The organism is Mesorhizobium sp. M0185 (assembly GCF_040322175.1).
GTDB lineage: Bacteria > Pseudomonadota > Alphaproteobacteria > Rhizobiales > Rhizobiaceae > Mesorhizobium.
Genome location: NZ_JAMYSY010000033.1, coordinates 1 through 56,164, shown reverse-complemented (window position 1 = coordinate 56,164; position 56,164 = coordinate 1). Strand labels below are relative to the sequence as shown.

57 protein-coding genes, 1 tRNA gene and 1 pseudogene (1 of these 59 cut by a window edge) are annotated in these 56,164 nt (G+C 61.6%); 36 read left to right on the top strand and 23 right to left on the bottom strand.

Annotated features, from left to right (window positions below; translation table 11 throughout):
* The 6 genes from NKJ20_RS23240 to NKJ20_RS23215 form a co-directional block, all read left to right on the top strand.
* A protein-coding gene (locus tag NKJ20_RS23240) for a bifunctional 2',3'-cyclic-nucleotide 2'-phosphodiesterase/3'-nucleotidase (RefSeq protein WP_352747269.1) crosses the window boundary here: on the top strand, positions 1–513 show its end. Its footprint begins 1,467 nt before the window's first position; the window shows 513 of its 1,980 coding nt (coding positions 1,468–1,980); the start codon falls outside the window, past its left edge; its stop codon occupies positions 511–513.
* A gap of 368 nt (positions 514–881) precedes the next feature.
* A complete protein-coding gene (locus tag NKJ20_RS23235; RefSeq protein ID WP_023675095.1) occupies positions 882–1,016 on the top strand; it encodes a hypothetical protein in 135 nt (44 codons plus the stop codon).
* Between the two features lie 101 nt (positions 1,017–1,117).
* Positions 1,118–1,405, top strand: coding sequence for a Dabb family protein (locus NKJ20_RS23230; RefSeq protein WP_352747268.1), 288 nt, complete (start codon positions 1,118–1,120; stop codon positions 1,403–1,405).
* A 96-nt stretch (positions 1,406–1,501) separates the two neighbouring features.
* Positions 1,502–2,389: a VOC family protein gene (locus NKJ20_RS23225; protein ID WP_352747266.1), complete on the top strand. Its 888-nt coding sequence runs from the start codon at positions 1,502–1,504 to the stop codon at positions 2,387–2,389.
* Positions 2,386–3,237: a 3-deoxy-8-phosphooctulonate synthase gene (gene kdsA / locus NKJ20_RS23220; protein ID WP_352448946.1), complete on the top strand. Its 852-nt coding sequence runs from the start codon at positions 2,386–2,388 to the stop codon at positions 3,235–3,237. Before NKJ20_RS23225 ends, kdsA begins: the two co-directional genes overlap by 4 nt.
* Positions 3,238–3,359: 122 nt before the next feature.
* The gene (locus NKJ20_RS23215) at positions 3,360–3,725 is read left to right on the top strand and encodes a PRC-barrel domain-containing protein (protein WP_023675091.1); all 366 of its coding nucleotides are present in this window, start codon (positions 3,360–3,362) and stop codon (positions 3,723–3,725) included.
* Between the two features lie 77 nt (positions 3,726–3,802).
* Here the strand turns inward: NKJ20_RS23215 and NKJ20_RS23210 are convergent, their stop codons facing one another.
* A complete protein-coding gene (locus NKJ20_RS23210; RefSeq protein ID WP_084642452.1) occupies positions 3,803–3,925 on the bottom strand; it encodes a hypothetical protein in 123 nt (40 codons plus the stop codon).
* Between the two features lie 203 nt (positions 3,926–4,128).
* Between NKJ20_RS23210 and eno the strand changes: the two genes are divergently transcribed.
* The 11 genes from eno to NKJ20_RS23155 all read left to right on the top strand — a co-directional run bounded on the left by eno (position 4,129) and on the right by NKJ20_RS23155 (position 14,758).
* Positions 4,129–5,403, top strand: a complete 1,275-nt coding sequence (gene eno / locus NKJ20_RS23205; protein WP_352747263.1) for a phosphopyruvate hydratase — start codon at positions 4,129–4,131, stop codon at positions 5,401–5,403.
* 135 nt (positions 5,404–5,538) lie between these two features.
* Positions 5,539–5,859: an FtsB family cell division protein gene (locus NKJ20_RS23200; protein ID WP_023675088.1), complete on the top strand. Its 321-nt coding sequence runs from the start codon at positions 5,539–5,541 to the stop codon at positions 5,857–5,859.
* Positions 5,860–6,081: 222 nt separating this feature from the next.
* The gene (pdhA, locus tag NKJ20_RS23195) at positions 6,082–7,071 is read left to right on the top strand and encodes a pyruvate dehydrogenase (acetyl-transferring) E1 component subunit alpha (protein WP_352448968.1); all 990 of its coding nucleotides are present in this window, start codon (positions 6,082–6,084) and stop codon (positions 7,069–7,071) included.
* A gap of 15 nt (positions 7,072–7,086) precedes the next feature.
* On the top strand, positions 7,087–8,490 hold the full coding sequence (locus NKJ20_RS23190; protein WP_352448944.1) for a pyruvate dehydrogenase complex E1 component subunit beta: 1,404 nt from the start codon (positions 7,087–7,089) through the stop codon (positions 8,488–8,490).
* Positions 8,491–8,508: 18 nt separating this feature from the next.
* On the top strand, positions 8,509–9,927 hold the full coding sequence (locus NKJ20_RS23185) for a pyruvate dehydrogenase complex dihydrolipoamide acetyltransferase (RefSeq protein ID WP_352747261.1): 1,419 nt from the start codon (positions 8,509–8,511) through the stop codon (positions 9,925–9,927).
* Between the two features lie 17 nt (positions 9,928–9,944).
* Positions 9,945–10,364, top strand: coding sequence for a hypothetical protein (locus NKJ20_RS23180; protein ID WP_352747258.1), 420 nt, complete (start codon positions 9,945–9,947; stop codon positions 10,362–10,364).
* Positions 10,361–10,999 (top strand): SGNH/GDSL hydrolase family protein, encoded by a 639-nt coding sequence (locus NKJ20_RS23175; protein ID WP_352747255.1) that lies wholly within the window; start codon positions 10,361–10,363, stop codon positions 10,997–10,999. Before NKJ20_RS23180 ends, NKJ20_RS23175 begins: the two co-directional genes overlap by 4 nt.
* 374 nt (positions 11,000–11,373) lie before the next feature.
* Entirely contained in the window at positions 11,374–12,825 is a 1,452-nt protein-coding gene (lpdA, locus tag NKJ20_RS23170; RefSeq protein ID WP_352747252.1) for a dihydrolipoyl dehydrogenase, read from the top strand.
* A gap of 98 nt (positions 12,826–12,923) precedes the next feature.
* Positions 12,924–13,181: a GlsB/YeaQ/YmgE family stress response membrane protein gene (locus NKJ20_RS23165; RefSeq protein WP_352747251.1), complete on the top strand. Its 258-nt coding sequence runs from the start codon at positions 12,924–12,926 to the stop codon at positions 13,179–13,181.
* Between the two features lie 137 nt (positions 13,182–13,318).
* Positions 13,319–14,284, top strand: coding sequence for a lipoyl synthase (gene lipA, locus NKJ20_RS23160; RefSeq protein ID WP_352457494.1), 966 nt, complete (start codon positions 13,319–13,321; stop codon positions 14,282–14,284).
* 12 nt (positions 14,285–14,296) lie between these two features.
* Positions 14,297–14,758, top strand: a complete 462-nt coding sequence (locus NKJ20_RS23155; RefSeq protein WP_352457493.1) for a type II toxin-antitoxin system RatA family toxin — start codon at positions 14,297–14,299, stop codon at positions 14,756–14,758.
* Here the strand turns inward: NKJ20_RS23155 and NKJ20_RS23150 are convergent.
* On the bottom strand, positions 14,734–15,243 hold the full coding sequence (locus NKJ20_RS23150) for a CinA family protein (RefSeq protein WP_352507412.1): 510 nt from the start codon (positions 15,241–15,243) through the stop codon (positions 14,734–14,736). The genes NKJ20_RS23155 and NKJ20_RS23150 overlap by 25 nt on opposite strands.
* Positions 15,240–16,460 carry a bifunctional 2-C-methyl-D-erythritol 4-phosphate cytidylyltransferase/2-C-methyl-D-erythritol 2,4-cyclodiphosphate synthase gene (locus tag NKJ20_RS23145; protein ID WP_352747249.1) on the bottom strand — a complete coding sequence of 407 codons (1,221 nt, stop codon included), beginning with the start codon at positions 16,458–16,460 and terminating at the stop codon, positions 15,240–15,242. The genes NKJ20_RS23150 and NKJ20_RS23145 overlap by 4 nt, the downstream gene beginning before the upstream one ends.
* A gap of 179 nt (positions 16,461–16,639) precedes the next feature.
* On the opposite strand from NKJ20_RS23145, the gene dusB reads away from it, so the two are divergent.
* The 8 genes from dusB to hflX all read left to right on the top strand — a co-directional run bounded on the left by dusB (position 16,640) and on the right by hflX (position 26,762).
* Positions 16,640–17,665: a tRNA dihydrouridine synthase DusB gene (dusB, locus tag NKJ20_RS23140; protein ID WP_352747247.1), complete on the top strand. Its 1,026-nt coding sequence runs from the start codon at positions 16,640–16,642 to the stop codon at positions 17,663–17,665.
* A complete protein-coding gene (locus tag NKJ20_RS23135; protein ID WP_352747246.1) occupies positions 17,662–18,804 on the top strand; it encodes a two-component system sensor histidine kinase NtrB in 1,143 nt (380 codons plus the stop codon). The genes dusB and NKJ20_RS23135 overlap by 4 nt, the downstream gene beginning before the upstream one ends.
* The gene (gene ntrC, locus NKJ20_RS23130; protein WP_023675074.1) at positions 18,801–20,261 is read left to right on the top strand and encodes a nitrogen regulation protein NR(I); all 1,461 of its coding nucleotides are present in this window, start codon (positions 18,801–18,803) and stop codon (positions 20,259–20,261) included. The genes NKJ20_RS23135 and ntrC overlap by 4 nt, the downstream gene beginning before the upstream one ends.
* 129 nt (positions 20,262–20,390) lie before the next feature.
* Positions 20,391–22,676, top strand: a complete 2,286-nt coding sequence (locus tag NKJ20_RS23125) for a sensor histidine kinase NtrY-like (protein WP_352747244.1) — start codon at positions 20,391–20,393, stop codon at positions 22,674–22,676.
* The gene (gene ntrX, locus NKJ20_RS23120) at positions 22,666–24,027 is read left to right on the top strand and encodes a nitrogen assimilation response regulator NtrX (RefSeq protein WP_352615761.1); all 1,362 of its coding nucleotides are present in this window, start codon (positions 22,666–22,668) and stop codon (positions 24,025–24,027) included. Before NKJ20_RS23125 ends, ntrX begins: the two co-directional genes overlap by 11 nt.
* 88 nt (positions 24,028–24,115) lie before the next feature.
* Positions 24,116–24,979, top strand: coding sequence for a D-amino-acid transaminase (locus NKJ20_RS23115; RefSeq protein WP_352747242.1), 864 nt, complete (start codon positions 24,116–24,118; stop codon positions 24,977–24,979).
* 145 nt (positions 24,980–25,124) lie between these two features.
* A complete protein-coding gene (gene hfq / locus NKJ20_RS23110) occupies positions 25,125–25,370 on the top strand; it encodes an RNA chaperone Hfq (RefSeq protein ID WP_006202172.1) in 246 nt (81 codons plus the stop codon).
* Positions 25,371–26,762, top strand: a complete 1,392-nt coding sequence (hflX, locus tag NKJ20_RS23105; RefSeq protein ID WP_352747239.1) for a GTPase HflX — start codon at positions 25,371–25,373, stop codon at positions 26,760–26,762.
* A 6-nt stretch (positions 26,763–26,768) separates the two neighbouring features.
* Here the strand turns inward: hflX and mazG are convergent, their stop codons facing one another.
* Positions 26,769–27,593 (bottom strand): nucleoside triphosphate pyrophosphohydrolase, encoded by an 825-nt coding sequence (gene mazG / locus NKJ20_RS23100; protein WP_352747236.1) that lies wholly within the window; start codon positions 27,591–27,593, stop codon positions 26,769–26,771.
* Positions 27,594–27,729: 136 nt separating this feature from the next.
* A complete protein-coding gene (locus tag NKJ20_RS23095) occupies positions 27,730–28,914 on the bottom strand; it encodes an amino acid aminotransferase (protein WP_352747234.1) in 1,185 nt (394 codons plus the stop codon).
* A 218-nt stretch (positions 28,915–29,132) separates the two neighbouring features.
* Between NKJ20_RS23095 and NKJ20_RS23090 the strand changes: the two genes are divergently transcribed.
* Genes NKJ20_RS23090 through NKJ20_RS23075 form a run of 4 tightly spaced genes read left to right on the top strand, consistent with a single transcriptional unit; the run spans position 29,133 to position 31,758 of the window.
* A complete protein-coding gene (locus tag NKJ20_RS23090; protein ID WP_502894949.1) occupies positions 29,133–29,669 on the top strand; it encodes a sigma-70 family RNA polymerase sigma factor in 537 nt (178 codons plus the stop codon).
* Positions 29,666–30,439, top strand: coding sequence for an anti-sigma factor family protein (locus NKJ20_RS23085; RefSeq protein WP_352747230.1), 774 nt, complete (start codon positions 29,666–29,668; stop codon positions 30,437–30,439). Before NKJ20_RS23090 ends, NKJ20_RS23085 begins: the two co-directional genes overlap by 4 nt.
* Positions 30,440–30,463: 24 nt before the next feature.
* Entirely contained in the window at positions 30,464–31,171 is a 708-nt protein-coding gene (locus NKJ20_RS23080) for a Bax inhibitor-1/YccA family protein (protein WP_352747227.1), read from the top strand.
* A gap of 32 nt (positions 31,172–31,203) precedes the next feature.
* Complete coding sequence (locus tag NKJ20_RS23075; RefSeq protein ID WP_352747224.1) at positions 31,204–31,758, top strand: DUF2076 domain-containing protein; 555 nt, start codon at positions 31,204–31,206, stop codon at positions 31,756–31,758.
* Positions 31,759–31,859: 101 nt separating this feature from the next.
* On the opposite strand, the gene NKJ20_RS23070 is transcribed toward NKJ20_RS23075, so the two are convergent.
* From NKJ20_RS23070 to NKJ20_RS23030, 9 genes are all read right to left on the bottom strand, one after another.
* Entirely contained in the window at positions 31,860–32,450 is a 591-nt protein-coding gene (locus tag NKJ20_RS23070; RefSeq protein WP_352747222.1) for a hypothetical protein, read from the bottom strand.
* A 202-nt stretch (positions 32,451–32,652) separates the two neighbouring features.
* Complete coding sequence (locus NKJ20_RS23065; protein WP_023675062.1) at positions 32,653–33,471, bottom strand: MBL fold metallo-hydrolase; 819 nt, start codon at positions 33,469–33,471, stop codon at positions 32,653–32,655.
* Positions 33,472–33,474: 3 nt separating this feature from the next.
* Complete coding sequence (locus tag NKJ20_RS23060) at positions 33,475–34,269, bottom strand: TatD family hydrolase (RefSeq protein ID WP_352448924.1); 795 nt, start codon at positions 34,267–34,269, stop codon at positions 33,475–33,477.
* Positions 34,269–35,819 carry a methionine--tRNA ligase gene (gene metG / locus NKJ20_RS23055; protein ID WP_352448923.1) on the bottom strand — a complete coding sequence of 517 codons (1,551 nt, stop codon included), beginning with the start codon at positions 35,817–35,819 and terminating at the stop codon, positions 34,269–34,271. The genes NKJ20_RS23060 and metG overlap by 1 nt, the downstream gene beginning before the upstream one ends.
* 153 nt (positions 35,820–35,972) lie before the next feature.
* A complete protein-coding gene (locus tag NKJ20_RS23050; protein ID WP_352448922.1) occupies positions 35,973–37,028 on the bottom strand; it encodes a DNA polymerase III subunit delta' in 1,056 nt (351 codons plus the stop codon).
* Positions 37,025–37,699, bottom strand: a complete 675-nt coding sequence (gene tmk, locus NKJ20_RS23045; RefSeq protein WP_352448921.1) for a dTMP kinase — start codon at positions 37,697–37,699, stop codon at positions 37,025–37,027. Before tmk ends, NKJ20_RS23050 begins: the two co-directional genes overlap by 4 nt.
* A gap of 64 nt (positions 37,700–37,763) precedes the next feature.
* The gene (locus NKJ20_RS23040; RefSeq protein ID WP_352448967.1) at positions 37,764–38,894 is read right to left on the bottom strand and encodes a D-alanyl-D-alanine carboxypeptidase family protein; all 1,131 of its coding nucleotides are present in this window, start codon (positions 38,892–38,894) and stop codon (positions 37,764–37,766) included.
* 130 nt (positions 38,895–39,024) lie between these two features.
* Positions 39,025–40,248: a septal ring lytic transglycosylase RlpA family protein gene (locus NKJ20_RS23035; RefSeq protein ID WP_352747217.1), complete on the bottom strand. Its 1,224-nt coding sequence runs from the start codon at positions 40,246–40,248 to the stop codon at positions 39,025–39,027.
* Between the two features lie 271 nt (positions 40,249–40,519).
* Positions 40,520–41,404 carry a GNAT family N-acetyltransferase gene (locus NKJ20_RS23030; RefSeq protein WP_352747214.1) on the bottom strand — a complete coding sequence of 295 codons (885 nt, stop codon included), beginning with the start codon at positions 41,402–41,404 and terminating at the stop codon, positions 40,520–40,522.
* Positions 41,405–41,710: 306 nt separating this feature from the next.
* Between NKJ20_RS23030 and NKJ20_RS23025 the strand changes: the two genes are divergently transcribed.
* The 4 genes from NKJ20_RS23025 to rimO all read left to right on the top strand — a co-directional run bounded on the left by NKJ20_RS23025 (position 41,711) and on the right by rimO (position 44,800).
* Positions 41,711–41,800, top strand: a tRNA-Ser gene (locus tag NKJ20_RS23025).
* Between the two features lie 277 nt (positions 41,801–42,077).
* Positions 42,078–42,485, top strand: a complete 408-nt coding sequence (locus NKJ20_RS23020; RefSeq protein WP_352747212.1) for a DUF930 domain-containing protein — start codon at positions 42,078–42,080, stop codon at positions 42,483–42,485.
* 190 nt (positions 42,486–42,675) lie between these two features.
* Positions 42,676–43,335 carry a TerC family protein gene (locus tag NKJ20_RS23015; RefSeq protein WP_023675054.1) on the top strand — a complete coding sequence of 220 codons (660 nt, stop codon included), beginning with the start codon at positions 42,676–42,678 and terminating at the stop codon, positions 43,333–43,335.
* 151 nt (positions 43,336–43,486) lie between these two features.
* Positions 43,487–44,800, top strand: coding sequence for a 30S ribosomal protein S12 methylthiotransferase RimO (rimO, locus tag NKJ20_RS23010; RefSeq protein WP_352747209.1), 1,314 nt, complete (start codon positions 43,487–43,489; stop codon positions 44,798–44,800).
* Positions 44,801–44,862: 62 nt separating this feature from the next.
* Here rimO and NKJ20_RS23005 read toward each other — a convergent pair whose 3' ends face one another.
* From NKJ20_RS23005 to NKJ20_RS22970, 8 genes are all read right to left on the bottom strand, one after another.
* Positions 44,863–45,930, bottom strand: coding sequence for a BMP family ABC transporter substrate-binding protein (locus tag NKJ20_RS23005; protein ID WP_352448917.1), 1,068 nt, complete (start codon positions 45,928–45,930; stop codon positions 44,863–44,865).
* Between the two features lie 47 nt (positions 45,931–45,977).
* Complete coding sequence (locus tag NKJ20_RS23000; protein WP_352448916.1) at positions 45,978–46,952, bottom strand: ABC transporter permease; 975 nt, start codon at positions 46,950–46,952, stop codon at positions 45,978–45,980.
* Positions 46,952–48,064 (bottom strand): ABC transporter permease, encoded by a 1,113-nt coding sequence (locus NKJ20_RS22995; protein WP_352448966.1) that lies wholly within the window; start codon positions 48,062–48,064, stop codon positions 46,952–46,954. The genes NKJ20_RS23000 and NKJ20_RS22995 overlap by 1 nt, the downstream gene beginning before the upstream one ends.
* On the bottom strand, positions 48,061–49,653 hold the full coding sequence (locus NKJ20_RS22990) for an ABC transporter ATP-binding protein (protein ID WP_502894945.1): 1,593 nt from the start codon (positions 49,651–49,653) through the stop codon (positions 48,061–48,063). Before NKJ20_RS22990 ends, NKJ20_RS22995 begins: the two co-directional genes overlap by 4 nt.
* Before the next feature lie 152 nt (positions 49,654–49,805).
* Positions 49,806–50,783, bottom strand: a complete 978-nt coding sequence (locus NKJ20_RS22985; RefSeq protein WP_352747203.1) for a quinone oxidoreductase family protein — start codon at positions 50,781–50,783, stop codon at positions 49,806–49,808.
* Positions 50,784–50,801: 18 nt separating this feature from the next.
* Positions 50,802–51,578 (bottom strand): phosphatidylcholine synthase, encoded by a 777-nt coding sequence (pcsA, locus tag NKJ20_RS22980; RefSeq protein WP_502894951.1) that lies wholly within the window; start codon positions 51,576–51,578, stop codon positions 50,802–50,804.
* Between the two features lie 35 nt (positions 51,579–51,613).
* A complete protein-coding gene (locus NKJ20_RS22975) occupies positions 51,614–52,228 on the bottom strand; it encodes a DUF1326 domain-containing protein (protein WP_352471871.1) in 615 nt (204 codons plus the stop codon).
* Between the two features lie 14 nt (positions 52,229–52,242).
* Complete coding sequence (locus tag NKJ20_RS22970) at positions 52,243–53,139, bottom strand: DUF2182 domain-containing protein (protein WP_352747200.1); 897 nt, start codon at positions 53,137–53,139, stop codon at positions 52,243–52,245.
* A gap of 103 nt (positions 53,140–53,242) precedes the next feature.
* Between NKJ20_RS22970 and NKJ20_RS22965 the strand changes: the two genes are divergently transcribed.
* Both NKJ20_RS22965 and hspQ read left to right on the top strand, forming a co-directional pair.
* A complete protein-coding gene (locus NKJ20_RS22965; RefSeq protein WP_352747197.1) occupies positions 53,243–54,451 on the top strand; it encodes a UbiH/UbiF family hydroxylase in 1,209 nt (402 codons plus the stop codon).
* 221 nt (positions 54,452–54,672) lie between these two features.
* Positions 54,673–54,996 (top strand): heat shock protein HspQ, encoded by a 324-nt coding sequence (gene hspQ / locus NKJ20_RS22960; protein ID WP_352613626.1) that lies wholly within the window; start codon positions 54,673–54,675, stop codon positions 54,994–54,996.
* A gap of 123 nt (positions 54,997–55,119) precedes the next feature.
* On the opposite strand, the gene NKJ20_RS22955 is transcribed toward hspQ, so the two are convergent.
* The gene (locus NKJ20_RS22955; RefSeq protein WP_352448908.1) at positions 55,120–55,749 is read right to left on the bottom strand and encodes an invasion associated locus B family protein; all 630 of its coding nucleotides are present in this window, start codon (positions 55,747–55,749) and stop codon (positions 55,120–55,122) included.
* A 231-nt stretch (positions 55,750–55,980) separates the two neighbouring features.
* On the opposite strand from NKJ20_RS22955, the pseudogene NKJ20_RS22950 reads away from it, so the two are divergent.
* A pseudogene (locus NKJ20_RS22950) lies at positions 55,981–56,164 on the top strand (ABC transporter substrate-binding protein); the annotation flags it as partial.

Below are 56,164 nucleotides of genomic sequence, written 5' to 3'. Positions count from 1 at the left end.
AACCGGATCGAACCGGGCAAAGCCGACCAGGCGCTCATCAACACTGACTTCCCATCCTATAATTTCGACGTGATCGACGGCGTCACATACAAGATCGATCTGTCGCAGCCACCGAAATATGATTCGAAGGGCGGGCTGGTGAACACCGGCTCGACCCGCATCATTGACTTGATGTTCGACGGCAAACCAATTGGTCCCATGCGGAAATTCGTCGTCGCCACCAACAACTACCGAGCCGGCGGCGGCGGCAATTTCCCGGAGATCAATGCCTCGAAAGTCATCTACGAAGCGCCCGACACCAACCGCGACGTGATCGTGCGCTATATCGTCAGCAAAGGCACCATCAACCCGTCGGCGGACGCCAACTGGTCGTTTGCGCCACTACCGGGAACCAGCGTCGTATTCGAGACCGGCGCCAAGGCGAAGGAGTTTATTGCGCAAGTGAAGTCGCTGAAGATCGAGCCGGCGGGCGAGGGCGAAGCGGGCTTTGCAAAATACCGCATCACGCTTTGAGGCAAGGATTTGAGCGTCGGCTCGAAACTGTCTCAGCGTTAAGATACTGTCCCGATACGGCCAATCCGTTTGAGACAGGGGGCCTCTTCAAGCAGGTGGTGCGAAACGCCGCTTGACGGCGGCATGACCAGATCCAGCGCGTCCGTCGAAATCCCACCGGAATAATCGTGTGGCAGTTGGTCGATCGAGGCGGGAAGCGGTCGTCGAAGCCGAGCGGGGTTATCTTTCCAAGGCGCCCTGCAGCGGTAGCGCCATTCTGGCCAGCAAGCATCGCAGCGGACAGACCAAAGGCCGTTAAAATTCGGGGAGGGTCCCAGCAGGGCCGGAATCACTATGGTTGCAAGCATCCATATACGCTAGTTTTAGCCATGCGTTATGTCATCATCATCACGACCGTCACCTTTTTCCTGATCTGGGACGGCATTTACAACCAAGGCCGCTATCTCGACAGGACCATCAGGGAGGTGACCCGCGTCGTGCACTATGTAACCAGCATGGTGTAGTTTCTCTTCTTCGTCACGGTTCGCGACGCGACATCCTGCCGATTGACGGCACGCTCCCGCTGACACAAAAGAACGCCGGTCCAACGGTCCAGGAGGCTGGGTTGATCCGGCATATCGTTTTCTTCAGCGCGCGGCGTAAAGCGGACGTCGAGGCAGTGCGTACGGGTCTGCTGGCGCTCGGCGAGATACCCCACTCGCGCCATTTCGAGGTGATGCTCAACACCAAGGTCGACCCACTCTCGGATGAAATCGATGTGGTCGTCTATGCCGAGTTCGAGGACAAGGCAGCGCTCGCCGCCTACAAGGCGCATCCGCTCTATGCAGAGACCACCAGCCGGGTAAAACCGCTGCGCGAATTGCGTTATTCGGCCGATATCGTGGCAAGTTGACGACCCGCCGTCTCCTACGCGCTGATGTGGTCTTTCCGCTGAGGCGCCGGCCAAGCCCTTGAACGATTTTAAGGAATGAGGCACACCGCGCGGGACATGACCGAGAACACCTCCGCAAGCCCTCATCCGCTCGATCACCTGGTGTTGCCGACCGCGAGCCTCGATGTTGCGCGGGCGCGCTTGACCTTGCTCGGCTTTACCGTTGCGCCGACGGGTATCCATCCCTTCGGAACGGAAAACTGCTGTGTCTTTCTCACCGACGGCACCTATCTCGAGCCGCTCGCGGTCGCTGACCGGCAGGCCGCGGCGACGGCGATCGCGAACCGCAATGTCTTTGTCGTGCGTGATCGCACGTATCGCGAAGAAAACGGCGATGAAGGATTTTCTGCCGTGGCGCTGGGCACCGAAAGCGCCGCCGCGGACCACGCGCGCTACATGGAAGCCGGTCTGTCGGCGGGAGACGCGCTAAGCTTTTCGCGCGCCTTCACCGATGCGACGGGAAAGAGCGACACCGCATCGTTCAAACTGGCCTTCGCGGCTACAGGCAAGGCAACGGACGCTTTTCTCTTCGCCTGCGAGCGGATCAATGCGCCGAACGTCGACCGCACTGCGCTGCAGGCCCACGCTAATGGCGCAACCGGCATTGTCGAAGTCGTGGCAGTCACTGGCGAACCTTTCGAACAAGGCCGTTTGATTTCGATCGCAGCCGGAATCGAGGCGCAGGGCGGCGGCACTGTCTATGAGCTGCCGAATGCCGTCGTGACCGTTCTGGATCCTGCAGCCTATTCGGCACGCTTCGGCATTCCTGCCGGCGCACCATCTGAACTCCGCTTTGCTGGGATCGTCTTTTCGATTAGGCACGGCGATGCCGTCGCCAAGCTGCTTGCAGCCAATTCCGTCGAACACCACATGCGCGGCGGTGATACCATCGTGCCGCCGGCGCCAGGGCAGGGCGCAGCCTTCATTTTCCGGGAGATCGCATGAACAAGCTCAATCCTCTGATGCCAAATTCTTCCATTGCGATCGGCAAGGTCATTTTCGGCAACAGCGCGCCCCTATCGCTGATCGCCGGTCCATGCCAGCTGGAATCGCGGCAGCACGCTTTCGACATGGCTGGTGCGCTAAAGGAATTGACTGAAAGGCTCGGCATCGGACTCGTCTACAAGACCAGCTACGACAAGGCCAATCGCACCTCGCTCGGCGGCACGCGCGGTGCGGGACTTGAAGCGGCAATGCCGATCTTCGACGACTTGCGCAAGAACTTTTCGCTGCCGATCCTGACCGACGTCCACACTGAGGAACAATGCGCGATCGTCGCTCTGCATGCCGATATCCTGCAGATTCCTGCCTTCCTCAGCCGCCAGACCGATTTGCTGATTGCTGCGGCAAGAACCGGCAAGGTGGTCAATGTGAAGAAGGGGCAATTCCTCGCGCCGTGGGACATGAAGAACGTCGTCGCCAAAATCATCGGCTCCGGCAACGCCAATGTCTTGGTCACCGAGCGCGGCGCATCCTTTGGTTACAACACCCTGGTGTCCGACATGCGGGCGCTGCCGATCATGGCCGAGATCGGCGCGCCGGTGATTTTCGATGCCACCCATTCCGTGCAGCAGCCGGGTGGGCAGGGCGGTTCGTCTGGAGGCGACCGGCGCTTTGTCGAGACGCTGGCGCGCGCGGCCGTCGCGGTTGGCGTCGCCGGCGTCTTCATCGAGACGCACCAGGACCCCGACAACGCGCCTTCCGACGGTCCCAACATGGTGCCGCTAAAGGATCTTCCCGCATTGCTTGAACGGCTGATGGCGTTCGATCGCATTGCCAAAAGCGTGGGTTGAACCAGCAGTTGCGCCACAGCAGCGCGGCCAAGAAAACTTTGAAGAATTTCGAACCCGCCTGGAACCTTAGCCCGCGGCCCTCATTGTCAAAATCTAATGTCAACGACGACGAGGAGCACACCATGACGACCCAGACGGGACACACCGAAGCCATCGCCGCTTCGCGGGTTATCGGCACATCGGTCTACAATACTGAAGGCACTCATATCGGCGACATCGAGGACGTCATGCTCGACAAACTGTCGAACGGAATCATGTTTGCCGTGATCGGTTTTGGCGGATTTCTCGGCATCGGCGAGAAATACCACGCCATTCCGTGGGCGAGCCTTGACTACGATGAGAACAAAGGCGGCTATGTCGTGCCGTTCACCAAAGACCAGCTGATGGCCGCTCCTTCCTATTCGATCAACGAGCTGACCGGCGCCGACGGCGAGGCCGCGCGTGACGCCTCATACAACTACTACAAGGTCGAGCCTTACTGGCACTGACCTTACTGGCACTGACTAAGTCTCCTGGAATCAAAAAGGCCCCCTGGAAATCGGGGGCCTTTCGATGTGGCGGGATGCTACTGCGCAATCTGCAGGGCCGGCAAAGGCGACGATCCCTGCGGGGGTTGCTGATTGTCGCACGACGTCAGGAACGCAGCCGCGATCAGGAACAAACTCACAATACCGCTCAACTGGGACATGGCGAAACTCCTCCTGTTTCGCCCCGCGCGACAACAGCCATAAATCAGAAACCGGCATGCCGCGTATGACAAATGATGACAGCGCTTCGTGCTTCGTGAATCCCGTAGCGCACGGGCAATATTTGCAAGTGCCCCGATTGCGTTTTGCGGCGCTTTGGCTAAGAGGTGCGCGACGCTTCAATCGATCAATCGGGGACATCGCAATGACGGCCATCATCGACATTGTCGGGCGTGAAATCCTGGACAGCCGCGGAAATCCGACCGTCGAGGTCGACGTCGTGCTTGAAGACGGCTCGATGGGTCGCGCCGCGGTGCCGTCCGGCGCCTCGACCGGCGCGCATGAGGCGGTCGAACTGCGCGATGGCGGCCCCCGCTATCTCGGCAAGGGCGTGCTCACGGCGGTCGAGGCGGTGAACGGCGAGCTGTTCGAGGCGATCGGCGGCATGGAGGCAGAGAATCAGATCCATATCGACCAGACCATGATCGAGCTCGATGGTACGCCCAACAAGAGCCGGCTCGGCGCCAATGCCATCCTCGGCGTGTCGCTGGCTGTGGCCAAGGCCGCAGCCGAAGCGGCCGACCTGCCGCTCTATCGTTATGTCGGCGGCACCAAGGCCCATGTGCTGCCGGTGCCTATGATGAACATCATCAATGGCGGCGCGCATGCCGACAACCCGATCGATTTCCAGGAATTCATGATCCTGCCGATCGGCGCGCCGACGCTGCGCGACGGCGTGCGCTGGGGCTCGGAGATCTTTCATACGCTGCGAAAGAAGCTGAAGGACGCCGGCCATAACACCAATGTCGGCGACGAGGGCGGCTTTGCCCCCAACCTGAAGAGCGCGCCGGCCGCGCTCGACTTCATCATGGAATCGATCGAGCAGGCTGGCTTCAAGCCCGGCGAGGAGGTTGCCCTAGGCCTCGACTGCGCGGCGACCGAATTCTTCAAGGATGGCAACTACGTCTATGAAGGCGAGAGGAAAACCCGCGACCCGAAGGCGCAGGCCAGATATCTGGCCAAACTCGCTGCCGACTACCCGATCATCACCATTGAGGACGGCCTGGCCGAGGATGATTGGGACGGTTGGAAAATGCTGACTGATCTCATCGGCAAGCAAACGCAGTTGGTTGGCGACGATCTGTTCGTCACCAACACGGCGCGGCTGCGCGACGGCATCCGCATGGGTGTCGCCAATTCGATCCTGGTCAAGGTCAACCAGATCGGCTCGCTTACCGAAACGCTCGACGCCGTCGAGACCGCGCACAAGGCCGGCTATACCGCGGTGATGTCGCACCGCTCGGGCGAGACCGAGGATTCGACCATCGCCGACCTCGCCGTTGCCACCAATTGCGGGCAGATCAAGACGGGCTCGCTGTCGCGCTCGGATCGCATGGCCAAGTACAACCAGCTCATCCGCATTGAGGAGGAGCTCGGCAAGCAGGCGCGATATGCCGGCAAGTCGATCGTGAAAATCTGATTTCGAGAGAAAAACCGTGGCGACGAGGGCGGGGACATTCCCGCCCTTTTTTTGCTTCCAGGCTCTGAATCCAACAGGCTGTAACCGTCCATTAAGCACAATCGGGCGACAAAGGCGGCGTAGAGGATTCGGACCATGTGGACACGCCAGCACAAGCAAAGAAACACCGGCCGGCTGATCATCCCCTCGCTCTGCGTGGTGTTCCTGACTTATTTCGGTTTCCATGCCTATCATGGCGAGTTCGGCATCTATTCCAAGTATCAGCTCGAAGCTGAGACTGCCGAATTGCAGGGCAGGCTCGATGCCGTCAGGGCGCGCCGGATCGATCTCGAGCGCCGCGTTCAGCTGATGCATGAGGGCACGCTGGAGAAGGACATGCTGGACGAGCAGGCGCGCAAGGCGCTTAATCTGTCCCACGCCGACGAGATCACCATCATGCTGCCGGTCGCAAGATAACCTGATCTCAGTTAATCAGCGATATTTGCAATGATTTTAATTGCTTAGATGCATGACAGCCATGCGTTTTCGGCATGGCGAAAGCCTTCCCTGCATGTTAGCCTGTCTCAAATCGGTGGGAGAACTGATCTCCCTCGCTGTCCGCCAAGAGACGCCAACAGGGAGTGATGCATGGCCACCGCCACCAGAAAAGCGCCTGCCAAATCCAAATCAGACGGCAAGATGCCGGGCCTTTCCACCCCGAAGCCTGTTGAATTCACCAAAGACCAGGAGCTTGCCGCCTACCGGCACATGCTGCTCATCCGCCGCTTCGAGGAAAAGGCCGGCCAGCTTTACGGCATGGGCTTCATCGGCGGTTTCTGCCACCTCTACATCGGCCAGGAAGCGGTCGTTACCGGCATGAAGATGGCGCTGATCGACGGCGACCAGATGATCACCGCCTATCGCGACCATGGTCATATGCTGGCCATGGAGTTGTCACCGCGCGGCGTCATGGCCGAACTGACCGGGCGCCGTAGCGGCCTGTCGAGAGGCAAGGGCGGCTCCATGCACATGTTCTCCAAGGAGAAGCATTTTTACGGCGGCCACGGCATCGTCGGCGCGCAAGTGTCGCTCGGCACCGGCATTGCCTTCGCCAACCGCTATCGCGGCAACAACAATGTGACGCTGACCTATTTCGGCGATGGCGCGGCGAACCAGGGCCAGGTCTACGAAAGCTTCAACATGGCCTCGCTGTGGAAGCTTCCGGTGATCTACATTATCGAGAACAACCGCTACGCCATGGGCACCTCGGTCTCGCGCTCGTCGGCCGAGACGGATTTCTCGCACCGCGGCGCGTCCTTCAAGATTCCAGGCATCCAGGTCGACGGCATGGATGTGCGCGCTGTAAAGGCAGCCGGCGACCTCGCCGCCGAATGGTGCCGCGCCGGCAACGGGCCGCTCATTCTCGAAATGCAGACCTATCGTTACCGCGGCCATTCGATGTCGGATCCGGCAAAATACCGCTCCAAGGAAGAAGTGCAGAAAATGCGCTCCGAACGTGACCCGATCGAGCAGGTCAAAGCGCGGCTGCTCGACAAGAAATGGGCAAGCGAGGACGAGCTCAAGGCCATCGACAAGGAAGTCCGCGACGTTGTCGCCGACGCCGCAGAATTTGCCCAGAACGACGCGGAGCCGGATCTGTCCGAGCTCTGGACCGACATCGTACTTTAACGAGAGGGCAAGGACATGCCGATCGAAATTCTCATGCCCGCCCTCTCGCCGACCATGGAAGAGGGTAACGTTTCCAAGTGGTTGAAGAAAGAGGGCGACAAGGTTGCGGCCGGTGACGCCATTGCCGAGATCGAGACCGACAAGGCAACGATGGAAGTCGAAGCCGTGGACGACGGCACGCTTGCCAAGATCGTGGTTCCTGCCGGCACCGAGGGTGTCAAGGTCAACACACTGATCGCTGTGCTGGCCGTCGATGGCGAAGACATCGACGAGGCAGGCGAAGGTATCGGCGAGGAGGCTATTGAGTCGCAAGCGGAAGCGCCCGCGGCGGCTCCGCCGCCCGCGGCTGCTCCGGCCAAGAACGAAGCGGCAGCACCTGTTGCCGCCTCGCCCAAGCTGGAAATTGCCGCCGATCCGGACATCCCGGCCGGCACCGAAATGGTCTCGACCACAGTGCGTGAAGCCTTGCGCGACGCAATGGCGGAGGAAATGCGCCGCGACGGCGACGTCTTCGTCATGGGCGAGGAAGTCGCCGAGTACCAGGGCGCCTACAAGATCACACAGGGCCTGTTGCAGGAATTCGGTCCGAGACGCGTGGTCGACACGCCGATCACCGAGCACGGCTTTGCCGGCGTTGGTGTTGGCGCGGCGATGGCCGGCCTGAAGCCGATCGTCGAATTCATGACCTTCAACTTCGCCATGCAGGCGATCGACCAGATCATCAATTCAGCCGCCAAGACGCTCTACATGTCCGGCGGCCAGATGGGCGCCCCGATCGTCTTTCGCGGTCCGAACGGCGCTGCTGCCCGCGTCGCCGCGCAGCATTCGCAGTGCTATGCCGCCTGGTACAGCCATATTCCTGGATTGAAGGTGGTGATGCCTTATACCGCCGCCGACGCCAAGGGTCTGCTCAAGGCGGCGATCCGCGATCCGAACCCGGTCATCTTCCTCGAAAACGAAATCCTTTACGGCCACTCCTTCGACGTGCCGAAGATGGACGATTTCGTGTTGCCGATCGGCAAGGCGCGCATTCACAAATCCGGCAAGGACGTGACCATCGTCTCGTTCGGCATCGGCATGACCTACGCGCTCAAGGCGGAGGCGGAGTTGCGCGGCATGGGCATCGATGCCGAGATCATCGACTTGCGCACCATCCGCCCGCTCGACTTCGACACGATCATCGCCTCGGTCAAAAAGACCAATCGCCTCGTGGTGGTCGAGGAAGGCTTTCCGCAGAACTCGGTCGGCGACCATATCGCCAATCAGGTCTCGCAGCGCGCCTTCGATTTCCTCGATGCACCGGTCATTACAATTGCCGGCAAGGACGTGCCGATGCCCTATGCGGCGAACCTCGAAAAGCTGGCGCTGCCCAATGTCGGCGAGGTCGTCGAGGCGGTCAAAGCCGTCACGTATCGCTGAGCAGGGCGGGAGGACAAAATGCCGATCAACATCACCATGCCGGCGCTGTCGCCCACAATGGAAGAGGGCAATCTTTCCAAGTGGCTGGTCAAGGAAGGCGATAAGGTTTCGCCCGGCGACGTGATTGCCGAGATCGAGACCGACAAGGCGACGATGGAAGTCGAAGCCGTCGACGAGGGCACGGTCGCCAAGCTGGTGGTTCCGGCCGGCACAGAAGGCGTCAAGGTCAATGCGCTGATCGCGGTGCTGGCTGCCGAGGGCGAGGATGCGGCGGCCGCCGCGAAAAGCGGTGACGGCGCTGCGCCGGCTAAGGCTGAGGCGAAGCAGGAAAAAGCACCAATCTCCCCACCCGTGGGGGAGATGTCGACGAAGTCGACAGAGGGGGGCGCTGTCCCTGCTGCCGCAGGGAGCGAGGCGCCCCCCTCTGGCCTGCCGGCCATCTCCCCCACACGGGGGGAGATCAGCCAATCCGCAAGCGGTGAGCGCATCTTCGTGTCGCCGCTGGCCCGGCGCATCGCCAGGGAAGCCGGCGTCGATGTCGCGGCGCTGACAGGCTCCGGCCCCCGCGGCCGCGTAGTAAAGGCCGATGTCGATGCCGCAATTTCCAGTGGCGGCGCCAAGGCGGCACCAGCAGCAAAAGCGGCGCCCGCCGGCGCTCCGGCACCTGCGGCCGCAGCACCCAAGGCGATGTCGGACGAGCAGGTGCTCAAACTGTTTGCCGAAGGCTCCTACGAGCTGATCCCGCACGACAATATGCGCAAGACCATCGCGAGGCGGCTGGTCGAAGCCAAGACCACCATCCCGCATTTCTATCTGACGCTCGACTGCGAGCTCGACGCACTTCTGGCCCTGCGCACGCAGATCAATGCGGCCGCGCCGGTGAAGAAGACCGAGAAGGGCGAAACGCCGGCCTACAAGCTGTCGGTCAACGACATGGTCATCAAGGCTCTTGCCATGGCGCTGATGGCGGTTCCGGATGCCAATGCGTCGTGGACAGAAAACGCCATGATCAAGCACAAGCACGCCGATGTCGGCGTTGCCGTATCGATCCCCGGCGGCCTGATCACCCCGATCGTCCGGCGTGCTGACGAAAAGACGATGTCCGTCATCTCCAACGAGATGAAGGATCTTGCCGGCCGCGCCCGCAGCCGCAAACTGAAGCCGGAAGAATATCAGGGCGGCACCACGGCGGTGTCCAATCTCGGCATGTTCGGCATCAAGGATTTTTCTGCCGTCATCAACCCGCCGCATGCGACGATCCTGGCGGTCGGCGCCGGCGAGCAACGCGCGGTGGTCAAGAACGGCGAGATCAAGATCGCCACGATCATGTCGGTGACGTTGTCGACCGATCACCGCGCCGTCGACGGTGCGCTCGGCGCCGAGCTGCTCGTCGCCTTCAAACGCATGGTCGAAAACCCGATGGGCATGCTGGTTTAAGAGAGGGGAACAGGGCGGTGCGGAAATTCTTCACCAGCCTTTTTGCCTTCTTTCTTTCCGGTTTGGCGGGCGGATTGGTGGCGCAGTGGCTCGCCGTCGCCACCAATGCCGACGTAGAGTACATCCTTGTATTCATGATCTCGGCTCTCGTCACCGTCCTCGTGACGGTCGCGTTCTTCATCGCACAATTCATGTCAGACCCACGACGGGCAACAAAGCTGACGGCGACCATAGGGGTAGCGTTTTTTGTGCTCGTTGGCGTTTCCCTGATCGGCTGGACTTTCTCCCAGCCCCCAGGCAAGAGCCAGTGGTCGGGCGATCTTCCCATAGTCGCCGGTCTCGTCCTGCCGGGCATCGCTACGGTGCTGGTCCACTGGCTTTTCGTGCGCTGGCGATTGGCGCGCTCGCAACCAGGTTTCGGCGGGGCAGGCACATGAAGACGGTCCTCTGCTACGGCGATTCGCTTACCTGGGGCTATGACGCGGCAAACCTCGGCCGGCATCCGCTGGAAGATCGCTGGCCGAGCGTGCTGCAGGCGGCATTGGGCAGCGGCGTCGAGGTCATCGCCGAAGGCCTGAATGGCCGAACCACCGCCTTTGACGATCACTTGGCCGGAGCGGACCGCAATGGCGCAAGGCTGTTGCCAACCATCCTGACGACGCATGCGCCGATCGACTTGATCGTCATCATGCTCGGCGCCAACGATATGAAGCCGTGGATTCACGGTAATCCGGTCGCGGCCAAACAAGGCATGCAACGCCTGATCGACATCGTGCGCGGTCATGATTACCCGTTCGATTGGCCGGCGCCGCAGATCCTGATCGTGGCGCCGCCCGTAGTCAGCCGCACGGAAAACGCCGAGTTCAAGGAAATGTTCGCCGGCGGCGATGACGCGTCAAAGCGGCTGGCGCCGCAATATTCCGCCCTTGCCGACGAGGCCGGCTGCGGCTTCTTCGATGCCGGCACGGTGGCCAAAACCACGCCGCTCGACGGCGTCCACCTGGACGCGGAAAACACGCGGAACGTCGGGCAAGCGCTGGCGCCGCTCGTGCGCGTGATGCTGGAGCTATAGATGGCCAAACACTATCTAGGTGGATCGAGTATTATCAGAGCACACCCAATCGGTTACGGTGGGCGTGGATCTCGGCTTAAGATTCAATACCGGAAAAAAGGACGCGCTTATACTCCGTCGAAGTGGAGTCGCGGAGAACTAGAGTTGAGAAGAGCTGGAGTTCAAATTGACAAATTTGTGAGAGACTTATTGAAAAATCCAACTCTTGTTGAAGCCGTCGAATGCTACCCTCGATTTACTGGAGAGCAGCGAAAATACCTAAGGGATTATTTGATTGAGCATCTCCTAGGAGCGCCACGAAAAGCGCTACGAAAGACGACGCTGTCATATGCATTAGACTTGCTGTTCACCGATCACAAATGGAAAGAGCTAACGTGAGTAACTCTGAATCCTACGACGTCATCATCATCGGCTCCGGCCCCGGCGGCTATGTCACTGCAGTGCGTTCGGCCCAGCTTGGCTTCAAGACGGCGATCGTCGAGCGCGAGCACTTGGGCGGCATCTGCCTCAACTGGGGCTGCATTCCGACCAAAGCGCTGCTGCGCTCCGCCGAGATCATGCACTATTCGGATCATCTGAAGGACTACGGCCTGAAGATCGATGGCAAGGTCGGCGTCGACACAGCCGCCGTCGTCGATCGCTCGCGAAAGGTCTCGCTGCGGCTCAACGGCGGCGTCGGCTTCCTGATGAAGAAGAACAAGGTCGACGTCATCTGGGGCGAAGCCAAGCTGACCAAACCTGGCGAGATCGTCGTGTCGAAATCGTCGAAGAAGCCGATGGAGCCGCAGCCGCCGGCGCCCAAGGGCGTCAAGGGCGAGGGCACCTATAGCGCCAAGCACATCATCCTGGCGACCGGCGCCAGGCCGCGCGCGCTGCCCGGCATCGAGCCTGACGGCAAGTTGATCTGGACCTATTTCGAGGCGATGGTGCCGAAAGAGATGCCGAAATCGCTGCTGGTGATGGGCTCGGGCGCCATCGGCATCGAGTTCGCCTCGTTCTACCGCACCATGGGCGCCGAGGTGACGGTGGTCGAACTGCTGCCGGCTGTGATGCCGGTCGAGGACGCCGAGGTCTCGAAATTCGCCCAGAAGCAGTTCGAGAAGCAGGGCATGAAGATCATCCTAGAAGCCAAGGTGACCAAGGTCGAGAAGGGCACTAACTCGGTCACCGCGCATGTCGAGATGAAGGACGGCAAGGTCGAGAAGATCACCGCCGATCGCATGATCTCGGCCGTCGGCGTACAAGGCAATATCGAGAACCTCGGCCTCGAGACGCTCGGCGTGAAGACGGACCGCGGTTGCGTCGTCGTCGACGGCTACGGCAAGACCAATGTGCCGGGCGTCTACGCCATCGGCGACGTTGCCGGACCGCCGATGCTCGCCCACAAGGCCGAGCATGAGGGCGTGGTCTGTGTGGAAAAGATCGCCAATTTCCCCGGCGTGCATGCCATCGACAAGCTGAAGATCCCGGGCTGCACCTATTGCAATCCGCAAGTCGCCTCGGTCGGACTGACGGAAGCCAAAGCGAAAACCGATGGCAAGGACATCCGCGTCGGCCGTTTTCAGTTCGCGGCAAACGGCAAGGCGATTGCGCTCGGCGAGGACCAAGGCTTCGTCAAGACCATTTTCGACAAGAAGACCGGCCAGTTGCTGGGTGCCCACATGGTTGGCGCAGAAGTAACCGAACTGATCCAGGGCTTCGTCGTGGCGATGAATCTGGAGACCACCGAGGAAGAGCTGATGCACACGATCTTCCCGCACCCGACGCTGTCGGAGATGATGAAGGAGAGTGTACTCGACGCCTATGGCCGCGCACTGAATGCATGATAAATTAGTGGGGCGAGTCTCACACGGAAGACACAAAGGAACTCGACGGCAGAGCAATTCGTTTCGCAGGCATGATCCATCATACAAGGAGAGGGCATATGGAAATGAACGGCGTGGGCTGGGTTGCAGCCATCATCATCGGCGGCCTGGCGGGATGGCTCGCCGAGATGGTCATGAAGAGCAATACCGGCATCCTCATGAACATCGTTCTCGGCATTGTCGGCGCAATCGTGTTGAACGCCATCTTGCAGACCCTGAACATCGGCATCTTCGGCGTCGGCTGGATAGCCTATCTGATCACCGGCTTCATCGGTGCCTGCATTCTGATTGCGGTCGGACGACTGGTGCGCCGCTAACCTCTGTCGGCACTTGCTATGCGAAAAAGGCCACCGCGGCATGCGTGATCGCGGCCTTTTTCTTTTCGCCGAAAAGTCCTAGATGACGTGGGTAGAGCGAGCGCTGGACAAGCGCTTGCCAATGAGCCGGGTTTCACATGGTCACCGTCCTCGACACGATTGCCAATGCGCCGCGCCTGCGGCATCCCGAAAAGGCGCACAAGCCGGATCAGGACGTACTGCGCAAGCCTGACTGGATCCGCGTCAAGGCGCCGATGTCGAAAGGCTATGCCGAGACGCGCGAAATCGTGAAGTCTCACAAACTGGTGACGGTTTGCGAAGAGGCGGGTTGCCCCAATATCGGCGAGTGCTGGGAGAAGAAGCACGCCACCTTCATGATCATGGGCGAGATCTGCACGCGGGCCTGCGCCTTTTGCAATGTCGCCACCGGCATCCCGACCGCACTCGATCCCGACGAGCCGGCGCGTGTCGCGCATGCGGTCAAGCAAATGGGCTTGAGCCATGTCGTCATCACCTCCGTCGATCGCGACGATCTCGCCGATGGCGGGGCCCAGCATTTTGCCGATGTCATCCGTGCGATCAGGGCAGCAACCCCGTCGACGACGATCGAAATCCTGACGCCCGATTTCCTGCGCAAGGACGGTGCGCTGGAGATCGTCGTGGCGGCAAAGCCGGATGTTTTCAACCATAATCTCGAGACCGTTCCGTCGAACTATCTGACTGTTCGGCCGGGTGCGCGCTATTTCCACTCGATCAGGCTCTTGCAGCGGGTCAAGGAACTCGACCCCTCGATCTTCACCAAGTCCGGCATCATGGTCGGCCTTGGCGAGGAGCGGAACGAAATCCTGCAGCTGATGGACGATTTGCGTTCGGCCAATGTCGACTTCATGACCATCGGCCAATATCTGCAGCCGTCGAAGAAGCACCATCCGGTGATCCGCTTCGTCACGCCGGAGGAATTCAAGTCCTTTGAGACGATCGGCAGGACCAAGGGCTTCCTGCTGGTGGCGTCGAGCCCGCTGACGCGCTCGTCGCACCACGCCGGGGACGACTTTGCCAGGTTGCGCGCGGCGCGCGAAGCGTTTCTCAGGAAGTCCGCCTAACCCACTGGTTTCATGCCACAATTCGAAGCCCATCGCCGCGTTGCGCATACGCCGGAACAGATGTTCGCTCTGGTTGCCGATATCGAATCCTATCCGCAATTCCTGCCGCTTTGCGAGGCACTTACGGTTCGTTCGCGCAAGGAACGCAACGGACGCACCCTGCTCATCGCCGACATGAGCATCGGCTACAAGGCGATCCGCGAGACTTTCACCACGCAGGTGCTGCTGAAGCCTGACGAGAACGCCATCGACGTCAAATATATCGACGGCCCGTTCAAATATCTCAGCAATGTCTGGCGCTTCGACCCGGCGGACGGCGGCGGTTGCAACGTCTGTTTCTTTATCGACTACGAGTTCAAGAGCCGCATTCTGGGTGCGCTCATGGGAACCATGTTCGACCGCGCCTTCCGCATGTTCTCCGAGGCGTTCGAGAAACGTGCCGAAATCATCTACGGCGCGCCATCGGCAGCCTGATCCGCGGCGAGCGCGCGTAGACCCAGTTCAAGCGCATGTCGGACCGTCTCCCGGCGGATGAAATCACGGCCCTTGTCGGCGAACAGCTGGCATTCGCTGACTACCGGCCGGCCAGCCACGGCAACGCCGAACCAGACCAGGCCGACAGGTTTTTCCGCAGAGCCGCCGTCCGGACCGGCGATGCCGGTCACCGCCAGGGCGAGCCCGGCCGGCGAATGGGCCAGGGCACCGGCCGCCATCTCCACCGCAGTCTCGCGCGAGACCGCGCCGTGCGCCTCGAGCGTAGCGGCCGAGACGCCGAGCATCTCGGTCTTGGCCTGGTTGGAATAGGTGATGAAGCCGCGATCGACCACCGCGGAAGAGCCGGCGATGTCGGTCAGCGCGGCGATGATCATGCCGCCGGTGCAGCTCTCCGCCGTCGCCAGCATGATGCCGCGCTGCTGGCAGGCCTGAAGCAGGGCATCTGCGAGATCGCTATTGCTCACTCGGGGACATCCCCTGGAAACACAACGCTGGCGGTCGCGATGGCCGCTATGCCTTCCTCACGGCCGACGAAGCCGAGCTTCTCATTGGTTGTCGCCTTGATCGAGATGCGGTCGCGCGAAATTCGCAGCATTGCAGAAAGCGTTTCGGTCATGGCCTCGCGATGCGGGCCAACGCGCGGGGCCTCGCAGATCAGGGTGATGTCGGCGTTGGCGATGCGCCCGCCGCGCGCGCGCACCAGCTTCACCGCGTGTTCGACGAAGATGCGTGAAGCGGCCCCTTTCCACTGCGGGTCGGAGGGCGGGAAATGCGTGCCGATGTCACCGGCGCCGCAGGTGGCCAGCAGGGCGTCGGTCAAGGCATGGAGACCGACATCGGCATCCGAATGGCCGGATAACTTCCTGTCGTGTGGAATGGCGACGCCGCACAGGGTGACATGGTCGCCGGGCTCGAACGCATGCACGTCATAGCCATTGCCGGTTCGGATGTCGGGAAAACGTGGGGCGCTGGAAAGCCGCTGATCCGCCATCGCAATATCCCTTGCCCAGGTTAGTTTGACATTGTCCGGCGAGCCGGGAACGATCTTCACCGGAATATGCGCCCATTCGGCGATTGCCGCATCGTCGGTGAAATCCGCCTTGCCCAGATGATGAGCCTTTTCGTGCGCGGCCAGGATCGGCCAGAACGGAAAGCCTTGTGGTGTCTGTGCGGCATGGAGCCCGGCCCTGGACACTGTTTCGCCGATCATGCCTTCGGCCGTTTCGCGCTTCAGCGTATCGGCAACGGGCAAAGCAGGCAGCGCTCCCTGGCGCTCTTCAATGGCGGCGATCGTACGGTCTATCAGTTCCGCATCGACAAACGGCCGAGCCGCATCATGGATCAGCACCCGGCCCGGCGCATGGCTTCTCAACGCCAGCAGTCCAAGGCGGACGGACTCCTGCCGTGACGTACCGCCAGTCACCGCGACGACACGGTCGGCGTTCGCGCCGGCGGCGCGGCGGAAAAGCGCGTCGTCTTCGGCATGTATAGCAACGACGACAGCTCCAATTTTCGGATGCGTCAGAAAGGCGTCGAGCGTGCGTGCGATAACGGCGCCGCCGCCAATCTGCTGGTACTGCTTCGGCCCATTGGCCTGTCCGGCGCGCGCGCCGCGGCCGGCGGCAACGATGACCACCGCGACCTTGTCGTCCGCAGCTTGCTTTTCGCTCACATCTCTCATGCCGAGACGCTTAGCGCATGATCCCGAAAAGTGGTATCGCTTTCGGAAGACCTAGGATTGATGCTATCCGGCGATCCTTTTTTCCCAAATGCGCCTTAATGTCACGACATTGCGCGTTGCACATTGCCGTCGTTCTGGCTAGAGAATGTGCAGCAACCGAAGGTGCTTGGTTTTTGTGCATGCCTGATGTGACCAAATTGGCTTCGCCGCTGGGTGTGGGTGGCGTGAGAATCCGCAACCGCGTGTTTCTCGCGCCGATGTCGGGCATCACCGACGAGCCGTTCCGGCAGCGCGCCCATGCCCATGGCGCCGGGCTGGTCGTGTCGGAAATGGTGGCGAGCGGTGAGCTTGCAAAGGGCAGGGCTGGCTCGGGCCTGCGCATCCGTCATTCCGGGCTGCCTGTCCACATGGTCCAGCTTGCCGGCCGCGAGGCGATGCACATGGCCGAGGGCGCGCGAATCGCGGTCGGCGAAGGCGCCGACATCATCGACATCAACATGGGCTGTCCGGCCAAAAAGGTGACGGGCGGCTATGCCGGTTCGGCACTGATGCGAGACCTCGACCACGCGCTGTCGCTGATCGAAGCGGTAGTCGGCGCGGTCGACGTGCCGGTCACGGTCAAAATGCGGCTCGGCTGGGACGAAGGCGCGCTCAACGCGCCGATGCTGGCGCGACGCGCCGAGCAGGCCGGGGTGATGATGGTGACGGTGCATGGCCGCACACGTTGCCAGTTCTATCAGGGCACGGCCGACTGGCGTGCCATCGCACGCGTCAAGCAGGCCGTCTCGATCCCTGTGGTTGCCAATGGCGATGTCGGCTCGCCGGCAGAGGCTGCGTCGATCCTTGACCAATCCGGCGCCGACGCGGTGATGATCGGCCGTGCGCACTATGGCGCGCCGTGGACCGCCGGCAGCATTGTAGCGGCCGCGCTGGCCGAGCCGGTATCCGGCATGCCGGAAAGCCCGCAAGCGCTGACCGATTACGTCATTGCCCATTACGAAGACATGCTGACGCTCTATGGCGTGGAAAGCGGATTGCGCCAGGCGCGCAAGCATCTCGGCTGGTATCTCGACCGCCACGCCGCCACAAGCGACGACCGGCGCAAGGCCATACTCACGTCTTTCGAGCCTGGGCGTGTCATTGCCTTGCTGCGCGACGTATTTTCAAGCGCTCCCGAAGCGGCGAACCTGCGGAGTGCGGCATGAACGCCACCGTCACACAGAGCACGGATATGGCGGACGCCGCGCATATTGTGCTCAACACCATTCGTCGGCCGGTGATCATGGTCGATCCGCAAGGCTTCATCACCTTCGCCAATGCCGATGCCGAGGATTTTTTCCGGTCGAGCGCCACGATGCTCGCGCGCAATACGCTGCACAAGCTCATTCCTTTCGGCAGTCCGCTGCTGACGCTTGTCGACCAGGTGCGCGAGCGCCGGGCGCCAGTCAACGAATACCGGGTGGACGTGTCGTCGCCGCGGCTCGGCATCGAGAAGGTGGTCGATCTCTACGTCGCGCCTGTGACGGAATTTCCAGGCTCCGTCGTGGTGATGTTCCAGGAACGCTCAATGGCCGACAAGATCGACCGGCAGATGACGCATCGCGGTGCGGCGCGCTCGGTCACCGGCCTTGCCGCGATGCTTGCCCATGAGATCAAGAACCCGCTGTCCGGCATTCGTGGTGCGGCGCAGTTGCTAGAGCTGTCGGCGTCCGACGAGGATCGCGCACTGACCAGGCTGATCACCGACGAGACCGACCGCATTGTCTCGCTGGTCGACCGCATGGAGGTGTTTTCCGACGAGCGGCCGATCGACCGCTACCCTGTCAACATCCATGTCGTGCTCGACCATGTCAAGGCAATCGCCAAGAACGGTTTTGCCAAGCGGATCAAGATATTGGAGGATTATGATCCATCATTGCCTCCGGTTTTTGCCAATCGCGACCAGCTCATCCAGGTGTTTCTCAATCTGGTAAAAAATGCCGCCGAGGCGATCGGCAGCGATCCGCAGGGCGAGATCATGCTGTCGACCGCCTTCCGTCCGGGCATCCGTGTTTCCGTACCCGGAACGCAGGACCGCGTGTCGCTGCCATTGGAATTCTGCGTGCGTGACAACGGTTCGGGTGTTTCCGAGGATATCCTGCCGATCCTGTTCGATCCCTTCATCACCACTAAGCCGAACGGCTCCGGTCTCGGTCTGGCGCTGGTCGCAAAGATCGTCGGCGAGCATGGCGGCATCATTGAATGCGAATCGACGCCGCGCGGGACCACCTTCCGCATCCTGATGCCGGCGTGGAAAGAAACCCAGTTTGGCACCGACGACGACGTTGAAGGAGACCGCAAATGACCGTTCGCGGCAATATTCTCGTCGCTGACGACGATGCGGCCATCCGCACTGTCCTCAACCAGGCGCTTTCGCGCGTCGGCCACGACGTGCGCGTCACCTCCAATGCCTCGACGCTGTGGCGCTGGGTGGCGGCGGGCGAGGGCGATCTGGTCATCACCGACGTTGTCATGCCTGACGAGAACGCCTTCGACATGCTGCCGCGCATCAAGAAGGCGCGACCGGAACTGCCGGTCATCGTCATGAGTGCGCAGAACACGTTCATGACAGCAATTCGTGCCTCCGAAACCGGGGCCTACGAGTATCTGCCAAAACCGTTCGACCTGACCGAGCTGCTCAACATCGTCAACCGCGCTCTTTCCGAGCCGCGGCGGCCGAAGATCGATACGCGGGCCGACGAGCCGCCGGAGACGATGCCGCTGGTCGGCCGCTCGGCGGCCATGCAGGACATCTACCGCATGCTGGCCCGCATGATGCAGACCGACCTGACGGTCATGATCAGCGGAGAGTCGGGTACCGGCAAGGAACTGGTGGCGCGCGCGCTGCATGAATACGGCCGCCGCCGAGGCGGTCCCTTCGTCGCCATCAACATGGCGGCGATCCCGCGCGACCTGATCGAATCGGAACTATTCGGGCACGAGAAGGGCGCCTTTACCGGCGCGCAGAACCGCTCCACTGGCCGTTTCGAGCAGGCCGAAGGCGGCACGCTGTTCCTCGACGAGATCGGCGACATGCCGATGGAAGCGCAGACGCGGCTTCTGCGTGTGTTGCAGCAGGGCGAATACACCACGGTCGGCGGTCGCACGCCGATCAAGACCGACGTGCGCATCGTCGCTGCCACCAACAAGGACCTGCGCACACTGATCAATCAGGGGCTTTTCCGCGAGGACCTGTTCTACCGCTTGAACGTTGTGCCGCTCAGGCTGCCGGCGCTGCGCGAGCGATCGGAGGACATTCCGGACCTCGTCCGGCACTTCTTCAAGCTCGGCGCCAGTGAGGGCCTGCAGACCAAGCGCATTTCCACCGGCGGCATCGAGCTGATGAAGCGCTACCCATGGCCGGGCAACGTGCGCGAACTCGAAAACCTCATCCGCAGGCTGGCCGCACTGTATTCGCAGGACGAGATTTCCGCCGAGATCATCGAGGCGGAGTTGAAGACCGGTGAAAGGCCTGTCGTTCCAGGTGGCGGCAACCTCATTCCCGACGACCTTTCCATCGGCCAGGCGGTGGAGCATTTCCTGCAACGCTATTTTGCCTCGTTTGCCGGCGACTTGCCCCCGGCCGGGCTATATCAGCGAATCCTCTCCGAGGTCGAATACCCGCTGGTCCTCGCCTCGATGACCGCAACGCGCGGTAACCAGATCAAGGCTGCGGAATTGCTGGGGCTCAACCGCAACACGCTGCGCAAAAAGATTCGCGAACTCGGCGTCAACGTCTACAAATCGTCCAGGCAGGTCTAGACGAATCCCTTTACGAGCGCTTTCCCGGGGGATCGATTGCCGAAAGATTTCCGTCTCGGCCACACTTGTTGCATAATCGCCACAATGCGTTGCATACATCCGACGCAATCACTGGCTCTAGACGGCGACATGGCCCTGCACGCACCGACACTGAGCAAATCGCTTTTCAGCAATACGGGCGCGCGAGACGGTCGCCGGCTGCTTGCGCTGCCGGGCGTGGTCGCCATTGCCGGCGCGCTGGTGACGGCGGCGATCTCCTTCGCCATTCTCGTTGGCGCCACGCCGATCAAGCCCGACGCAAGGACGACGCTGGCGCTGATTGCGCTTAATGCGGCGTTCGTCCTGTTTCTGATCTTGCTGGTCGGCCGCGAGGTGCATCGCATCCTGATGGCACGACGGCATGGCAAGGCTGCGTCGCGCCTGCATGTGCGCATAGTGGCGATGTTTGCGCTAGTCGCCGCCATCCCCGCGATCATGGTGGCGATCATCGCGTCGATCACGCTCGACATCGGCCTCGACCGCTGGTTCGAGATCCGCACCAAGACGATCGTCAATTCGTCATTGTCGATCGCTGACGCCTATGTGCAGGAAAACGCGCGAAATCTTCAGGGCACGACGTTGTCGATGGCTTACGACCTCGACGCTTCGCGCACGCTTTACGGCCTCGATCGTACCGGTTTTCTCGACCTCATGAACAAGGAGGCGGTGGGACGTTCGCTGGCGCACGCAGCACTCATCAAGCCCGATGGTTCCTTCGTTATGAGCGCCAAGACCGACGCGGACTTTGCCATGCCGGAGCCGCCTGAGGGCGCCGTGGCAAGCGCTGCCGACGGCAAGCCGGTGCTGATAGAACCGCGCACCCGCAACATCATGGGTGCCATCGTCAAGCTGCGCGAGATCGACGGCCTCTATCTCTACACCATTCGCCTCGTCGATCCCGAGGTGATAAAGGCGCGGCAGATCGTCAAATCCAACACCGCCGAATATCGCGGTCTCGAAGACAATCGCCGCACCTCGCAAGTGGCTTTCGCGCTTCCCTATCTGTCGCTGACGCTGATCATCATCCTGTCCGCCATCTGGACCGGCATTGCGGTGGCCGACCGCCTGGTGCGGCCGATTCGTCAGCTCATCGGCGCGGCCGACGAGGTCGCTACCGGCAATCTCGACGTGGCCGTGCCTGTCCGCCCCTCCGACGGTGACGTCGCCTCGCTCGGCGACACCTTCAACAAGATGCTGATGGAGCTGAAATCGCAGCGCAACGAGATCCTGTCGGCCAAGGATTTGATCGACGAGCGGCGGCGCTTTTCGGAGGCGGTGCTTGCCGGCGTCACCGCCGGGGTCATCGGCGTCGATCCATATGGCATCGTCACCATCGTCAACCGTTCGGCCGAAACGATGCTGGCCATATCCGCCACGGCAGCGCTTGGGCAGAACCTTTCCGCCGTGCTGCCGCATGTCGGCCGCGTCTTCGAGATCGGCCGCAAATCGGGCAAGCCGGTCTATCGCGAACAGGTCACCTTCTATCGTGCCGGCACCGAACGGACCTTCAACGTGCAGATCACGATCGAAGCCGGCGACGACGGTTCGGAGGATAAATCCTACGTCGTGACAGTCGACGACATTACCGATCTGGTCCAGGCACAGCGTTCCTCTGCATGGGCCGACGTGGCGCGGCGCATCGCCCACGAGATCAAGAACCCGTTGACGCCGATCCAGCTTTCGGCCGAGCGCATCAAGCGCCGTTACGGCAAGGTCATCACCGAGGACCGTGAGGTTTTCGATCAATGCACCGACACCATCATCCGGCAAGTGGAGGACATCGGCCGCATGGTCGACGAGTTCTCGGCGTTCGCCCGCATGCCGAAACCGGAAATGAAGGCAATCGATCTGCGCGATTCGTTGCGCGAGGCCTCGTTCCTGGTCGAAGTGAGCCGCGCCGACATCACCTTCGAGCGCGTCTTCGGCAATGAGCCGCTCAAAGGCACGTTCGACAGCCGCCTGATGGCGCAGGCGTTCGGCAACGTCATCAAGAATGCTGCCGAGGCCACCGACGGACTTGATGCAGAGGATCGTCCGCACGGCATAATCCGGATTCAAGCCGGGCGTCAGAATGGCGCGATTCGAATCGACGTCATCGACAACGGCAGGGGCTTGCCGCGCGAAAACCGGCAGCGCTTGCTCGAGCCTTACATGACGACACGCGAGAAAGGCACCGGGCTTGGCCTCGCTATCGTCAAGAAGATCGTGGAGGACCATGGCGGGCGACTCGAATTGCACGATGCACCAGCGGACTTCCACGATGGGCGGGGCGCAATGATCAGCATCATCCTGCCGGTTGCCGCCACCGTTCCGATACGCGGCGAGGGCAAGACGGAACACGAAAAAGAAACTGAAAAGGTCGGTAATGGCGTCTGATATTCTCATCGTCGATGACGAGGAAGACATCCGCGAACTCGTCGCCGGTATCCTGAGCGACGAAGGTCACGAAACACGCACGGCGTTTGACGCCGACAGCGCGCTTGCGGCGGTTGCCGACCGGGCACCCAGGCTGATTTTCCTCGACATCTGGCTGCAGGGCTCGCGGCTCGATGGCCTTGTCTTGCTTGACGAGATCAAGACGATGCACCCGAACCTGCCGGTGGTGATGATCTCGGGCCACGGCAATATCGAAACGGCAGTCTCGGCCATCCGCCGCGGCGCCTATGATTTCATCGAAAAGCCATTCAAGGCCGACAGGCTGATCCTCATTGCCGAACGGGCGCTCGAAACCTCCAAATTGAGACGCGAGGTTTCGGATCTCAAGCTGCGCAGCGGCGAGACTTTCGACCTCATCGGCATGTCATCGGCAATGAGCCAATTGCGCCAGACCATCGAGCGCGTCGCGCCGACCAACAGCCGCGTCATGATTATCGGCCCCTCCGGCTCGGGCAAGGAACTGGCGGCGCGCGCCATCCACGCGCTCTCTGCGCGCAAGAGTGCACCGTTTGTGACGCTGAGCGCCGCCAACATCACGCCTGAGCGTATGGAGATCGAGTTGTTCGGCACCGAATCGAACGGCGTCGAACGCAAGGTCGGCGCGCTGGAGGAAGCCCATCGCGGCATTCTCTACATCGATGAAGTGGCCGACATGCCGCGCGAGACGCAAAACAAGATCCTGCGCGTGCTGGTCGAACAGCAGTTCGAGCGGGTAGGGGGCACCAAGCGGGTCAAGGTCGACGTGCGCATCATCTCGTCGACCTCGCAGAACCTGGAAGCCATGATCGCCGACGGCCGTTTCCGCGAGGACCTTTATCATCGCCTGGCCGTGGTTCCGGTCATGGTGCCGGGACTGGCCGAGCGTCGCGAGGACATTCCTTATCTGGTCGACAATTTCATGAAGCAGATCGCTCGCCAGGCCGGCATCAAGCCGCGCCGCATCGGCGACGACGCGCTGGCGGTGCTGCAGGCGCATAACTGGCCGGGCAACGTTCGCCAGTTGCGCAACAATGTCGAGCGGCTGATGATCCTGGCGCGCGGCGACGATGTCGATGCGCCGATCACCGCCGATCTCCTGCCTGCCGAGATCGGCGACGTCATGCCGCGCACTCCAAACAAATCCGATCAGCACATAATGGCGCTGCCGCTGCGGGAAGCGCGCGAACAATTCGAGAAGGACTATCTGATCGCCCAGATCAACCGTTTTGGCGGCAATATCTCGAAGACGGCAGAGTTTATCGGCATGGAACGCTCTGCATTGCACCGCAAGCTGAAGTCGCTGGGCGTCTGACAGCCAAACCAGTCGTGGCCCACCCAATTATCGGTTACGGCGGTCTTGGAATCGCATAAGAAAGCTGGACTTTTTTCAGGGATTAGCCATGCCGCGCATTGCGTATGTGAACGGGCGCTACGTCGCTCACGCCGAAGCTTCCGTGCATATCGAGGACCGTGGCTATCAATTCGCCGACGGCGTCTACGAGGTCTGCGAGGTGGCACGAGGCTTCATCGTCGACATGCCGCGCCATCTCGCCCGATTGAACCGCTCACTTGCCGAACTCTCGATCGATTGGCCGATCACGCGCGGCGTGCTGCCGCTCGTCATGCGCGAGGTGGTGCGCCGCAACCATGTCGTCGACGGCCTGGTCTATGTCCAGGTGACACGCGGCGTCGCCAGCCGCGAGTTTTTCTTCCCGCCGGCGGACACGAAGCCGTCGCTGGTGGTGACTGCCAAAAAAGCCGATCCTGCAGCTGCCGCGAAGCGGGCCGAGAGCGGGATCCGGGTTATCACGGTGCCGGAGAACCGGTGGGATCGGGTCGATATCAAGTCGGTCGGCCTGCTGCCGAACGTGCTGGCCAAGCAGAAAGCCAAGGAAGCCGGCGCTCAGGAGGCCTGGTTCGTCGATGTCGACGGCACCGTCAAGGAAGGTGGATCGTCGAACGCCTGGATCATCACCGGGGATGGCGTGCTGGTGACGCGGCCGGCCGAGCACGGCATCCTGCGCGGCATCACCCGTACGACGCTGTTCGACGTGGCCGCCAAGCTCGGCCTGAAGATCGAGGAGCGCGGTTTTTCGGTGGCTGAAGCCAAGACCGCGCGCGAGGTTTTCATCAGCTCCGCGACCACGATTGCCATGCCGGTGGTGGCGATCGATGGCGCTCCCGTCGCCAACGGCTACCCGGGCTCGATAACAGTTTCATTACGGCAGGCCTTTTTTGACGTTGCGGAAAAAAGTCCAGCCTGATAACCGCACAGATGGAATGAACATCAATATATCTCGTTCTGCTTGTCGTTACTGACGGCAAGATGGTGTTTGCGTGCTTGACATGTGCCGGCTAATTTGGCGCATTGGCCTGCAAACCGAAGGGGATCGGCGAAAGACAAGAACAATGGCGGAACGATCGCAAAATCTTCAGGACCTGTTCCTGAATTCAGTTCGCAAGAGCAAAAATCCACTCACCATCTTTCTCATCAACGGCGTGAAGCTGACCGGCGTGGTCACTTCGTTCGACAATTTCTGCGTTCTGCTGCGTCGCGACGGCCATTCCCAGCTTGTCTACAAGCACGCTATTTCCACGATCATGCCGAGCCAGCCGGTTCAGATGTTCGATGGTGAGGAAAGCCAGGGCGCCTGATTGGCACGTGAGAAAGACGCGGACCGCAGCGTTCGCGGAAAACCAGCACATCAGACCGGGACAGAGGCCAACGGCCCGACCCGGGCGGTGGTTATCGTGCCGGTGCTTACCCGGCAGCCTCGTGGCGACGACGACACCAACCGCCCCCGCCTGACCCGCTCCGCCGAGGCTCGTCGCGACGAGGCCGTCGGCCTCGCCAGCGCAATCGACCTCGACCTGGTCCACACGGCGGTGGTGACCGTCAACGATCCACGCCCGGCGACCTTGCTCGGCAGCGGCAAGGTGGCGGAGTTCGCTGAGATCGTCAAAGAGGGCCACGCGGAAGTGGTCATTGTCGATCATCCGCTGACCCCGGTACAGCAGCGCAACCTCGAAAAAGAGTTGAACGCCAAGGTGCTCGACCGCACCGGGCTGATCCTGGAGATTTTCGGCGAGCGCGCCCGCACCAAGGAAGGCACGCTGCAGGTCGATCTTGCCCATCTCAACTACCAGAAAGGCCGCCTTGTGCGGAGCTGGACCCACCTCGAGCGCCAGCGTGGCGGCGCCGGCTTTCTCGGCGGCCCTGGCGAGACCCAGATCGAGTCGGATCGGCGTGTGCTGCAGGACAAGATCACCAAGCTGAAGCACGAGCTCGAAACTGTGCGCCGCACCCGCGACCTGCACCGCGCCAAGCGCAAGAAGGTGCCATTTCCGGTGGTGGCGATCGTCGGCTACACCAATGCCGGCAAGTCGACTCTGTTCAACCGGCTGACCGGAGCAGGGGTGCTGGCCGAAGACATGCTGTTTGCCACGCTCGACCCGACGCTGCGCCGCGTGCGCCTGCCGCACGGCACGCCGATCATCCTTTCCGATACGGTCGGCTTCATTTCCGACCTGCCAACGCATCTGGTCGCGGCCTTCAGGGCGACGCTGGAGGAAGTGGTCGAGGCAGACCTCGTCATTCATCTGCGCGACATCTCCGATCCCGATACGGCCGCGCAGGCCGAAGATGTCGAGCGCATCCTTACCGATCTCGGCGTCGATGCCCGCGATAGCAAGCGCGTCATCGAAGTATGGAACAAGATCGACCGGCTCGACGAGGGCAACCGGGCGCGGCTGCTTGCCGATGGTGCTGACGGCAAGAAGGCACCGCCGATCGCCATATCGGCGGTAACCGGCGAGGGCATCGATGCGCTGAAGACGATCATCGAGACGATGATGTCGGGCGAACTGGAGACGTTCACCGTCACACTCAAGCCCGACCAACTCGGCGTCGTCGACTGGCTTTACCGCAACGGCGACATCGTCTCGCGCGACGACAATGAGGATGGCAGCGTGACCGTCGCGCTCAAGGCTACACACAGCGCTCGGCAGGAGATCGAAAGCCGATTGCGCCGTCAAAACAACGGGTAGAGGCGTTTACTTCGCCCTTTTTGCCTGATGCCAGAGCGCTTCCATCTCGTCCAGCGTCGCCTCTTCGAGGCTGTTTCCCGACGCTTGCAGCGTCCGCTCGACATAGTGGAAGCGCGATCGGAATTTTTCGTTGGTGCCACTGAGTGCCGCTTCGGAATCAATTTTGAGGTGCCGGCCGAGATTGACGACCGCAAACAGCATGTCGCCGAACTCATCCTTGATCGGCGCGCTGTCGCCTTTGGCCAGCGCTTCTCGCAATTCGCCGATCTCCTCCTCAATCTTTTCGAGGATCGGTGCCGCCTCGCTCCAGTCGAAGCCGACGCGGGCGGCCTTTTCCTGCAGTTTGAGCGCTCGGGTCAGTGCGGGCAGGGCGACCGGCACGCTGTCGAGAAAGCCCTTGCCATGGTCTTCCGGGTCGAGCCCACGGGTGAGGCGCGCACCGCGCTTCTCCGCCTTTTCCTCTGCCTTGATCTTTTCCCACATGCCCTTGGCCATGCCGGCGCTGCGCGCCTTGTCGTCGCCGAAGACATGGGGGTGGCGGCGGATCATTTTTGTGGTGATGGCCTGGACTACATCGCCGAATGAAAATTCGCCCGCCTCCTCGGCCATTTGCGCGTGGTAGACCACTTGCAGCAGGAGATCGCCAAGTTCATCCCGCAGATCGTCGAGGTCGCCGCGCGCAATGGCGTCCGCCACTTCGTAGGCTTCCTCGATCGTGTATGGCGCGATTGTCGAAAAGTCCTGCTCGATATCCCACGGGCAGCCGGTTTCCGGCGCCCGCAGCGCTGCCATGATCTCGATCAGTCGGGAAATGTCTTTCGAGGGTTTCATCTGGGAAACGCTATCCTGTACACGGCTGTGCGGCCAACGGCTTCAGCCGGTGAGGGCGCCTTGTCCACAGACGGGCCGCCAGACCATGATACGAAAGTGGAAGCCGGTTTCCGGAAGATCCTAGTTAGCAAAAGCATCAGTCGAGCACGGAGACTATCGCCTTGGCGAGCGCATCCATGCCGTCCTCGGGCAGGCCGGCAACGTTGATGCGGCTGTCGCCGACCATATAGATGGCATGCTCGGAGCGCAGCCGCTCGACTTGCGCTTCCGACAGGCCAAGCCGGGAAAACATGCCGCGATGGCTGGCGACGAAATCGAAACGGTCGGAGTTGGACTGCCGCCGCAGCGCCTCGGCGAACTGGACGCGCAGCCGCAGCATGCGCAGCCGCATCTCTTCAAGCTCTGCCTCCCAGTCGGAACGCAATGCGGGGTCTTCAAGCACGATGCGCACCGCCGCCGCGCCGTGGTCCGGCGGCATCGAATACATGGCGCGCGCCGCCGACAGCATCTGGCCCATCGCCAAATCCGCCTGCGCGCCACCTTTCGCCATGATCAGCGCTGCACCGACTCGGTCGCGATAGACGGCAAAGTTCTTCGAGCAGCTGGAGGCAACGACCATTTCCGGAACTTTTGCCGCCAGAAGGCGCAAGCCGGCGGCATCCGCATCAAGTCCCTCGCCAAAGCCCTGATAGGCGATGTCGACAAAGGGCAGCAGGCCGCGCCCAACGACAAGATCGGCAATGGCAGCCCATTGCGAGATGTCTAGATTGGCCCCCGTCGGATTATGGCAACAGCCATGCAACAATACGACGTCGCCAGGATTCGCGGTTCTCAATGCATTCAGCATGTCGTCGAAGCGAACCGCACCAGAAGCAGCGTCGAAATACGGATATTCGCGTGTCTGCAGGCCAGCGGCGCGCATCACCGGCATGTGGTTCGGCCATGTCGGATCCGACAGCCAGACCATCGCGTCGGTGCGGGTCCTTTTCAGCAGCTCTGCTACCAGCCGCAGCGCGCCGGAGCCGCCTGGCGCCTGCGCCGCACGAATGCGCGTCATGTCGGCGGCTGGGCCGAACACCAACCTGGCCATCGCCGCGTTGAAGGCGGTATCGCCGGCAAGGCCGAGATAGGTCTTGGTATCTTGGCCCTGCAGCAGCCGCTTTTCGGCTTCGCGCACCGCGCGCATCACCGGCGTCTTGCCGTCGCGATCCCTATAAACGCCGACCCCAAGATCGACCTTGTCGGGACGCGGGTCGGCGCGATAGAGACCGATCAAGGCCAGGATCTTGTCGGCAGGCGCGGGCTGGAGATTTTCGAACATCGATAAGGTTCCGTTGGCGGCGGAGTGATACGCAAACCGGCCGTACTTTGCCAGCAGTTTCATATGCGCCAACTCGGCGCCGGTTTGCCTCGAAGCCGACCGATACTATCTGGCGGGCGAGAGCGGGCCCGATATCTCCCAGGACGAGAACGCGGCGAGCCGTAAGAAAATTTCGGGGAGAGCGGGATTAACATCCCGACCTGCTCCGTAAACAGGACATGAAACGGCCGATGCCACGCTTCGATATTCTGGGACATCTCGATTCGCTGCGCCGCTATGCACGCTCGCTGACGCGCGACAGCGCCGATGCAGAGGATCTGGTGCATGATGCGCTGGTGCGTGCCTATGAGCGACGCGGCAGCTTCCGCTCCGGCGGAAATCTTCGCGTATGGCTGCTGTCGATCGTCCATAATGCATTCATCGACGGTCTGCGGTCCCGCAAATCCGAAGCAATGCGCATCGAACAGGCCGGCTATCTCGCCGCCGAGGCGAATGTCCAGGCTCCGCAGGAACATTCGGTCCGTCTGGCGCAGGTGCGCGAAGCGTTTTTCGAATTGCCGGAGGAGCAGCGTTCGGCGTTGCATCTCGTCGCCATCGAGGGGCTTAGCTACAGCCAGGCCGCTGAGGTGAGTGGCGTGCCGCTTGGCACGCTGATGTCGCGCATCGGCAGGGCGCGTGCGGCCCTGCGCGAGATGGAGGGCGCGGTGCCGGCACGCGCGAAAGGCCATCTGAAGATCGTCGGAGGTGGATCATGAACCAACTGCGCGATCCCGTGACCGACGCCGATCTCGACGCCTATGTCGACGATCAGCTGGACGTGGCTCGTCGCATCGAGGTTGAGGCGTTCCTTTCGGCCCGCCCGGACGCGGCCGCGCGGGTGATGTCCGACTTACGGATGCGTGACGAATTGCGCGTGGCGCTTGCCGGATCGAAAGGCATGGCGCGGCCCGCGACGGCCGATGCTGCACGGCGGCTGGAGCGGGGATTGGCGCGCGGCCGCGTCCTTGGTGCTTTGCAGCGAGCTGCGGCAGTTGCTGTCTTCGTCGCTGCCGGCTGGCTTGCGAACGGGCTCATCGGACCGATATCGGTGACGGAAGTCGTCGCTTCGACCCATCCGCCGGCCTATGTGGAGGACGCGGTCCGGGCGCACCGCACGACGCTCGTGCGCGAGGCGATGTCGTCACAACTCGAAGCACCCGGTTACAATGCCGACGAAATCCGCGCCGCGACGGCGATCGTGATGCCATCGCTGCCAGCGGACTGGACGGTCCGTGACGTGCAGATCTATCCATCGCAATTCGGACCGAGCGTCGAGATGGCTGTCGAGACGAAAGAGATGGGGCTGGTCTCGTTGTTCGCGATCAGGCCCGGAACATTCGACGTCGTCAAGCCGACCGTCGTTCCCTCGGGCGAAGTTTCCTCGGCTTATTTCCAGATCGGCGAGGTCGCCTACGCGGTCGTCGGACGCAGCGATGTCGGCGGTCTCGATCGCACGGCCGAAGCGCTCGCCAAAACGCTTTACTGATCGACCTGCAAGAAGGAGAACCACATGAACAATCTCGGATATATCGGGGCCGGAGCCCGAGCCGGAGCCGTCTACGATGAAGGCCTGCGCCGGCACATGCTGCGCGTCTATAACTATATGGGCCTTGGCCTCGTCGTTACGGGCGTGATCGCGTTCGTGGTGGCTTCCACGCCCGCCCTTTACGTGCCGATCTTCTCCACACCGCTGAAATGGGTGGTGATGCTGGCCCCGCTGGCCTTTGTGCTCTTGTTCTCTTTTCGGATGCAGGCGATGTCGGCAGCCGGCGCCCAGGCGATGTTCTGGGCGTTCTGCGCGGTCATGGGCCTGTCGCTGGCTTCCGTGTTCCTGGTCTTTACCGGCACCAGCATCGCACGCACCTTCTTCATCGCCGCCACCATGTTCGGCGCGACCAGCCTTTACGGGTACACGACCAAACGCGACCTGACGCAGTTTTCGTCGTTCCTGATCATGGGCCTGATCGGCGTGGTGATCGCCAGCATCGTCAATATCTTCCTGGGCTCGACCGCGCTCCAATTCGCGATCTCTGTGATCGGCATCGCCGTCTTCATCGGCCTCACCGCCTGGGATACCCAGACGATCAAGGAGCAGTACGCGGAAAACTTCGGCGCGGAATCACAGCAGAAACTCGCTATCTTCGGTGCATTCTCGCTCTATCTGAACTTCATCAACATCTTCCAACTGCTGTTGAACTTCACCGGCGAGCGCGAATAGCCGGCGTTGAACCAAGACCGGAGTTGGACATCATGGACAGAAATGATCAGCAAGCGATCGGACAGCTCTTCGAGAAGTTGGCAAGCGCCGAGCGCCAGGCGCCGCCGCGCGATGCCGAAGCAGAGCGCTTCATCCAGGACCAGATCACCCAGCAGCCTGGGGCGCCATATTACATGGCCCAGACGATCGTGGTTCAGGAGCAGGCCCTGAACGCAGCTCAGGCGCGCATAGAAGAACTGGAGGAGCAGGCGCGGCAGCCGGCCGGCGGTGGACCGCTCAGCGGCTTCTTCGGCCGCAGCGGCGGCAGGCGCTCAGGCTCGGTTCCGCGGGTAGGGCGCACCGCCTCCGTTGCAACTGAAGGGCCGCAGGACTCGCCACAGCGGGCAGGCGGCGGTTTTCTTGCCGGCGCCGCGCAGACCGCGATGGGCGTGGCGGGCGGCGTGCTGCTCGGCAACGCGATCGCCGGCGGGTTTGGCGGCAGCGAAGCGAAGGCAGCTGAACAGCCGACGCCGCAGCCGGACGAAGCCGATCAGGCAGGCGATTCCAGCTCCGATAATGGCGGTGACTTCGGTGATATGGAGTTCTGACGAGCGACCCAGCCTGTGCCTGTGCTGGCGCTGGTGACGATTGCGGGTCAGCATAGGCGAGATGGCGAGGCAACATCCGGGAAGCGAGCCCTCGCCGGCGGCTAATAGCCCAGGCGCTTCAGTTCAGCCTTGACCGCCGCGATCGTCTTGAAGCGGAAGTGCTTCGTTGCGCCGTCGCGCCAATGGCAGTCGCATGTGGCATCGAACGTCCGGCTCGCTTTCAATTGAGTCAGCGCCTTCTGGCCTGGCTTGGGGCCATCGAAGATGCGAACTTCGTAGAGCGTCCCTTCGACATCGTAGTGCATCTGAGCCCAGGAAAGTATCACGATCAGTTCCTTTGCCGGGTCGTGGTCGGCGTTGGCGAGGCCGAGCGCTATGTCCGGTGTGTCGCCCTCTTGTTCACCGATCGTGACCTGGATTGCGCGATATCTGTTGTCGGCTAGCCGTTGCAGCGCGACGAGCGGGCGTTCCGGATAGTCCTCAGCGGTCTGGTAATCGACGAAGAGTGTCTGGAGGCCATTCCAGCTCACGGCTGTGGTGTGCGGAACAGCATTGTCGGCGAACCCAACAACACGTTTGGCGAAAGCCAGGTCGTTCTCGCCTGGCGCACGATCAAGGTCCTGCGCTCGCGCGCCAGTGAGCGCGCAGGCGAGGGTGAGGGCAAGACTTGCAAGCAGCGGAAGCGTGTTCATGATTCGCAACCCTAGCATGCCCGTTGCCCCACAGCGCTGTTGCGAATGTCTAGAGTGACCGGCCTGATCTCGCCGCCGACGGATCCTATAGGTGTAGTCGCATAAGATAGATTATGGAACTGGCATGGCCGATTGGATGTGACGTGAAGCTAGCACCTCGCGAGATCCAACTCGGGAACCCAGGACGTAAAAACTTAGTCTTTCACGCTGATTCGTAAGGGATTTCGATCGTCATGCCGTCATAAGCAGGCTCGACGTTGGCCGGCGTCTCGGCCATTACCGTAGCGTAGTCGAGTGGCACATGCATATGCGTCAGCACCGCGTTCTTCGGCGCCAGTCTTTCGATCCAGCCAAGCGCCTGGCCAAGCGACAGATGGCTCGGATGGACGGTGTATTGCAGCGCGTCGATGACCAGCATGTCCAGCCCGCGCAAACGCTTGGCGGTCGCCTCCGGAAAGTCGCTGACGTCAGGGCAATAGGCCAGCCCGCCGATGCGGAAACCCAGCGAGGTGATGTCGCCATGGAGCTGCAGCAGCGGTTCGAGGGTGAGGGCGCCGCCCTCGCCTGCGATCACCACCGGCCTGTGGTGGTCGATGATATGGGCGTTGACGATCGGCGGATACGAACTGCCTTTCGGTGTTTCGAAACAGTAGCGGAACGCCTCGCGTAGGCGCAGCATGGTAGCCTGATCCGCATGGATGTCGATCCGGTGGCGCTGCTCGAGCACGAAGCCGCGCAAATCGTCGATGCCGTGGATATGGTCGGCATGCGGATGTGTATAGACCACCGCATCGATGCGCTTGACCGATGCCAGCAGCATCTGCTCGCGGAAATCCGGGCCGGTGTCGATGACGACCGTGGTCCGGGCGCCACTCGCCGCGATCCGCTCGACGAGCGCTGCGGTGCGCGTGCGCCGGTTCCGGGGGTTCGCGGGATCGCAATTGCCCCAGTCGCCGGTGATGCGTGGCGTGCCCGGCGATGAGCCGCAGCCGAGGACGGTAAGACGTAACCGGTCGCTCATGCGTCAGGCGCCCGGCGCGCTCGGGCGCGGCATTTTCCTGAACAGCCGGAAGAAATTATCCGTGGTGATATTAGCGATCTCGGCCTCGCTGAAGCCGATCGTCTCGGCCAGCACCTTGGCTGTATGCGCGACATAGGCGGGCTCATTACGCTTGCCGCGAAACGGGATCGGCGCAAGGTATGGCGCGTCGGTTTCGACCAGCAGACGGTCGCGCGGCACATCGGCGGCGACGGCGCGCAGCTCGGCGGAGTTTTTGAAGGTGAGGATGCCGGAAAACGAGACGTAGCCGCCAAGCGCCACGCCGATCTCGGCCAGCCGGCGCCCCGACGAAAAACAGTGCAGGATGAAGGGGAAGGCGCCCTTCCCCGTTTCTTCTTCGAGGATATCAGCCATGTCGTCGTCGGCGTCGCGCGAATGGATGACCAGCGGCAGACCGGTCACGCGCGCCGCGGCGATGTGGGTGCGAAAGCCCTGCGCCTGTGCGTCGCGCGGCGCATGATCGTAGAAATAGTCGAGTCCGGCCTCGCCGATCGCCACCACTTTGCGATGAGCAGAGAGCCGCACCAGATCATCGACAGTGACATCAAGCTCTTCGGCCGCATTATGCGGGTGGGTGCCGACCGAGCAATAGACCTCATCGAAAGTCTCTGCAATCTCAAGCACTTGGTTAAATCGCCTAACCCTCGTCGAGATCGTCACCATTCGGCCGATGCCGGCCGCTAGGGCGCGGGCGACAATGGCCGCCCGCTCTTCGGCGAAATCCGGAAAGTCGAGGTGGCAGTGACTGTCGACCAGCATCAGGCGTTCGCGTCCTGCTTTTCGTAACGCGGAAAGACCGCCTCCGGCGCGGGCAATGCCGTGCCGGGCACCAGCGCATAGTCGGCGTGGACATGCGCAAAGTCACGGTTGTTTGCCGGCACCGCCAGCAGGTCGAGCAGCTTTGCAGCCGACCCCGGAACAAAGGGCTGGCAGAGCAGCGTCACGCGCCGGACGACTTCGATCGTCGTCCACAGAACTGTCTTCATACGGTCCGGATCGCTTTTGCTTAGCGCCCAGGGTTGCTGAGAGGCGAAATAGCGGTCAGCTTCGGCCACCACTCCGAAGATCGCCGCCAGCGCCAAATGGATGCCCTGATCCGCCATCGCCTTTCGCGCGACGGCGAGTGCCCCCACCGCTTGGTCGAGGATGGCGCTGTCGGCTTCGGTCAGTTCGCCGCGCTTTGGCACCGCGCCGCTGCAGTTCTTGGCGACCATCTTCAGCGAGCGCTGCGCCAGATTGCCGAGGCCATTGGCAAGGTCGGCATTGGTGCGGTTGACGATCGCATCATGGCTGTAGCTGCCGTCCTGGCCGAACGGCACTTCGCGCAGCAAGAAATAGCGCACCTGGTCGAGGCCGTAGTGCTCGATCATCGCGAACGGGTCGATGACGTTGCCGACCGACTTCGACATTTTCTCGCCGCGGTTGAACAAAAAACCATGCGCGAACACGCGCTTCGGCAATTCGATGCCAGCCGACATCAGGAAAGCCGGCCAGTAGACCGCGTGGAAGCGGACGATGTCCTTGCCGATGACGTGCGCGTTTGCCGGCCAGAACGACCATCTCTCATTGGCCGGATCCGGATAGCCGGCGGCGGTGATGTAGTTGGTCAAGGCGTCGACCCAGACATACATCACATGCTTCTCGTCGCCCGGCACCGGGATGCCCCAGTCGAACGTGGTGCGCGAGATCGATAGGTCCTTCAGGCCGGACCTGACGAAGCTCATCACCTCATTGCGCCTCTCGGCAGGACCGACGAAATCGGGCTGGTTTTCGTAAAGTGCAAGGAGCCTGTCCTGATAAGCCGACAGCCGGAAGAAGTAGCTCTCTTCCTCGACCCATTCGACCGGCGTCCCCTGCGGCCCGTAGCGGACATTGTCGCTACGCACCTCGGTCTCTTCTTCGCCGTAATAGGCTTCGTCACGCACCGAGTACCAGCCGGCATAGCCGCCTTTATAGACGTCGCCATTGGCGGCCATCGCCTTCCAGATCGCCTGCGAGGCCTTGTAGTGCCGCTTTTCCGTGGTGCGGATGAAATCGTCGTTGGAGGCATTGAGCGCGACGGCCATGCGCTCGAAATCGGCCGAGTTGCGGTCTGCCAGATCGCGCGCTGAAATACCTTCTCTCTTCGCCGTCTGCAGCATCTTGATGCCGTGCTCGTCGGTGCCGGTGAGAAAGAGCACGTCCTTACCGTCGAGCCGCTGGAAGCGGGCCAGCGCGTCGGTGGCAATCAACTCGTAGGCATGGCCGATATGCGGTTTGCCGTTCGGATAGGAAATAGCCGTCGTGACGTAGTATTTTTCGCGTGCCATGGATGAGCCGTCATGAATGTCTGAATGAAAGATGTCGCGGTGAGATATCGCATCGAAACGGCAATTGCCATCCGACGCCAATGTGGTGGCTTCGAAGTTCCTGCGATTGATTGGGATCAATACTCAGGGGCTTCAAAGCCACGCCGGCGGCCGTCACATTCGCATTGCAGAATTCAGGCGGTCGATCATGGTCAGGGCGTGCTGCTTTTTGTCGAGATTGTAGGTCTCGGTTTCAGATATAGCGTTCAAAGCCTCGTGCCAAGTATCCGACAGCGTTTTGGCCCGCGCGAGATCGCCGGCGAGCGCGGCCTGGCTGGCGCCGGCCGACAGCAGATCAAGCGCGCGGCGATTGAATATCTCGAACGGGATCGCCTGGTCGCGGCCGGCGACCGCCTCGGCAAGACGGTAGGCGCCTGCGACATCTATCTTCTTGGACATCACCAGGGCGTCGAGGGTGGCGGCGATTTCGAGCCCTCCATACTGCGTCAACAGGATCGCATTGCGCGCGCTGCCCCCTGCCCGCTCCGCCAGCGCCGCGCGCGCCCCAGGATCCTCCGGTGGCGGCGGCTCGATGCCTTCCAGAACCGTCATCAAGCTCTCGGCATCTAGCGGCGCCAACCGCACCATCTGGCAGCGCGACCGGATCGTCGGCAGCAGACTGCCCGGCGCATGGACGATGAGGATGAACAAGGTGCGCGCGGGTGGCTCTTCAAGATTCTTCAGCAAGGCATTGGCAGCATTGGTGTTCATGTCGTCGGCGGGATCGACGATAACCACCCGGTAGCTGCCGTCGTGCGAGGTCAGCGACAGAAAACGGCTGACCTTGCGGATTTCGTCGACCGTCACCACTGTCTTGAAGCTCTTGGTCTTGTCGTTCGCCGGGCGTGTAAGATGCAGCACCGAAGGATGCGCGCCGGTGGCGATCTGTCGAAACAGCGACGAAGCCGGATCTGGAACGGCAAGGCTCTCCGGCGCCTGCTCGAAGGCCGGGTGCTTCAACAGATGATGCGCCAGGTGAAAGGCCAGCGTCGCCTTGCCGATGCCAACCGGTCCGGCAAAGATCAGTGCGTGCGGCAGCTTTCCCGAGCGGTAAGCGGTGGCGAGCATGTTGGCCGCCTGCAGGTGACCGACAAGACGCGGCGTCTCGGATGGCTCGGGCACCCCGTCCAGCGTATCGTGCTGTTCGGGCGCGATGCGTTCGAAAATCATGCTGGCGCCGCCTGCCTTCTTTGCGCCGGCATCATCCTCTCGAGAGCCGCGAAGACCGCGGCGGTAACGACATCCTCCACCGCATCTAGGTCGGCTGAGGCATCGACGACAACGCAGCGTTCGGGTTCAGCTGAGGCGATCGCGAGAAACGCCTCGCGCCGGCGTTGGTGGATGGCCAATGTTTCTTTCTCGAAGCGGTCCGGTCCGTCACTGCTGCCCCGCCGGGCGGTAGCGCGCCTCAGGCCCTCGGCGGGGTCGATGTCGAAGATCAGTGTCATGTCCGGCACCATGCCGTTGATGGCGACCTTCTCCAATGCGTCCATAAATGCCGGGTCGAGGCCGCCGGTGACGCCCTGGTAGACGCGCGAGGAATCCATGAAACGATCGCAAAGCACGACCGAACCGCGCTCGACTGCCGGCCGGATGACCTGTTCGACATGGTCGGAACGCGCAGCGGCGAAAAGCAGCGCTTCCATCTTGGGGCCGAACGGCTCGGCTGCGCCTGAAAGCAGGACATGCCTGACCGCCTCCGCGCCCGGCGAGCCACCCGGCTCACGCGTCACCAGCACATCGTATTTCTTGGCGCGCATCTTCTTTGCCAGCCGCTCGATCTGCGTCGACTTGCCTGCTCCTTCGCCGCCTTCAAAAGTGATGAAAAATCCGCGCGCCAAAGCCTTTGTCCATACTTCGGGGACCGTATAGTCCCGGCGGGAAAAAAGGTCCACCGCGACGGTGCTAACGCAGCCAGCCGACGGCCAGTTCCTTGGCGGCATCGAGCGCGCGCTGCGGCAGCGAACCGACACCGATCGACTCGGCGGCAAACAGCGGCGTCTCCTGGCTCAGCGTATCGCCGATCCAGACGCGCAGCGTACCCACCGGCTGCCCCTCCTCCACCGGCGCTGCCACCGGTCCGTCATAGACGATCCTGGCGGTGAGCTTGTCGCGGTTGGTGATCGGCAGGAAGATCTGCACCGGTCCTTTTGCCTTTAACGCGACACCGGACTTGGCGCCGCCAAAGACCTGGGCTTCGCCAACCACTTCGTCCTTGGCGAATACTTCAGTCTTCTCGAAGGAGCGAACGCCCCAGTCGAGCAGCTTTCGCGCTTCCTCAGCACGCTCACGGTCGTTTGCCAGGCCGCTCATCGCCGCGATTACCCTTGTGCCGTTGTGGCTGACCGAGCCGACAATGCCGAACCCGGATTGCTCGCTGGCACCGACCGCGAGCCCGTCGGCGCCTATGTCCATGGCCAGTAGCGGATTGCGGTTCCTCTGGGAAATCTTGTTCCAGGTAAAATCCTTCTGGCCGTAATAGCGGTAGAGATCCGGGTAGTTGCGCCAGATATGCAGCGCCAGAAGCGCGAGTTCGCGAACGCTCGTTTGCTGCCCATCGGCCGGCAGACCGGTGGAATTGACGAAAGTCGATTTCTGCAAGCCGATCTGGCGGGCACGCTCGGTCATCTGCGCCGCGAAGTTTGCTTCGGACCCGGCCATCCCTTCAGCGATGACGATACAGCCGTCATTGGCCGCCTGCACGGTCACGCCCTGGATCAGGTCTTCCAGCCGGATCGTCGACTTGAGCTTGGCGAACATGGTCGATGTCCCCGAAGGAGCGCCGCCTTTGCGCCAGGCGTTCTCGCTCACCACGAAGGTGTCATCGAGCGTCATGCGCCCTGATTTGATGGCGTCGAAAACCACTTCCATCGTCATCAGCTTGGCCAGCGAGGCCGGCGGGATCAACCTGTCGGCGTCCTTGGAAAACAGCACGGTTCCGGTTTCGGCATCGATCATGAAGGCCTGCGCGGCCTTGGTCTCGAAAAGCTGAGCTGAGGCCTGCGCAAGCGAGAGCAGCAGCAGGCCGAGCGCCATAAGCCCGGTGAAAGGGTGAAAAGATTTCATCAGGTTCGACCAGTGAGCCGGCGCTTTTGCAAGTTGGCAGAAGCTATCAGGCTTTTGCCTGGCGTATCAATCGCGCACGAAAAAACCAGGCAGCCCGAGCTCAGTTGCGTACAGCAAGCGCATCCGGCGCACCATGCGACCACGCTGCCTGCAGCATCTCGTCCAGGCTGCCACGACCGTCGGCAAAGAGGTTGACCGAGTACCAGTCCTTGCCTTCAAGTTCCGAGCGCTGGATCTCGGTCTTGCCGAAGCTGGAAAGCTGGGCCGCCACACGCTCCGCTTCGGCGGCATTCTCGAACGAACCCGCCGCGACATAGTCCGTGGGCGACCCGGTTGGAGGAGCTTGCCGCTTCCACGATTGAAGAATTTCGGCGGGCGACATGCCGGCGCCATCCAGCTCGGCAAACGCGTTGGAGGCGCGTTGCACGCGCTCGTCCGCGTAAGACAGCGACGCCACGGTGAACGGCGATTGCGCCGGCAGGTTGATCTCCGGGCGCTCCGGCACGATCGGGCCGAAATCGGGCAGTACAATGTCTCCCAAAGCAGATGCTTGCACTGCCGTGACAGGCCCTGCATCGGATCCCTGCCCGGAATTCGTCAGCTGACCGGGGAACGGCACGGCAGCAGCGCTCACCGGCAGGCTTGGCGACGGCCCATTCATCGCGACCATGACATCGCTGGGCAGGCCGTCCGACGGATCCGGCGCCCTGTTGCCTGGACGATACGAAGCCATAAGATACTGCCCGTCATTGCCTTCGAGCGGCGCACGGCCGACATATTCGACCTTCACCTCGGCCGTACCGATGTTGGCATAATCGAGCATTTCAGCAGCGCGCTTCGACACATCGATGATGCGTCCATCATGATAGGGTCCGCGGTCGTTGACGCGCACGATCACCGAGCTGCCGGTCTTCATGTTGGTGACCCGCGCATAGCTCGGCAGCGGCATGGTCGGATGCGCCGCCGTCAGATCTGCCATGTCGTAGACTTCGCCGTTGGCGGTCAACCGGCCGTGGAAGGCCTCACCGTACCAGGATGCGAGGCCAACCTTGGCGTAACGTTTGTCTTCCTTCGGATAATACCACTTGCCGCGCACCTGATAGGGCTTGCCGAGCTGGTCGCGTCCGCGAGACGTCTTGAACATGACGCGCGGGCTGGCTTTCACGCCGTATTCGGCTTCGGAAAAATATTCCTTGGAGCGAGGTTTCTTGTTGACCATCGCCTTTTGCTGCGGCCCGGCACATGCTGCAAGAAAGGCTGCCGACAAGGCAAACAGCGCGAAAGCGGAAGCGCGACGAAGACGCGGGCGCGCCGTGGTCTGCATATTTTGATTGTCCCCTATAGCATCGACGAAGGCACCGCAGCATGAACGTCAGCGATGCCAAAGCACCCAATCCAGAAACGCCGGCGACGCCCTACCCCAATCCTTTTTGTGCGCAGGAATTGTTTATCACCGTATTAACCGATTGTGGTCGGAACCGGGCGAGATTGTGGCACGGACCGCCTCGCTGATCGGCATGAAAATCATCGCTGATCGATCAGCAATGTGGTTCGTGGCGCGTTGCCCTTGGCTTGGCGTGTCTGCGAGCGCAGATTCAGGGACCGAATATCACAAGTTCGGTGAACGTCAGATCTCCAGGTGCGGGTGGTCTGGGACCTTTGTAGTATTTCAGCCCCTTGTTGGGGCGGTACCATCCCACCAAGCCTGGAATCGGCTCCTTGGCGTCGACAAAGCAAACCAGGATTCCGCTTCGCAAGAGAAAGCGCCCCATCGCGCCGGCGCAGCGGCTCAAATCCGCAAGCGAGCGGCAATAGATGACCTGATGGCACTGGATAACACCGTGCAACATTCGGCGCGGCATCAATACCAGGGGGAACGCTGCTCCGTCGCAGATGCAGATCAACGACAGGCAGCCCAGCGCGGCGTGTTCCGAGAGTATGTATCTCTCACTCTCGGGCAGCATCGCCAATTCCGGAAGATCGGGACGCACTTCGACCACGCGACATGACCGCTGCGTCGAACTTAAAGCCGGCAAGAAGGTAAATTGTCCGCTGGAGAAGAGCCGAAAGCCTAGCGCCCGGTTGGCTTTCAATGTCGCTTGTGCCGGCGAAATGTTCGTGTAGGTCACGTCCTTCCGCTTGAGAACCGCCGCAACCAACATGGCGCCATAGGGACGGAAATCTGCATCGACTGACCAGCTTGAAAGATTGCAGCGGATTTCGTCGCCCTCTGGCCCCTGGTAGCGAGCATAAAGGGTGAGCACAACGCCGACGATCCGACCGGCATGCTCCAAAACAAAGCCATATCGTGGGAACTCGGCAACCGCAGGCCGCTGCGACAAACGGGTCAGAGCGTGTATCCAGTAACTCCGGTTACGCGCCGGAAAGCCCCTGCACAGGCAATCAACCACTCCCTCCCAGTCGGTTTCGCGGATTGGTCTACAGCGAAGACCGGGCGGGAGAGCGCCAAGTACGGCCAAAATCAACTCCAGAATACGATTTACTTACATGTGCCTAATGCGCTCCACATATCAGCGCTCAACGATTAATAGTCCGTGCGGGTTTTAAAAACGATTTTCCACACTCAGCACAAACACAGCTTGCCATGACGCTGCTCACGCCCTGGATCGCGCCGAAAGGTGCGGCCGCCACGGTTGACTTGGCGTTGAATGCGGCTTTACAGGGATGGAGCGCGAACCGGTCGGGGAACGTCCTGGTGCCAATCCGGTACCGACAGCTCGAACCCGCTCCTCTCGCGATATCCTAAGTGATTGAAAAATCACCTTGGAGGGATGGCCGAGCGGTTTAAGGCACCGGTCTTGAAAACCGGCATGGGTGCAAGCCCACCGTGGGTTCGAATCCCACTCCCTCCGCCAGATCCGTTTCTTGAATCCTGCAGGCATGGACGTCGAGTTTTCCGCTCGTCGGATTCTCGACTGCCTGGGTTTAACAGGCCGGTCCGCTTCGGGGAGAACCGCCGCTCTGCCCCATGCAGCGCACCACCTCTCGCGTCGCTGAAATGCGACAGGTGCTGATCGTGGCAACGATACCAAAGTACCGGTGATACTATTGCGTAATCAACAACCTGCCACAAAGCGAAGTCTATCACCCGCCGCGCAGCCGCGCTCGTCGGGTTGATTTCTCCGCCCGAATATGATGCTTCTCCCGCCTATGAATAAACTATTTTCTGCGGTCCTCGGATGGACGATAGTGGCTTGGCCGGCCAGCGCGATGGACAGCGCATTGCGCGCCGGCCTGCTGAAACTCGATCCGCAAACCCGGCTGGAGCAGCGATGCGACGCCGAAATTCTCGACCGGATTACCCGCGACGACCACAAATACAAAGCCGATCGTGTCGTCGCCTACGCTTTTGCGACGCCCGAAATGGGCGCCGATGCGATCAAGAGCCCGGGTGCTGCGTTTCGCAGCAAGGGACAGTGGTACCGGCTGAAATTCAAATGCGAAACAGCGCCGGACCATATGCAAGTCCTGCAGCTCCGCTATCGGATCGGTGATGAAATTCCGGAAAGCGACTGGCCCAAATACAATCTCTATAACTAGGCATTCGCGACCTGTGGCCGCATTTTGCCGGTGTTCGGGCCGATCGTCGCAAACTCTGTATATTGCCGCAATAACGGGCGGTTTGCCGACCTTGTTCCAACCAGTCCCTTGACGCGCAGGAACCATACACGTTAGGCCCTCCAGGCATTCGACGCGAACGGTCGGCCAACCAGCAAGGGACTTCCAGTCGATGGAAATTTTCACTGCCGCGGGCTTCTCGGCCCTGCTCCAGGTCATCGCCATCGACCTCGTGCTTGCAGGCGATAACGCCATCGTCATCGGTTTGGCCGCGGCGGGCTTGCCGGTCGAGCAGCGCAAGAGAGCGATTCTCATCGGCGTGGTGGCGGCGACGGTGCTGCGTATCGGTTTTGCTGCGATCACCGTCACCCTGTTACAGATTGTCGGCCTGCTGCTGGCCGGCGGCATCTTGCTGCTGTGGGTGTGCTGGAAGATGTATCGCGAGCTGCGCACGTCGTATGCTGACGAGGTGGAGGCGACCGAAGCGCTGTCCAATTCCGATATCAACAGCGATGATATGGTGGCCGGCAAGGCGCGCAAGAAGACCTTGGGTCAGGCGGCATTGCAGATCGTCATCGCCGACGTGTCGATGTCGCTCGACAACGTACTGGCGGTCGCCGGCGCGGCGCGCGATCACTTCCAGGTGCTGGTGATAGGCCTCGTCCTGTCGATCGCGCTGATGGGCCTTGCCGCGAGCTTCATCGCCAAGCTGCTGCACCGCCATCGCTGGATCGCCTATATCGGCCTTTTGATCATCTTTTATGTCGCACTCGATATGATCTACCGGGGCGCGGTGGAAGTCTTGCCGCATGTCAGCAGTGCGGTGAGCTGACACGCCGACTCGAATTCTCATCGGCCGGCCTTTCAGCTTCGGCGAGCCTTCGGCGACGCTGGCGGTTGCGTTTCGCCGCAGCCGCTGCCCATACCAATGCCGCGACAAGTGTGGTACTGCGCCGCCAATCCTGAAAATCCGGAAAGCTTTGATGTCCGCCCCTCGCGTCAGTTTCGTCAGCCTTGGATGCCCGAAAGCCCTTGTGGATTCGGAGCGCATTATCACCCGCCTGCGCGCCGAAGGCTACGAGATCGCCCGCAAGCACGACGGCGCCGACCTGGTCGTCGTCAACACCTGTGGCTTCCTCGATTCGGCTCGCGACGAATCGCTCAACGCCATCGGCTCCGCACTTTCGGAGAATGGCAAAGTTATCGTCACCGGCTGCCTCGGCGCCGAGCCGGACGTCATCCGTGAAAGACATCCGAACGTCCTCGCCATCACCGGACCACAAGCTTATGAAAGCGTGATGGCGGCGGTGCATGAGGCTGCCCCCCCGAGCCATGATCCCCACATCGACCTTTTGCCGCCGCAAGGGGTCAAGCTCACGCCGCGCCACTATGCGTATCTCAAGATTTCGGAAGGCTGCAACAACCGCTGCACCTTCTGCATCATCCCGGCGCTGCGTGGCGACCTCGTATCGCGGCCGGCCGCCGACGTGTTGCGCGAAGCCGAGAAGCTGGCCAAGGCCGGGGTCAAGGAGATCCTCGTCATCTCGCAGGATACCAGCGCCTACGGCATCGATATCAAATACCGGACCAGCATGTTCGGCGATCGCGAAGTGCGGGCGAAATTCCTCGATCTATCGGAAGAACTGGGCAAGCTCGGTGTCTGGGTGCGCATGCACTATGTCTATCCCTACCCGCATGTCGCGGACGTCATCCCATTGATGGCCGAAGGCAAGATTCTTCCCTATCTCGATATCCCATTCCAGCACGCCTCGCCGCAGGTGCTGAAGAACATGCGCCGGCCCGCTCATGGCGAAAAGACGCTCGAGCGCATTCGCGGCTGGCGCGACGTCTGCCCGGACCTTGCCATCCGCTCCACCTTCATCGTCGGCTTCCCCGGCGAGACGGATGACGATTTCGAGATGCTGCTCGACTGGCTGAACGAGGCCAAGATCGACCGCGCCGGCTGTTTCAAATACGAGCCGGTCAGAGGCGCCCGCTCCAACGAGCTCGGCCTCGAGCAAGTGCCGCAGGAGATCAAGGAAGCCCGCTGGCACCGCTTCATGCAGCGCCAGCAGAAGATTTCGGCAACGCAGCTCACCAAGAAAATTGGCAAGCGCCTGCCGGTCCTGATCGACGAGGCGCATGGCAATTCGGCCAAGGGCCGGACCAAATACGACGCGCCCGAAATCGACGGTTCGGTCCATATCCAGTCGCGGCGGCCACTGCGCGCCGGCGACATCGTCACGGTCAAGATCGAGCGCGCCGACGCTTACGACCTTTACGGCTCAGCAGTCTGATATTCGTCCAAAATGAAAAGGGCGCCGCGTGGCGCCCTTTCGTTCGATATGTTTCCGACCACCTACTGCGGCAGCTTGTCGTCGACGCCCTTCACGTAGAAATTCATGCCGAGCAACGTCGCGTCGTCGGCGACCTCGCCCTCCTTCAGCCAAGGTGTGCCGTCCTGCTTGGCGATCGGCCCGGTGAAGGGGTTCCAGCCGTCGGCGATCTTCTTGGTGGTGGCTTCGGCCATCGCCTTGACGTCGTCGGGCATGTTGGTGAACGGCGCCAGCTTGACGGCGCCGTCCTTAATGCCGAGCCAGACATTGTCGGGCTTCCAGGTGCCGTCGAGCGCCGCCTGGACGCGGCTGATGTAGTAGGGACCCCACTCGTCGGTCAGCGCGGTCAGCTGCGCGTGCGGCGCGAACTTGATCATGTCGGAGGACTGCCCGAAGCCGTGCAGCTTGCGCTCCTCCGCCACCTGCAAGGCAGCGGTCGAGTCGGTGTGCTGGACGATGATATCGGCGCCCTGGTCGAACAATGCCTTGGCAGCATCGGCCTCCTTGCCCGGATCGAACCAGGAGTTCACCCACACGATCTTCGCCTTGAAGTTCGGGTTGATCGACTGTGCGCCGAGCATAAAGGAATTTATGCCCATCACCACTTCCGGGATCGGGAAGGAAACGATGTAGCCGGCGACGCCCGACTTCGATTGCTTGGCGGCGATCTGGCCAAGCACGTAGCGGCCTTCGTAGAAACGCGCATTGTAGATGCCGAGATTTTCGGCCGTCTTGTAGCCGGTGGCGTGCTCGAACATCACCTTGGGGAATTTCTTGGCGATCTTTACTTCCGGGTCCATGAAGCCGAAGGACGTGCCGAAAATGATCTTGCATCCCTCGCGCGCCAGGCGCTCGAAGGCGCGGTCGGCATCGGGGCCTTCGGAGACGTTTTCGAGATAGGCGGTCTCGACCTTGTCGCCGAGTGCCTTTTCCACCTCGAGGCGGCCTTGGTCGTGCTGGTAGGAGTAGCCGAAATCGCCGATCGGGCCGGTGTAGACCCAGCACGCCTTCAGCTTGTCCGCCGCCTCGGCTGATGCCGCCAGCGACAATGCGGCCGTCGCCGCCATCAGGGCAATAAGCAGTTTTTTCATTGTGTTACCTCTCTGAGTTAAGCCTTGGAGCTTCCGTCTTTTTGTTGTCAACGATCCGGAACGAATGGCTGGCCCAAGGAGGCCGGCGTGTTCATCATCGTCAAACGCTTGTTGCGCGAGATTAGAACGAGAACCACGACGGTTGCCAGATAGGGCAGCGAAGAAAGCAGTTGCGAGGGAAACGATTTTAAGAACGCAATTAACTTGTAGAGCAACCAGGGCGCGTCGACGAAGTCCTGCAGATTTATGGCTTGGACGTGAAGCTGGCCAACCCAGATCGCGCCGAAAATATAGGCGCCGGCCAGCACCCGCCATGGCCGCCAGGAGGCGAAGACGACCAGAGCCAGCGCGATCCAGCCGCGGCCGGCGGTCATGTTCTCCACCCATTGCGGTGTGTAGACCAGCGATAGGTGACCGCCGGCGAGGCCGGCACAAGCGCCGCCGAAAATCACTGAGAGATAGCGGTAGCGGATGACGTGGATGCCAAGCGCATGGGCGGATGCATGGCTGTCGCCGATCGAGCGCAGCGTGAGCCCGGTGCGGGTCTTGAACAGGAACCACATGACGGCGGCGGTCAGCGCGATCGAGATGTAGAAGATTGGATCCTGGCCGAACAGCAGCCTGCCAACGACCGGGATTGCGGTCAGGCCGGGAATATCGAGGTTTGGCAGCCTTTCGCCGGGCTGACCGACAAAATTCGTTCCCATCATGCCGGAAAGGCCGAGGCCGAGCAGTGTCAGCGACAGGCCGGTGGCCACCTGATTGGTGGCCAGCGACAGCGTCATGACGGCGAACAGCAGCGAGAACACTGCCCCCATGGTGATTGCCGCCAACAGCCCTATCCAAGGCGAGCCGGTGAGATAGCCGGCGCCGAAACCGCCGACGGCACCCATGATCATCATTCCTTCGACGCCGAGATTGAGCACACCCGAACGTTCGACCACCAGTTCGCCGATCGCCGCGATCAGCAGCGGCGTCGCCGCCGTCGCGATGGTCAAGAGGATGTTGACGGTGATGTCCATCAGCGGGCTTCCTCCAGCTTCGGCCCTGCCTCGAGCTTCGGCGCGGAAAAGCCGGTCAGGCGAATGCGGTAATGGATGAGCGTGTCGCAGCCGAGCACGAAGAACAAAAGCATGCCCTGGAACACGCGCGCCACCTTGTCGGAGATGCCGAGCGCGCTTTGCACTGCCTCGCCGCCCAGATAGGTCAGCGCCAGCACAAGGCCTGCGGCGACGATGCCGAGCGGATTGAGCCGGCCGAGAAATGCCACGATGATAGCGGTAAATCCGTAGCCGGGCGAGATCACCGGCTGCAATTGTCCGATGGCTCCCGAGACCTCCGAAATCCCTGCAAGTCCGGCCAGTGCGCCCGACAGCAGGAAGGCAAAGAAGACCATGCGGTTAAGGCCAAACCCGGCGAAGCGCCCTGCCCTTGGGCTTGAGCCGAGCACGCGGACCTCGAAGCCTTTCAGCATACGGCTCATCAGGATCCAGATCAGTATCGCCGCGATCAGCGCGAAGACAAATCCCCAGTTTGCCCGGCCGGATTCCGGGAGGAGTTCCGGCAGTATGGCCGAGTCGTTGAACTGGATGGTCTGCGGGAAACCGTGGCCCTGCGGATCGCGCCACGGCCCGCGTACGAGCCAATCGAGGAAGAGCTGGGCGACATAGACCAGCATCAGGCTGGTCAGGATCTCGTTGGTGTTGAAGCGCGTCTTCAGCAGTGCCGGGATTGCAGCATAGGCGGCCCCACCGACCATGCCGAGCAGAAGCATCAGCGGCAGCACCAATGGGCCTTCGAACTGCGGAAACAGCACGGGGATGATCGAGCCGACAATGCCGCCCAGGATGAACTGGCCTTCGGCGCCGATGTTCCAGATGTTGGCCTTGTAGCAGACCGACAGTCCGACCGCGATCAGGATCAGGGGGGCGGCCTTGATCGCCAGCTCATGCAACTGCCAGACCTGGCTGATCGGTTCGATGAAGTAGATGCGGAACGCGGTCAACGGGTTGACGCCGAGCAGCGCGAACATGATGGCACCGGCAATGATCGTCAAAACGAAAGCGATGAAAGGCGAGAGTGCCGAAAACAGCATCGAGCGCTGCGGGCGTTTTACAAGTTCGAGGCGCATCAGGCCGTCTCCAGCGTATGTTCGGCATGACCGGGTTCGGCGCCGCCCATCAGCAGCCCGATTTTCTCGAACGTCGCTTCAGCTATCGGCAGCGGCTTCGACAGTTCGCCATTGTGCATGACCGTGATCGCATCGGAAATCTCGAACAGCTCGTCGAGGTCCTGGCTGATCACCAGCACCGCCGAGCCGCTGCGCGCCAGTTCGATCAGCGCCTGGCGGATGTGGGCCGCCGCACCCGCGTCGACCCCCCAGGTCGGCTGATTGACCACCAAGACGCTCGGCCGGCGGTCGAGTTCGCGGCCAACGATGAATTTCTGCAGATTGCCGCCCGAAAGAGCCGCAGCCTCCGGATCCGGCGCGCTCTTGCGCACGTCCATTGCCTTTATGATGCGCTGGGCAGCGGTATGGATCGCATCGGCCTTGACCATTCCACCGGCGCCGACAAACATCTTGCCATCGGTGGCGTGGCGCGACAGAAGCAGGTTCTCCGAAAGCTTCATGCGCGGTGCTGCGCCATGGCCGAGCCGCTCTTCCGGGACGAAGGCAGCGCCCATCAGACGCCTGCCGGTGATGGTGAGGCCGCCGGCATCCTTGCCGCGGATGCGGACCGAGCCGGCATCCTGCTGCAGCACCTCGCCGGAAACGGATTCGAAGAATTCGCCCTGGCCGTTGCCGGCCACACCGGCAATGCCGATCACCTCGCCGGCGCGGACCTCGAGATTGATGTTCCTGAGCGGGATCGAGAACGGGGTCGCTGGCTTGCGGGTGAGTTCGCGGATTTGAAGCAGCACCGGCGCGGTCTCGATACCCTCGGCCGGCGCCCGCACCACGGCCAGCACTTCGTTGCCGACCATCATCCGCGCCAACGAAGACGCGGTTTCCTGGCGCGGATTGCAATGGCCGACCACCTTGCCGTGACGCAGCACGGTGGCGCGGTCGCAGATCCGTTTGACCTCTTCCAGCCGGTGCGAAATGTAGAGGATGGACTTTCCTTCCGAACGCAGCCGTTCGAGCGTCTCGAACAACTTATCGGCCTCCTGCGGCGTCAGCACCGAAGTTGGTTCGTCGAGGATGATGAGTTGCGGCGTCTGCAGCAGGCAGCGGATGATTTCGATACGCTGACGCTCGCCGACCGACAGATCACCGACCAGCGATAGCGGATCGAGAGGCAGGCCGTAACTGTAGGAGAGCGCCCTCGCCTTGGCCGCGATCGTGCTGATCGGCGAGCCGTCATCCAGCGACAGCGCGATGTTCTCCGCCGCCGTCAGCGCTTCGAACAGGGAAAAATGCTGGAAAACCATGCCGATGCCGAGCTTTTTTGCGGTGCCGGGGCTGGTGATCCTGACCGCCTGGCCATTCCAGAAAATCTCGCCGGAATTCGGTTCCAGCGATCCAAACAGCATTTTCACCAGGGTCGACTTGCCGGCGCCGTTCTCACCAAGCAACGCATGGATCTCGCCCTTGGCGATGTTGAGATCGACATGGTCGCACGCCGTCAACGTGCCGAATATCTTTGTGAGGCCGCGAACCTCAAGCAGGTTTGCGCCGTCCTGATCTGCACTCACGGTGCCTCCATCTGGTTTGCCAGACATGTTCTGTGTTCCCGCAACCATCGTATGCGCGGGCTGCTCTCTACGGTAAGCGCCTCACGACTTGAAAGAGCTTCAAGAATTTCAGCGGAAACTCAAGCGGTAAAGAGCAGTTCGCAAGAACGGCGGCGTCGGCGGCCCGAAACTGCGGGCGCCTAAGGGATAAGTATTGTTGTCCCGGTGGTCCGGCGCCCTTCGAGATCGGAATGCGCTTTGCCGGCCTCGCTGAGCGCGTAACGCTGGTTGATCTTGATCTTGACGGCGCCGCTGAGCACCACACCGAACAAGGCGGCGGCGGAAGCCTCGAGGTCTTCGCGCCTGGCATTATAGACGAACAGCGTCGGCCGCGTTGCGAACAGCGAGCCCTTCTGCGCCAGCAACGAGATGCTGAAGGGCGGGATCGGCCCAGACGATTGACCGAAGCTGACGAAAGTGCCGAGCGGCCGCAGGCAATCGAGCGAGGCTGGAAATGTGTCGTTGCCGACTGAATCGTAGACAACGTCGCATTTCTTGCCACCGGTGACAGCGGCAACGCCGGCCACGAAATCCTGTTCGCGATAGTTAATCACGTGGTCGAAGCCATGCGCCTTGGCGAGCTCGATCTTGTCGGTGGAACTCGCCGTGCCGATCACTGTCGCGCCGAGATGCTTGGCCCATTGGCCGAGGATCAGCCCGACACCGCCGGCCGCCGCATGAAACAGGATCGTGTCGCCGGCTTTCACCTTGAATGTACGGCGCAACAGATATTCGGCGGTCATGCCCTTTAGCATCATGGCTGCGGCCTGTTCGTCGCTGATGCCGTCCGGCACCTTCACCACGCGGTCGGCGGCGATCACGCGCTGCCCGGCATAGGCGCCGGTCGTCACGGCGTAGGCGATGCGATCGCCGGGTTTGAGCCAGTCGACATCCGAGCCGACATCCAAGACCACGCCGGCCGCCTCGCCGCCAGGGACCAGCGGAAATCCGCCCTGCGGCGGATAAAGGCCAGAGCGATAATAGACGTCGATGAAATTGAGACCGATCGCGGTATGCTTGACCAGGATCTGTCCCGAGCCCGGCTGCCCGGGATCGGCATCCTCATAGGTCAGGACCTCCGGGCCGCCATGGGCATGGATGCGGATCGCTTTGGACATTTTCTGGCTCTCTTGGGATCAGGCTTTCTTATCCGGCTTGGCGCCGAGATTTGGGAAGAACTGCATGATAGCGCCGATGCAGGCGAGGTAAAGCCCGGTGAACGTAATCCCGAACTTGATGAAATCGCTGACCTGCTCGCCCAGCACGCCGATCTGGTCGTAGAAGGAGGCAAGTGCGGCCTGCGCCAGCGCCAGCGCGCCGAAAGCGCACCAAAGCAGCGTCATGCCGAGATTGATTGGCCGCAGCCGCTTCACCCGCACCGGATGGATGAAATTGATCGGCACGAAGGTGAGAATGGCGGCCACCACGACCACCGCGAAAGAAACCCATTGTCCGGGCTCGATGACGAACAGCGTGAACACCACCATGTTCCAGACGACCGGAAAGCCCTTGAAGAAATTCTCCTTCGTCTTCATGCCGGTATCGGCATAGTAGATTGCGCTCGACACCACGATGATCGCCGCCGACAGGAACGACAGGCGCTCGCCCATGAAGCCGCGCTGATAGAGCGCGAAGGCCGGAATCAACACGTAGGTCACGTAGTCGATGATGTTGTCGAGCAGTTCGCCCGACCAAGTCGGCAGGATTTCCTTGACATCGAGCTTCCTGGCGATCGGCCCGTCGATGCCGTCGACGAAAAGCGCCAGCCCCAGCCACCAGAACATCGCCGTCCAGCGCTGCTCGCTTGCTGCCACTAGCGACAGAAACGCCAGGAATGAGCCCGACGCGGTCAAGAGATGGACCGAGAACGCCCGCGCCTGAGGCCATGTGACTTTCTTCTTCGGCCGCGGAATCCGGTCGGCGATTTTCCTGGCCGTCGTCTTCTTGCTCACGGGCCCCGCCAGTCCAGCTTGCAGATTTCGGCCGAACGGCCAGCAAAGTTCCAGTTGCGGCCAAAGGCCCGCATTTTGCTCTTGTCGGATTTGGCGACGATGATTTCCGGCGCAATCCAGTATTCCGAATTGCTGATGACCGTATCCTTGTCGCGATCCTTGCCGGTGATTGGCGTCACCGCACCATCGATGATCTTCGGTATCTGAAAGATGCGTGTTTTCTCACGCGTCTCGTAGGTGATCGGCACCTGCTCGGCGCCGAGGAACTGTCCGACCAGGATGGAGAGCAGCGATGTGGTTCCACCGGCCTTGCCGGTGAATATCTTCGTCAGTCCCTTCACAGCGTAAACCGAGGCGCGCTTGTCGATGAACAGGCCCGCCGTCCAGTTGCCGCGGCTCATATAACCGGGGATTTCCATGACCAGCCCAAGATTGAGGCCGGACAGGTCGACCTCGCCGAAATGGCCGGCATCGATCCGGAACCCCGCCCAGGTTTGGCAATAGCCTTCCGTAGGCGGATGATTGCCGAGCGACAGAACGCAAGGGCAAAAAACCGTGCAATTGCAGGAAAGTATGAGCTCTCCCTTCATTGCCCAGTTTTGATCTGTCATCGAATTCTCCCCCCTCATGCCGAGACTACTAGTAGCGCGGCTGCCCAGACAAGCAGTATCGCACCGCCCAACCGCGTCGGCAGATTGCCTGCCGTCTGTTTTTCGACCAGGCTGAACAAGCCGATCAGCGCCATCCAGAACACGTTCATCACACCGACGGCAAACATTACCAGCATCAGCGCCCAGCAGCATCCAAGGCACCACAGGCCCTGCTCCATACCGAGCCGGAAAATGCGAATGGGCTTGGCGCTCCAGTTGGCGAACAGGACCGAGAACGGATTTCTGCACTTCTCCAGACAGGCTTCCTTCAGCCAGCTGAACTGATAGAGACCAGCGATCGACAGCGCGGCTGCTCCGGCAATTCCAAGCAGCGGATCGAGCATCTGCCCGGATGACACGAATGCATGGACTGCGAGCGTCAGGGCAGCGAATATTGCCGAGGCGGCAAGCCAGACGCTCAAATATCCAGCGACAAGGATCAGCGGATGGGCAACAGGTTCCCCCTTGATCCTGGCGGTATCTGCGATCTCGCAATAGGTGCGGATCATCGGCGCCGCGGAGGGCAGCATGGTCGCGATGGCCATCAACAGCCACATCGCGGTGAGTGCCCCGCCTTGCGCCCCTACGCTTGCGCGAAGCGGCGCCGGCGCCAGGCAAAGGGCGAAGAAACGCGCAAGGAAATCCGGCAGCGGCAGTTGCGGCAGGTATTCCAGCACGGCGTCGCCGGGTACATCGGCGCCCGGGAGCCGGCTCACCGCCCCCCGAACTGCCATTGCGCCGAGAAGGAGCCAGGCAACGGCGATGCCCATGCCGGCAACGACGCCCACCGTCAGTCGAGGGCTACATGCAACGCTCGCCATCGCGCGGCCGGTGCCGTCGAGGTGGCTGAAATCGTCTTGTTGGCCGGTCATGGCAACCGAATGGGCCGAATCGCCGCGTTGATCAAGCCGCATCACCTGACCTATATGGACCAGCAGGTCGGACGGGCCTCACCTCGCAATCCGGAAGCCGAATTTGAACCATCGGGAAACAGCACGGATACTGGTCGCCGGCAGCGGCCCTGCGGGGCTGATCGCGGCGCTTGGCTTTGCCGAGGCGGGCTTTCCCGTGACGCTCGTCGGACCCGAGGCAGCCGGCCTCGACGGCCGGACGACAGCCTTGATGAACCCTGCCCTGAAGATGTTCGAACGGCTAGGGATCTTCGACGGAATCAGGCCGCACGCAGCGCCGCTCAAGGTGATGCGTATCGTTGACGCAACCAACCGGCTGATCCGCAGCCCGACAGTGACCTTTCGCGCCAGCGAGATCAACGAAGAGCAATTCGGGCTGAACTTGCCCAACAGCGTTCTCAACCGCACGCTAGCCGAGGCCGTCGCGCATTCGGGCATCGAATGGCGAAAGTCGATGGTGGAGGCATGGCGCCTCGATGCCGACCATGCCCATGCCGTTCTCGCCGACGGCAGCGAGGTTGAGGCATCGTTGGCAGTTGCCGCCGATGGCCGTCAGTCGCCGGCCCGCGAGGCAGCCGGCATCCGCACCTCGATCCGATCCTATCCGCAGGCGGCGTTGGTGCTCAATTTCGGTCACCGCAGCGACCATGCCTTCACCTCGACCGAATTCCACACCGAGACCGGTCCGTTCACACAGGTTCCCCTGCCCGGCAACCGGTCCAGCCTTGTCTGGGTGCTCGAACCCGATATCGCCAAGGACCTTGCAGCACTCGACGACGCCGAGCTTTCGACGCGGGTCGAACAGCGGATGCAATCGATGTTGGGCCGCGTGTCGGTTGAGCCCGGCCGGCAGGTCTACCCCCTTTCAGCGGTGAGCCCGTGGCGGTTTGCGCATCGCCGCGTGGCACTTGTCGGTGAAGCCGCCCACGTGTTTCCCCCAATTGGCGCGCAGGGCCTCAATCTCGGCATCCGGGACATCGACGACCTGATTGGTGCCGCAAGCAGAAACCGCTCGGACCCGGGCGCCCCCAAGGCGCTTGCAGCCTATGATTTCAAGCGGCGGCCGGACATTCTGGCGCGCAGCAGCGCGGTCAACCTGCTCAACATGTCGTTGCTTTCCGACATGCTGCCGGCTCAGATGGTGCGCAGCGCTGGCCTTGGCGCGCTTGAGGGGTTTGCGCCGTTACGGGCGTTTTTCATGCGCGAGGGTCTTCGACCCGGCAGCGGTTTTGCGGCGTTTTTTGGCGGATTGCGAAAACCGGCTGAGCGATAGCGATCTTGGCCACCGCCCTTGATCCGCATCTCGCGATGCTCAACCCGGCATCACGGGGATCGGGATTGAATTGACGCGGCGTCTGCGCCAAATAATGACGATGTCGACCTTAAGGTCTGGGCCAATCTTTGCCGGACCGGTGCGTAAGAATCTAAAGTCCTGGAGCGTTCCTTGCGTGTTCCAGGATGCGTGGCGTTCAAGAAGTTCAAGTGGTGAGTGCGATGAAGACAGCCAAATTCTCGATCGGACAGGTGGTTCGGCACCGGCTGTTTCCGTTCCGCGGCGTCATTTTCGACGTCGATCCGCAATTCGCCAATACTGACGAATGGTACGAGGCGATCCCCGCTGACGTGCGGCCGCGCAAGGACCAGCCTTTCTATCATCTGCTCGCCGAGAATTCCGAAACGGAATACATCGCCTATGTGTCCGAGCAGAATTTACTCGAGGACCGGTCGGGCGAACCGGTCCGGCATCCGCAGATTGGTGAAATGTTCGACAAGAAGCCTGACGGGCGCTACGAGCCGAAGTACCAATTGAGACATTGACTTAGCCGGGATCTGGCTGGACTGGGACAGGCTTGAGACATGGCTGGACCCGACAAACAGCCGGTCCAAACGAAAAAAGCGGGGCATGAACCCCGCTTTTTTGTTGGTTCGAAAACCCGTCGATCAGTTGGCGGCCTTCGCCTTTTCCTGCTCTTCCTTGAGCTTCTTGGCAAAATCCTGATTGTTCTTGGCGACGAACTCCTGGAGCTTCTTCTGTCGGTCCTCGATGTCCGACTGCTGCAGCGGCGGGCCGTCGAAGGCGCCGCTGAAGCCGGTCAGCGCAATCTTGATCGGGTTCGGCTGGTTCTGGAAATTGACCGAGGTGAGCGTCAGCGCCGATCCCTTCTTGAAGGATGCGACAAGCTGATCGCTCAGCGGCACTTCCGCCACGCAGCGATCCGGAAAACAGATCACATAGTCGAGCTTCTGCGCCTTGCCGCCGTCGATCTGGAGGCCGATGCCGGGAGGAACGAGACGGCCGGTCGGAACCGTCACCTGGAACACCTTGCGGTTCACCTTGCCCTTCAATTCGATCAGGCTGACGCCGGTGATGAGCTGGCCGTTGCCGGCGGTGGTGATGTTCTGGACATTGCAGATGTCGACGTCTTCCTGCTTGGTGCAGGCCTTGAACCAGCCTTGCGGAATCTGCTGTTGCTGCTGCGCGGAAGCAGCGGGAATCCCGGCGCCCAGAATGCCGACCACGCCAGCGGCCATGACCGACAGGCGGTACGCGTTGCTGTTCAGGCTCGTCATGTCGTGCATTCCTCTCAAATGATCCCGGAACCGGCTTTTTTCATGCCGTGTGGTCCAGCTACCTGTTGCCGAAATGAGGCAACAGAATGACTTCGGACGGCGTGTTACACTGCAAGCGGTGCCGAATCCAGCCCGGGTCTCGCGAATCTTGGCCAAGGGATAGGCTCAAGGGGTTGGCCGGTGCACGACCGGCTCATGTATGCTGCGCATCGAATCGGGAAGGAGACGGTCATGGGCCGCGTTGTCGTTTGGGTGATCGCCGCAATGTTGTTTGTCGGCCTTTCCCTGCAGCCGGCCCTGTCGGAACCGAAGCACGCGCTTGCCATGCAGGGCGAGCCGGCGCTGCCGGCCGACTATAAGCATTTCAACTACGTCAACCCCGACGCGCCGAAAGGCGGCAGCATTACCTATTGCG

What these genes read in the sequence shown, in the direction of transcription:
- NKJ20_RS22985 (WP_352747203.1), bottom strand. Translation starts at nt 50,783, where the DNA reads ATGTCCAAAGCGATCCGCATCCATGCCCATGGCGGCCCGGAGGTCCTG.
- NKJ20_RS23175 (WP_352747255.1), top strand. Translation starts at nt 10,361, where the DNA reads ATGAAGACGGTCCTCTGCTACGGCGATTCGCTTACCTGGGGCTATGAC.
- NKJ20_RS22990 (WP_502894945.1), bottom strand. Translation starts at nt 49,653, where the DNA reads ATGTCTGGCAAACCAGATGGAGGCACCGTGAGTGCAGATCAGGACGGC.
- NKJ20_RS23050 (WP_352448922.1), bottom strand. Translation starts at nt 37,028, where the DNA reads ATGATTTTCGAACGCATCGCGCCCGAACAGCACGATACGCTGGACGGG.
- ntrX (WP_352615761.1), top strand. Translation starts at nt 22,666, where the DNA reads ATGGCGTCTGATATTCTCATCGTCGATGACGAGGAAGACATCCGCGAA.
- NKJ20_RS23115 (WP_352747242.1), top strand. Translation starts at nt 24,116, where the DNA reads ATGCCGCGCATTGCGTATGTGAACGGGCGCTACGTCGCTCACGCCGAA.
- NKJ20_RS23065 (WP_023675062.1), bottom strand. Translation starts at nt 33,471, where the DNA reads ATGAGCGACCGGTTACGTCTTACCGTCCTCGGCTGCGGCTCATCGCCG.
- NKJ20_RS22970 (WP_352747200.1), bottom strand. Translation starts at nt 53,139, where the DNA reads ATGACCGGCCAACAAGACGATTTCAGCCACCTCGACGGCACCGGCCGC.
- NKJ20_RS23235 (WP_023675095.1), top strand. Translation starts at nt 882, where the DNA reads ATGCGTTATGTCATCATCATCACGACCGTCACCTTTTTCCTGATCTGG.
- kdsA (WP_352448946.1), top strand. Translation starts at nt 2,386, where the DNA reads ATGAACAAGCTCAATCCTCTGATGCCAAATTCTTCCATTGCGATCGGC.
- mazG (WP_352747236.1), bottom strand. Translation starts at nt 27,593, where the DNA reads ATGAAACCCTCGAAAGACATTTCCCGACTGATCGAGATCATGGCAGCG.
- NKJ20_RS23060 (WP_352448924.1), bottom strand. Translation starts at nt 34,269, where the DNA reads ATGCTGGTCGACAGTCACTGCCACCTCGACTTTCCGGATTTCGCCGAA.
- NKJ20_RS23035 (WP_352747217.1), bottom strand. Translation starts at nt 40,248, where the DNA reads ATGCAGACCACGGCGCGCCCGCGTCTTCGTCGCGCTTCCGCTTTCGCG.
- ntrC (WP_023675074.1), top strand. Translation starts at nt 18,801, where the DNA reads ATGACCGTTCGCGGCAATATTCTCGTCGCTGACGACGATGCGGCCATC.
- NKJ20_RS23085 (WP_352747230.1), top strand. Translation starts at nt 29,666, where the DNA reads ATGAACCAACTGCGCGATCCCGTGACCGACGCCGATCTCGACGCCTAT.
- NKJ20_RS23070 (WP_352747222.1), bottom strand. Translation starts at nt 32,450, where the DNA reads ATGAACACGCTTCCGCTGCTTGCAAGTCTTGCCCTCACCCTCGCCTGC.
- eno (WP_352747263.1), top strand. Translation starts at nt 4,129, where the DNA reads ATGACGGCCATCATCGACATTGTCGGGCGTGAAATCCTGGACAGCCGC.
- NKJ20_RS23095 (WP_352747234.1), bottom strand. Translation starts at nt 28,914, where the DNA reads ATGTTCGAAAATCTCCAGCCCGCGCCTGCCGACAAGATCCTGGCCTTG.
- NKJ20_RS23200 (WP_023675088.1), top strand. Translation starts at nt 5,539, where the DNA reads ATGTGGACACGCCAGCACAAGCAAAGAAACACCGGCCGGCTGATCATC.
- NKJ20_RS23000 (WP_352448916.1), bottom strand. Translation starts at nt 46,952, where the DNA reads ATGGACATCACCGTCAACATCCTCTTGACCATCGCGACGGCGGCGACG.
- hfq (WP_006202172.1), top strand. Translation starts at nt 25,125, where the DNA reads ATGGCGGAACGATCGCAAAATCTTCAGGACCTGTTCCTGAATTCAGTT.
- NKJ20_RS23080 (WP_352747227.1), top strand. Translation starts at nt 30,464, where the DNA reads ATGAACAATCTCGGATATATCGGGGCCGGAGCCCGAGCCGGAGCCGTC.
- hspQ (WP_352613626.1), top strand. Translation starts at nt 54,673, where the DNA reads ATGAAGACAGCCAAATTCTCGATCGGACAGGTGGTTCGGCACCGGCTG.
- NKJ20_RS22975 (WP_352471871.1), bottom strand. Translation starts at nt 52,228, where the DNA reads ATGACAGATCAAAACTGGGCAATGAAGGGAGAGCTCATACTTTCCTGC.
- NKJ20_RS23190 (WP_352448944.1), top strand. Translation starts at nt 7,087, where the DNA reads ATGCCGATCGAAATTCTCATGCCCGCCCTCTCGCCGACCATGGAAGAG.
- NKJ20_RS23040 (WP_352448967.1), bottom strand. Translation starts at nt 38,894, where the DNA reads ATGGCGCTCGGCCTGCTGCTGCTCTCGCTTGCGCAGGCCTCAGCTCAG.
- lipA (WP_352457494.1), top strand. Translation starts at nt 13,319, where the DNA reads ATGGTCACCGTCCTCGACACGATTGCCAATGCGCCGCGCCTGCGGCAT.
- NKJ20_RS23165 (WP_352747251.1), top strand. Translation starts at nt 12,924, where the DNA reads ATGGAAATGAACGGCGTGGGCTGGGTTGCAGCCATCATCATCGGCGGC.
- pdhA (WP_352448968.1), top strand. Translation starts at nt 6,082, where the DNA reads ATGCCGGGCCTTTCCACCCCGAAGCCTGTTGAATTCACCAAAGACCAG.
- NKJ20_RS23135 (WP_352747246.1), top strand. Translation starts at nt 17,662, where the DNA reads ATGAACGCCACCGTCACACAGAGCACGGATATGGCGGACGCCGCGCAT.
- NKJ20_RS23075 (WP_352747224.1), top strand. Translation starts at nt 31,204, where the DNA reads ATGGACAGAAATGATCAGCAAGCGATCGGACAGCTCTTCGAGAAGTTG.
- NKJ20_RS23015 (WP_023675054.1), top strand. Translation starts at nt 42,676, where the DNA reads ATGGAAATTTTCACTGCCGCGGGCTTCTCGGCCCTGCTCCAGGTCATC.
- NKJ20_RS23225 (WP_352747266.1), top strand. Translation starts at nt 1,502, where the DNA reads ATGACCGAGAACACCTCCGCAAGCCCTCATCCGCTCGATCACCTGGTG.
- NKJ20_RS23125 (WP_352747244.1), top strand. Translation starts at nt 20,391, where the DNA reads ATGGCCCTGCACGCACCGACACTGAGCAAATCGCTTTTCAGCAATACG.
- NKJ20_RS23005 (WP_352448917.1), bottom strand. Translation starts at nt 45,930, where the DNA reads ATGAAAAAACTGCTTATTGCCCTGATGGCGGCGACGGCCGCATTGTCG.
- NKJ20_RS23155 (WP_352457493.1), top strand. Translation starts at nt 14,297, where the DNA reads ATGCCACAATTCGAAGCCCATCGCCGCGTTGCGCATACGCCGGAACAG.
- metG (WP_352448923.1), bottom strand. Translation starts at nt 35,819, where the DNA reads ATGGCACGCGAAAAATACTACGTCACGACGGCTATTTCCTATCCGAAC.
- NKJ20_RS23020 (WP_352747212.1), top strand. Translation starts at nt 42,078, where the DNA reads ATGATGCTTCTCCCGCCTATGAATAAACTATTTTCTGCGGTCCTCGGA.
- NKJ20_RS23215 (WP_023675091.1), top strand. Translation starts at nt 3,360, where the DNA reads ATGACGACCCAGACGGGACACACCGAAGCCATCGCCGCTTCGCGGGTT.
- NKJ20_RS23090 (WP_502894949.1), top strand. Translation starts at nt 29,133, where the DNA reads ATGAAACGGCCGATGCCACGCTTCGATATTCTGGGACATCTCGATTCG.
- NKJ20_RS22955 (WP_352448908.1), bottom strand. Translation starts at nt 55,749, where the DNA reads ATGACGAGCCTGAACAGCAACGCGTACCGCCTGTCGGTCATGGCCGCT.
- dusB (WP_352747247.1), top strand. Translation starts at nt 16,640, where the DNA reads ATGCCTGATGTGACCAAATTGGCTTCGCCGCTGGGTGTGGGTGGCGTG.
- rimO (WP_352747209.1), top strand. Translation starts at nt 43,487, where the DNA reads ATGTCCGCCCCTCGCGTCAGTTTCGTCAGCCTTGGATGCCCGAAAGCC.
- NKJ20_RS23210 (WP_084642452.1), bottom strand. Translation starts at nt 3,925, where the DNA reads ATGTCCCAGTTGAGCGGTATTGTGAGTTTGTTCCTGATCGCGGCTGCG.
- NKJ20_RS23145 (WP_352747249.1), bottom strand. Translation starts at nt 16,460, where the DNA reads ATGAGAGATGTGAGCGAAAAGCAAGCTGCGGACGACAAGGTCGCGGTG.
- NKJ20_RS23185 (WP_352747261.1), top strand. Translation starts at nt 8,509, where the DNA reads ATGCCGATCAACATCACCATGCCGGCGCTGTCGCCCACAATGGAAGAG.